Here is a 50,779-nt window from a genome sequence, read left to right as displayed (position 1 = left end):
GACCGGATCCGGTCCGGCCCCTCGACAACTCCGCGGTCAGACGGTGAACTTGACCGTGCGGTCCCGCTCGCCGGTCTTGTCCAGCACCGAGGTGACCGCGTCGGCGACGTCCTGCGGGGTGATCTGGACCAGCTGGCCGTTCTTCTTCGTCTTGACCTTGTCGAAGGCCCCGGCCAGCTGGCCGTTGAGCGCGTCGAGGTCCCACTTGGGCACGATCTTGCCGTTGGCGTCCGGCACCAGGGTGAGGGTCTTGGCGGCGATCTTCGGGGTGAAGTCCCACTTCTTGGTGCCGGCCTGGATGCGGACGATGCCGTTCACCGCGGACTTGCCGAGGGTGTCGGCGGCGCCCTGCAGGGCCTGCGGGGAGTTCTTCGGCTGGGCGGCCGTCACGGACAGCGCGACCGGCTGGTCGGTCCGGCCGGCGGCGCGGTCGCGGTAGGCCGCGTCGACCAGCTCCACGGCGGAGGCGGAGTCCACGGCCTGGCCGGCCTTGCCCGGGACCACCACGACCTCGCCGTTGTCGCCGAACTTGACGTAGCCCTCCTGCAGGCCCTGGCCGGAGCCGGTGGCCAGGGCGTCCAGGGCGGCCTTGAGCTTGGCCCGGTCCACCTTGACCTCCGGCGGGACGGCCTTCTCGTCGCCCTTGAGCGACTTGAGGACGTCGGCCGGGTTGTAGGAGTGCTGGGTGAGCTTGTCGACGGTGGCGGTGGTGTCGAAGCTCAGCCCGGCGGCGGTCGGGTCGAGGTCCAGCGTCTGCTCGCCGACCTTCAGCTTGACCGGCTGCTGGCCGGCCTTGCCGACGGTCTCGTCGAGCTGGCGGATGGCCTGGTCGCGGTTGCTCCCGCCGATGTCGGTGCCGAGCACGACGGTGCCCTTGGGGATGTCGGACTGGTTCATCATCAGACCGGTGCCGTACGCGGCGGCGCCGAGGAAGAGCACGCCGATGACGGCGTACGTGCCGAGCTTGACCAGCTTCTTGGCGGCGCTGGGCTTGCGCTTGGCGGTGCCGGAGGCGGGCTTGGGGGCGGCCGGCTGCGGGGCGGGTGCCGGGGTGGGCACGGGGGCCGGGCCGGGGGCGGGTACGCCGGTGCCCGGGCCGTCGTACTGCGGCAGGCCGGGGGCGGCGCGGAACGGGTCGGAGGGTGCGGCGTCGAAGGCTCCACCGGGGCCACCGGGGCCACCGCCGGCACCCGGGCCGCCCGGCTCGCCCTGGCGGAGGGGTGCGCCGGGGAAGAGGCCGGCGGGCGGCGGTGTGCCGTTCGGCCCGGCGGCCGGCGGGCGCTGGGCGGCGAACGGGTCGGCGCCGGCCGGGGCGGAGGCGAACAGGCCGGGCTGCGGGGCGCCGTTGGGGGCGCCGGCGCCACCGGGCACGCCGGGTATGGCGGCGGGCGGGGCGTCGTCGCGGATCGGTGCGAAGCCGTCGACCGAGGTGTCCTCGGGTCCGCCGGGCAGCGGGCGGCCGGGGCCCTGGGGGGCCCGGCCGGGTGCACCGGCGCCGGGGGCGAACGGGTCGGCGGCGGGGCCCGGGGCGAACGGGTCGGCCGGGGCGTCCGCGTAGACGCCGGCCTCCTCGGCGGGGAGTTCCGGGCCGGTGCCGTAGGGCGAGGCGGGTGCGCCGGTCGGGCGAGGCGCGGGGGCCTGCGCCTGGGCGGGCACCGGGCGGCCGTTCGGGCGGCTGCCGTTCGGCCGGGTGCCGTTGCGCCGGGGGCCGGGGTCGGGAGCGGCCTGGGCCGGCTGGGCGGCGGTGGCTTGGGCACCCGGGGCGCCGACCGGGGCCGAGGCCGCGACGGGAGCCGGGGCGTCGGCGGCCTTCTTCTGCCGCGGCCGGAACCACGCGCCGGTCGACTCGGACTCGGAGGTGGCCGGCGGGATCTGCCACTCCGGGGGCAGGTTCGGCGGGGTGGCCGCGCGCGCGCCGCCGCCGTCCATCACACCGAGCACCGGTGAGGAGGGCGCGGCGGAACGGTGCCGGGGCCCGGCCGGTTCGGCCGGGGCGGGCGCCGGGGCGTCCTCGCCGGGGCCGTCCTCGTTCTTGACCGCGCTGCGGACCACCACCGGCGGGATCGGGCGCGAGCCGGGGATGTTGATCCGGACGCGGGTGGTGACGGTGGTCTCGGTCTTCGGGGACTCGTCGTCGCCCTCCGGAGCCGAGCCCCCGGCGGTGCCGGCACCCGTGCGGTCGCCGCCGGGGAAGCCCGGTGTGCCGTAGGGCGGGGTGCCCGACGGGTAGGCGTCCGGGCCCGTGCGCCGAGGCGTCGGGTGGGCGTTCTCAGATTCGCGGCTGCTCAATGCTGCTCTGCTCCGGGTTCGCGGGCCGGGCCGTGCGGCGCGACCGCGGTCGTCGGCGCCGGACCTGGCGGGCGGCGTCGGGTACGGCGTTCTGCGGCACCACCATACTGGGAAGAACTGAGCGGTGAACCGGTTCGGTTAGAACCCGATACGTCCGGTTCTTCCGGTATGAGAGTACGACCGGGTGGTCCTGACTGCTCGTCGTACCGGCCACCGTACGCGGTTCGGCGGGTCGATCAGCGCGGCGGACCGGGTACTCCGGGAAACCAGCTGGTCCGGGTCGGCAGGGTGGCGCAGATCACGCCCAGAATCGATCCGACGAACAGCCAGGCGAGCGACGTGGCATTGGTCCAGAGGACGTTGTCGCCCTCCGGCCGGGGCACCATCAGCAGCAGCAGGGCGAGGAACCAGCCGGCCGCCGGCGCGGCCGCGCCGAGCCGGGTCCCGGTGACCCGCAGGCCGGCGTAGAAGGTCGCGGCGGTGGCGGCGAGTGCGAGCAGGACTCCCACGGGTGGCCACAAGGCCTGCACAAACGCTCCGCACACCGATACCGCGATGCCCAGCAGGAAGAACAGGACATAAGCCGCGATCCGTGCGATGCGGGGTGGCTGGGACTCGTTCAGCCGTTCGTCCCGGGTGCCGAGGACGGTCGCCGGGATCGAGCGGCGCTGCGGCCGGGCGTCGGCGGGCGCGGTCATCGGGCATCCTCCTGGGAGATCTGGTCCGCGGCCGTGCCGAGGCCCGCGAAGAGGTCGTCCTCCGGCAACCGGGGACCGGCCTGGCCGCGCACCAACTGGTAGTACTCGGTGGCGATCAGCGGCTGACCGAGGTCGTTGGAGAGCGCGAAGAAGTCGCCCGCCACGGTGATCTGGGTGGCGTGCGCCGCCATCGCGGCGGCCTTGCGGTCGGCGTACGCGGCGCCGTCCAGCACGGTGGTGACCGCCTCGTCGGCGACCACCCCCGGAACGTCCCCCGGCTTCGCCACGCCCGGGAACGGCGACCCGGCCGCGGTCGCGGCGAGACCCCGCTCGATCACCGACCGGGGCATCCGGTTCCAGTACACCTTGGCGATCCGCCAGGCCGGCCCCAGTTCGGGCCGGTACGCCCCGTCGGCGGCCAGCTCGTGGGCGCGCATCGCGACCCGGTGCGTCTGGATGTGGTCCGGGTGCCCGTAGCCGCCGTCCTCGTCGTAGGTGACCAGGACCTGCGGACGCACCTCGCGGACGACCGCGACCAGCCGGCCGGCGGCCTCGTCCACGTCGGCCCGCCAGAAGCAGTCCGGCGCGTCGTTGTCGGGCACGCCCGACATCCCGGAGTCGCGGTAGCGCCCCGGGCCGCCCAGGAAGCGGAAGTCGGTGACCCCGAGCGCGCGCATCGCCTCGGACAGCTCGCCGATCCGGTGCGCGCCGAGGGTGTCCTCCCGATCGGCCGTCAGGTGGGCCAGCTCCGGGGGGATCACCTCACCGCCCTCGCCGAGGGTGCAGGTCACCAGGGTGACGCGGGCGCCCTCGGCGACGTACCTGGCCATCGTGGCGCCGTTGCCGATCGACTCGTCGTCGGGATGGGCGTGCACCAGGAGCAGGCTGCGGCCGGTAGTGGCGGTCATGGGAGCAGCCTAACGACCGGCCGCACGGGGTCAGAGCTTCAGGCCGTTGATCATCCCGGCGAGGTTGCTGGTGACCTGACTGATCGAGGGGGCGATGGAACTGGAGGCCAGGTAGAAGCCGAGCAGCGCGCAGACGACGGCGTGCGCGAGCTTCAGGCCGGAGCGGCGGATCAGCACCACCACGATGACCAGCATCAGTAGGGCTGCGGAGACGGACAAAGCCATGGCGGCTCACACCCCTTCTCGGGTGCGCCGCCCCCGGCGGAGGGCGGCGGTCGGGACCGTGCGGGACTTGCGGTCGGGCGGCCGGGGCCGGGACGAGGCCTGACGATCACCCGTTGGACCAGTCATACCCGATGGGTGAGCGGATCATTACGGTCGGTGAGTCCGCGCACCCCGGGGCACGGGGGCACCACCGGGGCGCATGGGCCGGTCGGAGGGGGTGCGGGCCCCTTCCGGGCGTACTTGCGCCGGATGCTCCGAACGAGTGATCACCACCGGCCGGAGGGTGGCACCTCCAGGTCGTAGGGTCAGGTGCCATGACCACCCACACCCCAGCGGACACCTTCCCGAGGCAGTACGCGCGCACCCTGCGCTACACCGTCGGTGCGCCCCGGTCGTTCTCCGTCGCACCCGACGGCTCCCGGGTCGTCTTCCTTCGCTCGCGGTCCGGCAGCGACCGCGCCAACCTGCTCTGGACCCTCGACACGGCCACGGGGGAGGAGCGGGTCGCCGCCGACCCGGTCGCCCTGCTCGGCGGCGGCGAGGAGGACCTCTCCCCGGCCGAGAAGGCCCGCCGTGAGCGCAGCCGGGAGGGCTCGGCCGGCGTCGTCGGCTACGGCCTGGACGGCAGCGGCCGGATCGCCGCCTTCGCGCTCTCCGGCCGCCTCTTCACCGCCGACCTGGTCGACGGCACCACGGCCGAGCTGCCCGCCGAGGGACCGCTGCTCGACCCGCGGCCCTCCCCGGACGGCCTCCACGTCGCGTACGCGAACACCGCCGGCGAGCTGCGGCTCACCCGTACCGACGGGACGGCCGACCGGGCCCTCGTCCGGCCCGACGGACCCAACGTGACCTGGGGTCAGGCCGAGTTCATCGCCCAGGAGGAGATGCACCGGGACCGCGGCTACTGGTGGTCCCCGGACGGCGACCGGCTGCTGGTCGAGCGCGCCGACGACACCCCGGTGCGCCGCTGGTGGATCGCGGACCCGGCGAACCCGGACCGCGAGCCCGCCGAGGTCGCGTACCCGGCCGCCGGCACCGCCGACGCCGAGGTCGGCCTCTGGGTGCTCGACCTGGACGGCGCCCGCACCGAGGTGCTCTGGGACCGCGGGGCCTTCCCGTACCTGGCCCGGGTGCACTGGTCGCAGGGCGGCGTCCCGCTGCTGCTCGTCCAGGCCCGCGACCAGCGCAGCCAGCGGATCCTCGGGGTGGACGTCGAGACCGGCGCGACCGAGCTGCTGCACGAGGAGCGGGACGACGCCTGGTTGGAGCTGTTCCCCGGCGTGCCCGCCTGGACGCCGGACGGCAAGCTGGTCCGCATCTCCGACGAGTCGGGCGCCCGGACGCTGGTGGTCGGCGACCTGAACGTCACCGGCGCCGACCTGCACCTGCGGTCGGTGCTCGCCGTCACCGCCGACGAGGTCTTCTTCACCGCCTCCGGCGGCGCGGGCGAGAGCGACCCCGAGCCGGGCTGGATCGCCGCAGGCCGGATCAGCCACGACGGCAAGCGGCTCTCCTGGGAGGCCGCCAACGGCCGGCCGTTCACCTCCGTCACCACCGCCGTGCACGCGGCCGGCATCACCGTGCGGGCCACCGCGGAGCCGGACCTGCCCGGCACGCTGGTGCAGGTCGCCCGGGACCTGCCGGAGGGCCTGGTGGTGGACGACATCGCCATCATCGCCTCCTACGCCGAGGCCCCGGTGATCACCGCCCGCCCGGTCTTCCGCTTCGCGGGCGAGCGCCGCATCCCCGCGGCCGTCTTCCTGCCCACCGGCTACGACCGCGAGCGGGACGGCCTGCTGCCGGTCCTGATGGACCCGTACGGCGGCCCGCACGGCCAGCGCGTCGTCCAGGCGCACAACCCGCACCTCAACTCGCAGTGGTTCGCCGACCAGGGCTTCGCGGTGGTCGTCGCCGACGGGCGCGGCACCCCCGGGCGCACGCCGGCCTGGGAGAAGTCGATCGCCTTCGACTTCGCCGGCGCCACCCTGGACGACCAGGCCGACGCGCTGCGCGCGCTCGCCGGGGAGTTCCCGCTGGACCTCGACCGGGTCGCCATCCGCGGCTGGTCGTACGGTGGCTACCTCGCCGCGCTCGCCGTGCTGCGCCGTCCGGACGTCTTCCACGCGGCCGTCGCGGGCGCCCCGGTCACCGACTGGGAGCTGTACGACACCCACTACACCGAGCGCTACCTCGGCCACCCCGCCGAGCGGCCGGAGGTGTACGCGGCCAACTCGCTGAGCGGCTACGCGGCGGGCCTGGAGCGGCCGCTGATGATCATTCACGGTCTGGCCGACGACAACGTGGTGGCCGCGCACACCCTGCGGCTCTCCTCGGCGCTGCTGGCGGCGGGGCGGCCGCACGTGGTGCTGCCGCTGTCGGGGGTCACCCACATGACGCCGCAGGAGGAGGTGGCGGAGAACCTGCTGCTGCTCCAGGTCGACTTCGTGAAGAAGTCGCTCGGAATCTAGACCCGGCGACTGGACGGTCCGGGACGGTCGGGGACGGTCGGGGGCGGGCGGTGTGAGGGGGAGCGGGGCCGGAACAGGGCGCCGGGCCCGCGGACGAGCGGTGCCGGGAGCCCATGCCGCTCCCCCTTGGCCGAGGGTGCCCGCGCGGGGCGATCCGTCCGGCCTCCGGGGAGGACGGTAGCCCCCGCCTCCGACAACCGCCCCGGTGAACGCCCCGGACCGGCTCCGGTCTGCGGCTCCGGTGGCCGCTCCGCCCGGTACGGGGACCGGCCCCCGGTCGGCACCCCGTCCGCGGGCGGTTGCCCCGGGCGGTTGCTGCGGGCGGAGGAACTCTCCGTGCCGAAGGATCGGCCGGGCCGCTGTCGGGCGCGGGCGGCGGGCACCATGACGGGCATGTCGAAGCCTGCCGTGTCGGTGCTCGCCGCCCTGCTCGTGGCCCTGGTCCCCTGCGCCGCGCTCACCCCGGCCGGAGGTCCGGACCGGGGGGCGTGCACCGTCGGCTTCTTCGCCGGGGATCCGCTCGTGACCGCACGGCCGGTCGCCCCGGTGGCCGACGTCCCCGGCTGTCCGGCCGCCGTCGAGCGCGGGCTGTAGCGCGCGTCCGACGATTCCCGCCGGGCGGCTCAGTTCAGCCGGTGCCGCGCGGCCCGGGCGTCCCGGCGGACCTTGGCGGCGGTGTCGGGATCGAAGGCGTCCAGGATCTCGGCGTACTCGTCCATCTCCCCGGCCCCGCCCAGGAAGTCGCCGGTGCGGACCAGCAGCTCCGCCCGTTCCAGGCGGAGCTGGGCGGGGTGGCGGGGGAGGAGCAGGGCGAGTTCGGTGGCCCAGAGCTGGGTGCGAGCGTGTTCGGGGCGGTCGGCGGCCCAGGCCCGGATGTTGCCGAGCACCCGCAGCACGATGTCCAACGGTGCCGCGGGGGTGAGCAGTTCGGCGGTGAACTCGTGTCCGGTGGCGCGGACGAGCTCCGCCGCGTCCGGCAGGTCGAGCAGCCGGCCGCCGTGGAACGGGTCGGCCAGCACGTAGTCGTCGCCGCCGGCGGGGCCGCCGACCGCGACGATGAAGTGGCCGGGCAGGGCGATCCCGTGCACGGCGAGTCCGGCCCGCCGGCCGACGGCCATCCAGACCAGCGCGAGCATGATCGGCAGACCGCGCCGGCGCCGCAGCACGTCGGGCAGCAGCGAGGACTCCAGCCGCCGGTAGTCGGACTTCCGTCCGTGGAACCGCTCCCGGCCGCCGAGGACGGCGGCCAGCAGGGCGGCGGTCTCCTCGGGCCCGGCCGGGAACCGTTCGGCGACGGCGAGCCGGACCGAGGCCGCGTGCCGTTCGAGCGCGGCCTCACAGGCGGCGAGCAGGGCCGCGAGGGCGGGCGGGCCCGGCAGGTCGTCCGGGTCGTCCGGGTCGGGGGTGCGGGTGTGCTCGGCGGCCGCGAGCAGGCAGAGCAGCACCGGATCGGGGTGCTCGGCCCGGGCCTCGGTCCGGAAGCGTGTTCTGCTCTGCTCGGTCACGGTGGCTGCGGCGGCTTTCTGGGGACGGGCGGACAATCAGGCGGTTCCACGCGTGGGCGCTACCCCTGGGGGAGCCGCGCGTAGTGGTAAGTGTGACTGGTCGTGAAGCCGAGTCCGTCATACAGCGCGACGGCGCCGTCGTTCTCCGCCTCGACCTGGAGGAACGCGCCGGTGGCGCCCTCCTCGGCGGCGCGGGAGGCGAGCACCGCCATCACCGCGGTGGCCAGCCCGGCCCGTCGCGCGCGGGGATCGACCTCGACCGCGCCGAAGCAGGCCCACGGGCCGTCGACGACGCACCGTCCGATCGCCAGCGGGGGCCGGCCCTGCGCCCCGGGCACGGTCGCGAACCAGACCGACGGCCCGCCGTGGATCACCCGCAGGGCGGCCTCCTCGACCGCCGGGTCGTCGGAGGCCCGGCGGTACAGCGACAGCCACTGCGGCCCGGCCGTCCGGGAGAGCCGCACCCGGCCGACCGCCGCCGGGGCGCCCGCCCGGGCGAGTCCGGCCAGTGGTGCGACCCGCACCAGGGTCGGCGAGTACACCGCGCCGAGCCGGTCCAGCGCGGCCCGCAGCGGTTCCGGGGAGCCGGGCGTGCTGACCTCCACCCAGGCCGGCAGCCCGCGCGCCGCGTACCAGGCGCGGGCGGCCGCGAGCGCCTCGTCGAGCGGGAGCCCGGGGTCGCCGAGCGCCTGGACGGAGTTGGCCCGCCGGGTGAATCCGGCCGAGGCGCGCAGCGTCCACGCACCGAGCGGTTCCCGGTCGACGGCCGGCCAGCCGCGGGCGGCGATCCGCTGGAGTTCGACCGGGGAGGCGGCCGGCAGCGGCGCGCGCCTGGCCGGGAAGAGCGGTACGACCTTGCCCGCGACGAGCAGCCGCTCGTCGAAGGAGACCGGTCCGCCGGTGCGCGGGACGACGGTCAGTCCCCGGTCGTCCCAGGAGGCGAGCACGCCGATCACGTCGCGGAACTCGGGCCTGCCGTCCACGAGGCCCGAGAGACGTCGGGCGGAGACCCGCAGGCCAACGTCCGCACGGCCTATCCGGACTTCCGGACGGTCCTGAACCGGCCCTTCGGCGGCCATCTGGGCACCTCCTGTGCATTTGCGGTCTCCGACCCGCGATACTAGGGGCGGGCATCGACGACGCCGCGCTCACCCGCGCACGCGAGAAAACAGAATGGGCCGCCGTGCCCTTCCGAGGAGGAACGACAGCGTGACCTACGTCATCGCGCAGCCTTGTGTCGACGTCAAGGACAAGGCGTGCATCGAAGAGTGCCCGGTTGACTGCATCTACGAGGGCGAGCGATCGCTCTACATCCACCCGGATGAGTGTGTCGACTGTGGCGCTTGTGAGCCGGTCTGCCCGGTCGAGGCGATCTTCTACGAGGACGACACGCCGGAGGAGTGGAAGGACTACTACAAGGCGAACGTCGAGTTCTTCGACGATCTCGGTTCGCCCGGTGGTGCGTCGAAGCTCGGTCTGATCGAGCGCGACCACCCGTTCATCGCCGCTCTGCCGCCGCAGAACGCCGAGCACTGACCGATCGGTGGCATCTGAGCTGTGACTACCAAGAACAGCACGCACGCGCCGTTCCCGGGCCACCCGGGAGCGGCGCGCCGCGTTTCGGACCTCCTGCCGGTCTTCCCCTGGGACAAGCTGGAGCCGTACAAGAAGACCGCTCTCGCGCACCCCGGAGGGCTCTGCGACTTCTCGGTCGGGACCCCCGTCGACCCGGTGCCCGAGGTGGTCCAGAAGGCGCTCGCCGCCGCGACCGACACCCCCGGCTATCCGACCGTCTGGGGCCCGGTGGAGCTGCGCGGGGCGATCGCCGACTGGCTGCACCGCCGGGTCGGCGCCGAGATCGGCCCGCAGGCCGTGCTGCCGACCGTCGGCTCCAAGGAGCTCGTGGCCTGGCTGCCGACCCAGCTCGGCCTCGGCCCCGGCGATCAGGTCGCCTACCCGCGGCTGGCCTACCCGACGTACGAGGTGGGCGCCCGGCTCTGCGGCGCCGAGCCGGTGGAGTACGACTCGGTGGACGAGCTGGACGGTTCGCGGGTCCGCCTGATCTGGGTCAACTCGCCCTCCAACCCGACCGGCCGGGTGCTCGGCAAGGACGAGCTCCGCCGCACGGTCGCGTGGGCGAGGGAGCACCGGGCGCTGCTGGTCAGCGACGAGTGCTACCTGGAGCTGGGCTGGGAGGCCGACCCGGTCTCCGTCCTGCACCCGGACGTCTGCGGGACCGACGGTGACGGGAGGCAGCACGAGGGCCTGCTGGCCGTCCACTCCCTCTCCAAGCGCTCCAACCTGGCCGGCTACCGCGCCTCCTTCGTGGCGGGCGACCCGGTGGTGGTCAAGGAGCTGCTGGAGGTGCGCAAGCACGGCGGCATGATCGTGCCGGCCCCGGTCCAGGCGGCGACGGCCGCGGCGCTCGCGGACGACGCGCACGTGGCGGAGCAGCGCGAGCGGTACGCGGCCCGGCGCTCGGCGCTGCGGTCCGCGCTGGAGGCGTACGGGTTCCGGGTCGAGCACTCGGAGGCGAGCCTCTACCTGTGGGTGACCCAGGACCGGCCGTGCTGGGAGACGGTTGCCGAACTGGCCGCCCTGGGCATCCTGGTGGCGCCCGGCGACTTCTACGGGCCGGCCGGCGGACGGTTCGTCCGGGTCGCCTTCACGGCGACCGACGAGCGGGTCGCGGCGGCCGTGGAGCGGTTGCACGCTGGGCCCGCGGCGTAGCGGAACGGCCCGGGGGAACGGCGTCGTACGCGGCTCCCCCGGGCCGCACGAGGGGCCGGCGTGCAGGACGCCGGCCCCTCGGCATGCGGCGGGCGGGTCTCAGCCGATCGGCAGGCCGCCGAGGGCGCCGCCGTTGACGCCGCCCAGCAGGCTGCCGAGCGGGCCGGTCAGACCGGTCAGGCCGTTCAGCGGGCTGTTCGGGCCGAGGTCGGCGCCGCCCAGGCGGTTGGCCGAGCCGTGCTCGGCCAGGCCGAGCACGTCGGCGCCCGGCAGGTCGGCCGCCAGGCCGCCGGGGAGGGCGCGGGTGACGGCGCCGAGCGGCAGCGCGTCGGTCACGGTGCCGGTGCTGGGAACGGCGCTGGTGAGGCCGGAGGCACCGGGGACGGCCTGGGTGAGGGCGCCGGCCTGGGAGAGCCCGCCGACCGGGTTGGCGCCGGCGCCGGCGCTGCGCTGCGTGGCGCCGTGGCCGGTGACGGCCTCGCCGAGCTTGCCGGCCAGGGCCTTGGCGACCTTCGGGGTGACGCCGGAGAGCTGGCCGGTGGTGGCGGCGGTCTGGTCGAGCGGTGCCGTCAGCGAGCTGGCCTTCTCGTTGGCCTCGGGGAGCTGCTGCGCGACGATGTTGCCGGTGGCGTCGGCGGTGGCGGGCACGCCCGCGGCGACGGTGGCGGCGCCGGTGTTCCCGGCCGCCTTGCCCAGCTCGTGGGTGGTGTGCTGGAGGGTGGAACCCGTGTCGGTGTTGGTCAGCTGGCCCAGCGGCGCGGCCAGGTCGCTCTTGGGCAGGAGGGCGTCGGCGGCGGACGCGGAGCCGGCCGCGACCAGCGGGGTCGCGCCGGCCGCCACGAGCAGTGCGGCCTGGGCGATCCGTCGCGTGAGGGGGTGAGACATGGGGCTCCTCGAAGGGGGTCTGGTGTCCGTCTCGTCCGCCGGGCGGACGACGTTGTTACCGCTTGAGAAGCCAGAAGGTTTCGGTCGGTGCAAGGAAAGCGTCGAGCCGACCATCGGATGGTACGACCGGCGTCGGGGTGGGCCCGGGTGCCAGGCCGGGGGTGTGCGGGTACGGCGGGGCAAGGGGAGTGACGGTTCTGCGCCAGGCCGGCCCGCCGGTACCGGCCGTCCACCTGCGTTGACGCGAATCACTCGTACGGCGGCAACCCGGACACCAGTGCGTCAGCGGCCCGGACCGGGCGGTTCCCGCCCCCGGAAACACCACTGCGCCGGGCCGTCCGGGTGACCGGCCGGCCCGGCGCAGCGGGCTGCTCAGCTCTTCGCGGCCGCGGCCGCGGCCAGCGAGACCAGCACCAGCGTGGTCGAGGTCCCGGTCGGCTGCGGCTTCCAGCCGTCCTCCGACTTCGCCTTCCGCCAGATCTTCCCGTCGTACGCGACGGTCTCGATGCCCAGCTTCTGGGCCTGGGTCACCGCCCAGTGCGCCACCGCCCAGCCGCTCTGGCGCTCGGCGTCCGGCCCGGCGTCGGTGGAGGCGGTCGGGTCAGGGGTCAGCGAGACGGCGTTCTCGGCGCCCTTGACCGTGGACGAGTAGCCGCCGGCCGGGGTCACCGTGCGGCCGAACTCGCGGCGGACCCGGTCGCTCAGCACCTGGGTCCGGTCCGGCGGGGCGGCGGCCGGGGCGGTGGCGCCGGGGGCGGTGGCCGTCGGTGCCTCCTCGGCCTCGTCGGGCGCCGCGAAGTCGTGCACCACGCAGTTCAGCGAGGCCGCCTCGCGGCCCGTCAGTGCGGAGGCCAGCAGGGTGGCCTTGGTCTCGTGCTTGGCGTAGGCCTGCGGGTAGCCGCTCTTCTGCACCTGCTGGGCCGCGTCGGTCAGCGGCAGCCGGGTGTAGCCGGGGACCTTCACCAGGCCGTCGAGGAACTTGTTGGTCGCGTAGACCGGGTCCATGATCTGCTGCACGGTGCCCCAGCCCTGGGAGGGCCGTTGCTGGAACAGGCCGACCGAGTCCCGGTCGCCGCCGGTCAGGTTGCGGATCTTGGATTCCTGCATCGCGGTGGCCAGCGAGATGGTCACCGCCCGGTCCGGCAGGGCGCGGGAGTGCGCGACGGCGGCGATGGTCGCCGCGTTGGCCGCCTGCGGGATCTCCAGCTCGCCCTCGCCGGCCGGGGTCTTCACCGAGCAGCCCTCGGGGGTCAGCAGCTTCTGGTCGCGGAGCCAGAACAGCCCGACCGCCACCACGGCCAGCACCAGCAGGCCGATCAGCACCGCCCGCAGTCCGCGACGCCGCCGGGGCACCGTGCCGTCGTCCCGGCCGCCGCTCCTTCTCCTGGCCACCGCCGCCCCTCTCACCGAAACCGTGCTGTCCGGACCGGGGTTCCGGGCCGGGCATCCGAACCGACACCGTACCCACTCGGACGGGTGTGCGGTGACCGTCGGTTGCGGGTGACGGTGTCACAGCCCCGCTACGGCGGGGCCGCGCCGTGACCCGCCACCGGACTAGGCTGGGTGACCATGAGCAGCCCGAAGACGTCCCTGGACCTCACCCTCGACGGCGGCGCGCTGACCGCCCAGCTGGTGGACTTCCCCTCCGTCAGCGGCGACGAGCAGGCGCTCGCCGACGCCGTGGAGGCCGCCCTGCGCGCCTACCCGCACCTGACCGTCGACCGGTACGGCAACAACGTGGTGGCCCGCACCGACCTCGGCCGGGCCGAACGCGTGCTGCTCGCCGGGCACCTGGACACGGTGCCGATCGCCGACAACCTGCCCTCCTACGTCGAGGGCGACCTCCTCTACGGCTGCGGCACCTCCGACATGAAGTCCGGCGTGGCCGTCCAGCTCAGGCTCGCCGCCACCCTGCCGGAGCCCAACCGCGACCTCACCTTCGTGTTCTACGACTGCGAGGAGGTGGAGGCCCACCGCAACGGCCTCGGGCACCTCGTCCAGGCCCACCCCGACTGGCTGGCCGCCGACTTCGCCGTGCTGATGGAGCCCAGCCAGGCCACCGTCGAGGGCGGCTGCCAGGGCACCCTGCGCGCACAGGTCCGGCTCACCGGCGTGCGTGCCCACTCGGCCCGCAGCTGGCTCGGCGACAACGCCATCCACCACGCCGCCGAGGTGCTCGGCCGGCTCGCCGCGTACGAGCCGCGCCGGGTCGAGATCGACGGGCTGGAGTACCGCGAGGGCCTCAACGCGGTGCGGATCGACGGCGGGGTGGCCGGGAACGTCATCCCCGACGAGTGCGTGGTGACCGTCAACTTCCGGTTCGCCCCGGACCGCGACGAGGCCGCGGCCGAGAAGCACGTGCGCGAGGTCCTCGACGGCTACGAGGTCACGGTCACCGACTTCGCCCCGGGCGCGCTGCCCGGCCTCGCGCAGCCGGCCGCCCGGGCGTTCGTGGCCGCGACCGGCGGCACGGCCCGCGCCAAGTTCGGCTGGACCGACGTCGCCCGGTTCAGCGCGCTCGGCGTCCCGGCGGTCAACTACGGCCCGGGCGACCCGAACCAGGCCCACAAGCGGGACGAGCACTGCTCGCTCACCGCCATCGCCGAGACCGAGGAGCGGCTGCGCGCCTGGCTGACCGACTGAGGCGACAAGCGCATCAACGGCTGAACGCCACCTTCCGGTTGCCCAACCGACCTTTCACCGTTGCCTGAAAACCGGGATCGGCGGGCGTAGGGTTTCGTCATGACAGGCACTGGAGACGAAAAGCACTACGGACACGGTCCTGAGCAGGTGGGCGAGCCGCACCCGAAGAAGGCGTGGCCCGAGAAGCAGAAGGGCCCGGTGCTGGTGCGCCGGGACCAGGTCGGCGAGAGCACGACGGACCAGCGCCTGCTGGACACCACCGGCCCGACCGACTGGCTGCACACCGACCCCTGGCGGGTCCTGCGGATCACCTCGGAGTTCGTCGAGGGCTTCGGCGCGCTGGCCGAACTCCCGCCCGCGATCAGCGTCTTCGGCTCCGCCCGGACCCCGGTCGACTCGACCGAGTACGCGGCGGGCGTGGCGATCGGACGGGCGCTGGCCGAGGCCGGCTACGCGGTGATCACCGGGGGCGGCCCCGGGGCGATGGAGGCGGCCAACCGGGGCGCCTCGGACGCCGGCGGGCTCAGCGTCGGGCTCGGCATCGAGCTGCCCTTCGAGCAGGGGCTCAACGAGTTCGTCGACCTCGGGCTGAACTTCCGCTACTTCTTCGTCCGCAAGACGATGTTCGTGAAGTACGCCCAGGGGTTCGTCGTCCTGCCCGGCGGCCTCGGCACGCTGGACGAGCTGTTCGAGGCGCTCACCCTGGTGCAGACGAAGAAGGTCACCCGCTTCCCGGTGATCCTCTTCGGCAGCGAGTACTGGGGCGGGCTGGCCGACTGGCTGAAGAACACCCTGGTCGCGCAGGGCAAGGCCGCCCCGCACGACCTGGAGCTCTTCCACATCACCGACGACATCGACGAGGTCCTGAAGATCCTCGCCGACGCCCGCCGGCCGGTGAACGAGATCTAGGCCCTGCCCGGCGCGCCTCTCAGGCCAACCCCCGGCGGGCGACCGCCGGGGGGCGGCTGCCGCGGATCGAGGCGACCATGTCCAGCACCTGCCGGGTCTCCGCCACCTGGTGCACCCGGTACACCCGGGCGCCCAGCCAGGCGGAGACCGCGGTGGTCGCCAGCGTGCCGAGCAGCCGCCGGTCCACCGGCAGGTCCAGGGTCTCGCCGACGAAGTCCTTGTTGGAGAGCGAGACCAGCACGGGGAACCCGGTCGCCGTCATCTCCGGCAGCCGCCGGGTCGCCTCCAGCGAGTGCCGGGTGTTCTTGCCGAAGTCGTGCCCCGGGTCGATGACCACCGCGTCCCGCCGCACGCCGAGCCCCACCGCCCGCTCGGCCAGCCCGACGGTCACCCGCAGGATGTCCGCCATCACGTCCGGGTACCCGGTCCGGTGCGGTCGGGTCCGCGGCTCGGCGCCGCCCGCGTGGGTGCAGACCAGCCCGGCGTCGTACCGGGCGGCCACCTCGGCCAGCCGCGGGTCCACCCCGCCCCAGGCGTCGTTCAGCAGGTCCGCGCCGACCTCGCAGACCGCCTCGCCGACCTCGTGCCGCCAGGTGTCGACGCTGATCACGGCCCCCGGGTGGCGCTTGCGCAGCTCCGCCACGAACGGCACGGTGCGCCTCAGCTCCTCCTCGACGGTGACCTCGTCGCCCGGCCCGGCCTTCACCCCGCCGATGTCCAGGATCGCGGCGCCCTCGGCCATCGCGCGGTCGGCGGCGGCGAACGCCGCCTCGTCGGCGAAGGTGGCGCCCTTGTCGAAGAACGAGTCAGGAGTCCGGTTGACGATCGCCATGATCACCAGCTCGTCGTCGCCGAATTCCCGTGGTCCCAGGCGCAGTGCCACCGATGTCTCCTCCACAGCTGCTGCGAGTGCGATGATGGCCCCCGGCCCATCGGGACCATGATCCCACTCCTGTCGGGGCCGGCCGGAAAATCGGGAGGACCGCTCGTGTTCTGGGTGATCGTGGTGGCGATGGCCGTGGTGGTCGGCGGCGCCGCGCTGGTGGCGCTGGGCGGGGGCGGCTCGCTGCCGGAGGCGGTGCACGACCGGATCGCCGCCGGGCTGCCGCAGGACCGCCCGCTCGGTCAGGAGGACGTCGAGGCGATCCGCCTGCCGATGGCCGTCCGCGGCTACCGGATGGACGAGGTGGACGACGTGCTCGACCGGCTGGGCGTCGAACTCGCCTACCGCGACGCGCGGATCGTCGAGCTGGAGGCGCTCGCCGCCGTGCGCGGCGCGGTGGAGGCCGCCGACCGCCCCGGCACGGGCGCCGAGCCGCTGCCCGGCCTGGAGGACTTCGCCAAGGTCGTCGAGCCCGCCGTCGTCCTCACCAAGGCTCCCGCCGGCCCGGAGGACGCGGAGCCGGCGGACGGCCGGTGAGCGCCGACGCGGACGTCGCGGCCGATGCCCCGACGGACGCCCCGACCGGTGGCGCCGTCGTCGGCCCGGACGGCCTGCGCCGCTGCGCCTGGGGCGACTCGGCGGACGACTACCGCACCTACCACGACACCGAGTGGGGCCGCCCGGTCCACGGCGACGACGCCCTGTTCGAGCGGGTCTGCCTGGAGGCCTTCCAGTCCGGGCTCTCCTGGATCACCATCCTGCGCCGCCGCGAGGGCTTCCGGTCCGCCTTCGCGGGCTTCGAGATCGCGAGGGTCGCGGAGTTCGGCGAGGCCGACGTCGAGCGGCTGCTCGGCGACACCGGGATCATCCGCAACCGGGCCAAGATCGAGGCGTCGATCGCCAACGCCAGGGTCGCCCGCGACCTGGACGGCGGGCTGGACGCGCTGATCTGGCAGTTCGCCGGAGACCCGGACCGGCCGGCCCCCCGCTCGACGGGCGAGGTACCGGCCGTCACGCCCGAGTCGACGGCACTGGCCAAGGCGCTGAAGAAGGAGGGCTTCCGGTTCGTCGGCCCGACCACCGCCTACGCCCTGATGCAGGCCTGCGGGCTGGTCGACGACCACCTCGCCGACTGCCACGTCCGGTCCGTCCTCGACGGGACGCGGCCCGGGGCGTAGCGCGCGGTCGCCGGCGGACCTGCCGGCGGGCGGGCGGTCCGGCGGGCCGTGCGCCGGTCAGCGCCCCAGGTACTGCGGCTTCTCCTTGGCGATGAAGGCGCGGACCGCGATCCGGTGGTCCTCGCTGTCGCCGGCCAGCGTCTGCAGCTCGTCCTCCTTGTCGAGCAGCTCGCTCAGCGTGTGCGCGGCGCCGTACGCCAGAGACTCCTTGATCGCGCCGTACGCCACGGTCGGGCCATCGGCCAGCTCCTTGGCGAACACCCGTGCGGTGGCGGCCAGTTCGGCGGCCGGAACCACCTTGGTGGCCAGCCCCAGCTCCATCGCCTCGGCGGCCTTCACGGTGCGCGGCAGCATCAGCAGCTCGGTCGCCCGGGCGTGTCCGACCAGCCGCGGCAGCGTCCAGGACGCGCCCGAGTCGGCGGTCAGGGCGATACCGGCGAAGGCGGTGTTGAAGCCGGCCGTCTCCGAGACGATCCGGAAGTCGCAGGCGAAGGCCAGCGAGGCGCCCGCGCCGGCCGCCACCCCGCCCACCGCCGCCACGGTCGGCTTGCGCATCCCGGCCAGCGCCCGCAGCAGCGGGTTGTAGTGCTCGGCGACGGTCTTCAGCGCGCCCTCGCCGGTCTCCTCGGCCTGCCGGAGCCGGCCCAGGTGCTCCTTGAGGTCCTGGCCGACGCAGAACGCCCGGTCGCCCGCGCCGGTGAGCAGGACGGCCCGCACCGCCGGATCCTCGGCGGCGGCCGTCACGGTGTCACGCAGAGCCACCTTGGTGGGTACGTCCAGCGCGTTCATCGCCTCCGGGCGGTTGATGGTGATGACGGCCAGGCCGCCGTCCAGCTCGTACAGCACGGAATCGGACATGGGGCGAGGGCTCCCTTGCTCGTCGCGCGGTGATCGCACGGTGGTCGTGGGCTGCCAGGATGCCGGAGTGCGGGGCCGGCTGGGGAGTGTGAGGTATCGCACCTTCCGGCGGCGGACTGATCACCGCCGCGCCGGGGCTTATGGCGGGAAATGCGCCGGTTGGGGGCGGTCCGGCCGAGGTTGCACCGAGAGTGATGTTGGTCATCAGGCCGTGGCATGCGGGATAATGGCTTCCGATCAATGCGTTCGATACCGGCGGTGGACGGACTGCCGGTGCGTAGCTGAGCGTTGCAGGAAGGGGAACGAGCATGGCGGCCATGAAGCCGCGGACGGGTGACGGCCCGCTCGAAGTCACCAAAGAGGGGCGGGGCATCATCATGCGCGTTCCGCTCGAAGGCGGCGGACGCCTCGTGGTGGAGCTCACGCCTGACGAGGCCGACGCCCTCGGTGAGGCCCTGAAGAAGGCCTGCGGCTGACCGCAGCAGGTGCTCGCCATCTCCTGGAGATGTGCCACCGGCCCGGGTCCGACGATCACGTCGGCCCGGGCTCGGCCGTTCCCGGGCCGCTACGGGCCCTGGGAGCCCGCCGCGCGGCCCCCGGGCCCCCCGGGTCGGCCCTCAGCGTTTGACGGCGCAGAGCAGCCCGTCCGAGACCGGCAGCAGCGCCGGCAGCAGCTTCTCGCTCTCCCGGACGTCGCGCACCAGGTCGCGGACCGACCGGGTCTGCGGGTCCTGCTGCTCCGGCTCGGCCAGCCGGCCCTCCTGGAAGACGCCCTCGAAGCAGACCATCCCGCCCGGCCGCAGCAGCCGCAGCGACTCCGCCAGGTACTCCTGTGACTCCGCCGGGTCGCCGTCGCAGAACACCAGGTCGTACTGGCCGTCGGCGAGCCGCGGCAGCACCTCCAGGGCCCGGCCCGGTATGAACCGCGAGCGGTTGGCCGCGAAACCGGCGGCCTGGTACGCCTCCCTGGCCAGCTGCTGGCGGACCGGTTCGGAGTCGACGGTGGTGAGCACGCCGTCCGGCCGCATCCCGCGCAGCAGGTAGACCCCGGAGACGCCCGTCCCGGTGCCGATCTCGGCCACCGCCTTGGCGTCCAGCGCGGCCGCGAGCAGCCGGAGGCAGGCGCCTCCGCTGGGTCCGATCGCCCTGATTCCGGTCCGCGCGGACTGTGCCCGGGCGTAGGTCAGCACCGCGTCCTCGCCGACGTAGGTGTCCGCGAGAGCCGCATGCGCGGGCCCGAACTCGCTGATGGCTGCCTCTTTCGGAGCCCCGGGTGGCGGCCCGGCGCCTAGCGGATGTCGATATTTCCTGCCACAGATTACTGGCCGGGCGGGAACCGCGTACGGCGGCGGGCCGTTGGTGAGGCAGGGACCGGGGGAACAGGAGGTTCCCGGGCCTGTTCTCCGGCTTGACGGTCGCGGGCACTTTTATCCGGGCTTGACGGGTGAGGTGGATATGGTGGTGGCCCTGCTGGGCAGAAGAGCCGACCGAGGAGGTGTGGCCGAGGGCGACGTCCCTGTGCGGCGGCACTCCCGCGGCACCGCGTCGGCCCGTACGCCGAAGCCCGTGATGAACCAGCCTGCGCACTCCACTCCGGACCAGCCGGCCGCCGCGCCCCAGACGCCGGCCGCCGGTACCGCCGAGGCCCCCGCCCTCGCGACCTTCGCCGAGGGCCCCGACGCGCAGACCTGGACTCCGCCCAGCTGGGAGGAGATCGTCGAGGCCCACAGTGCCCGTGTCTACCGCCTCGCCTACCGGCTGACCGGTAACCAGCACGACGCCGAGGACCTCACCCAGGAAGTCTTCGTCCGGGTGTTCCGTTCGCTGTCCACGTACACCCCCGGCACGTTCGAGGGCTGGCTGCACCGGATCACCACCAACCTGTTCCTGGACATGGTCCGCCGACGCCAGCGCATCCGCTTCGACGCGCTCGGTGACGACGCGGCCGAGCGGCTGGCCTCGCGCGAGCCCAGCCCGGCCCAGCACTTCAGCGACACCCACTTCGACGCCGACGTCCAGCAGGCGCTGGACACCCTGGCGCCCGAGTTCCGGGCCGCCGTGGTGCTCTGCGACATCGAGGGACTCTCCTACGAGGAGATCGCCGCGACGCTCGGCGTGAAGCTCGGTACCGTCCGCAGCCGCATCCACCGCGGCCGCTCGCACCTGCGTGCCGCGCTCAAGCACCGCGCACCCGGTGCCGCCCCCGGCCGTGAGCGCCGCGGCGGCGGTGCCGACGAGCCGGTGCCGGTCGGCGCCGTCGCCGGTGAGGCCGCGGTCGCGCCGGGCGGTCGCGGACGGAGGCGGTCGTGAGCGCAACCGGCCGGTCAGGACCGGGCCACTCCGACGTGCCCGGCCGGGCCGCGGCCCGCCGGGGCGGCTGGGCCGCCCTGGGGCGGCGCGGCCACGACGGGACCGACCCCTCCGGGGAACCGCAGCCGGAACGCGGCCAGGCCGGAGCGCCGGGCGAGCCCGCGCTGCGCGCCGTCGCGGTCCGCCCGGGCGAGCCGGCCGCCGAGGAGCACCATCTCGGTGAGCGGCTCTCCTCCTTCGTCGACGGCGAACTCGGCCACGACTCGCGCGACCGCGTCCAGGCCCATCTGGCGACCTGTCCGCAGTGCCTCGCCGAGGCCGACGAGGGCCGCGCCGTCAAGCACCTCCTCACCCGCACCGGTACGCCCGGCCCGTCGTCGGCGCTGATGGCCCGGCTGATGGCCGTCGGCGCGCTCCCGGAGGACGAGCGGTCGCCGGTCGACCGCCCGGGCCGGGACGACGACGACCTGCCCGGCGGCGGGCTGCCGGCCGCCGGGACGCTCGGCGGCAGCCGGCTGAACGGCGGTTCGTTCGGCCGCGGGGCCGGCGCCTCCTTCGGAGCGGGCGCGCTGGGCGCCGACGCGCCGCTGCCCGGGGTCGACCCGCGGGCGTTCGGTCGCGGCGGTGCGGTCCTGCGCCCGCTGATGGGCCGGCGGACCGCCCGCCCGACGGCCCCGGTCGGGCCGCAGCCACTGGCCGCGGCTGCCCCGGTGGTCCGGCAGGTCCCGCCGCGCGGGCGCCGCTTCGTCTTCGCCGCCGCCGGCGCCTTCTCGGTCGCCGCGGTGACGCTCGGCGGGGTCGGCGGCTTCGCCGGCCCGGGCGACGAGCAGCACGGCACCACGATCAGCCCGGCCGGCGGCAACGGCCGCGGCGGCGGGCTGGTCCCCATGAACGCGCAGGTACCGGTGGACTTCCCGGTCCGCCCGGTGGCGGTCACCCGGGGCGCGACCCCGCCGCACGAGGTGCCGGAGCGCACCCCGAGCTCCGGGATGGCCGGGCTGCACCACGAGAACAGATAGGCGGCGGTGGCCCCTGCGGTCACGGTCATCGGCGGGTCTTCACCACGGCTTCATCACACCGGGGTCATGAACCCGCCGATGGCCATTACCCTGTGAGGGACGTTGTCCGATCGCGAGCTTAGGGAGCTTTGGTGTTCAGTGACGTGGGCACACTGGAGGTCCTGACCCTGGCCATCATGGCCATCGTGATCTTCGGTCCGGACAAGCTGCCGAAGCTGATCCAGGACACCATGGGCTTCATCCGGAAGATCCGTTCCTTCGCCGACACGGCGAAGGAGGACATCCGCAGCGAGCTCGGTCCCGAGTTCAAGGACTTCGAGTTCGAGGACCTCAACCCGAAGACCTTCGTCCGCAAGCAGCTCATGGGCGGCGAAGAGGACCCGCTGGGCCTCAAGGACATGCGGGACAGCCTCGACATCCGCTCGGTGCTGGACGACAAGCCCGCCGCCGCCGTGAACGGCCACGGCCGGTCCGGATCCGTCTCGATGGACAAGTCCTCGGTCACGGCCCCGGTGGCCGCCACCGCCGGCTCCCCGCTGCAGCCCGGCGAGCGCCCCCCGTTCGACCCGGACGCCACCTGAGCGGTGCTTCGCCCGCTCGCCTCCGGGGCGTTCCGGCCCGGCGCCGACGGTCGGTGCCCCCTCGTTCCCGCGTCGTTCCCGCGCTTCGGCGCCGGCCCCGCGCTCACCCTCCCGGCGCCCGTCCGACGACACCACCGCCCCGCCCGCCCGCACGGCTGAGCGGGGCGGCGACGTGTGCGCCGCTATTGTGCTGATTGTTCCCGCTGTGCCGTCTGTCACTTTCCGGTCCGTTCCGGACCGAAGACGGTCGGTGGGGACGCCGCGGTACGCCACGATGGGAGCGCGCCACGGCAGGGATACGTGTGTTTGAGGAGGCCCGGGGATGGACGCGACGAGTCAGGCGGTGGGGACGGCCACGGCCGGCGGACCGGTGGTCGGCGGACAGGCGGGCCCGGCGGACCCGCTGATGCCGTACCTGTCCGCGGACTTCCCGTGGTACGGCCTGGACGACGGCTGGAGCGGCCGCCGCTACCTGCAGCCCGGCGGGCCCGGCGCCGCCGGCGGTCCGCGCGCGGGGGCGGCCCGGGGCTCCGTCGACTACGGCAGCCTGGGCCACGGCGAGGAGCCGGCCCGCCAGTACGAGCCGCGGGACGTCCGGAAGTTCGCCGTCGTCGTGACGGTGGCCCGCCGGGACAGCCGCCGCAGCGCCGACAACACCGGGACCCTGGAGGCGACGTCCGCCTCCTCGGCCGCCTGGCTGGCCGGCTCCGGCCTGCTCGCGGCCACCTGGCCGGGGCAACTGGACCGCTCGCGGCGCCAGGACTGGCTGGAGCAGCAGTCCGCGCTCGCCTGGGACCTCGCCGACGACCTGGCCGGCCCCGGCTGGTCCACCCTCAGCCTTCCGGTCAACGGGCTGCCGCAGCCGTTCCGCTACCGCGAGTCCGAGTACGGGTGGGTGCTGGCGGGCGAGGCCCCCGGCGTCCTGCTCGGCGCCTACGGCCGGGGCGTCAGCGCCTACGGCGCCGGCTTCGCCACCGTCCCCGACCTGACCGCCTACACCCGCCCGTAGGCGCGCCCGCGACGAAGCCGCACGGAAGGAGCCCGCCGGTCTCCCGGCGGGCCCCTTCACGCCCTCACGGCCGCACCACCGACGTGGCGGCGCGTCAGAACTTGTTCTTCGGGGTGAGGCCGAGGGAGAGGCCGGAGAGACCGCGCTGGCGGCCGCCGAGCTTGCCGGCGACGGCGCGGAGGGCGGCAGCGGCCGGGGAGTCGGGGGCGGCCAGGACGACCGGGCGACCGTCGTCGCCGCCCTCGCGCAGCCGGACGTCGATCGGGATCGAGCCGAGCACCGGGACGGTGGCGCCGACGGTGCGGGTGAGCGCGTCCGCGACGATCTGGCCGCCGCCGGTGCCGAACACGTCGATCATCTCGTCGCAGTGCGGGCACGGCATGCCGGACATGTTCTCGATCACGCCGACGATCTTCTGGTGGGTCTGCACCGCGATGGTGCCGGCCCGCTCGGCCACCTCGGCGGCGGCCATCTGCGGGGTGGTGACGATCAGGATCTCCGCGTTGGGGACCAGCTGGGCCACCGAGATCGCGATGTCGCCGGTGCCGGGCGGCAGGTCCAGCAGCAGGACGTCCAGGTCGCCCCAGTACACGTCGGCCAGGAACTGCTGGAGTGCGCGGTGCAGCATCGGACCGCGCCAGACCACCGGGGTGTTGCCCGGGGTGAACATGCCGATCGAGATGACCTTCACGCCGTGCGCCTGCGGCGGCATGATCATGTCCTGGACCTGGGTCGGCCGGCCCTCGACGCCCAGCATGCGCGGCACGCTGTGGCCGTAGATGTCGGCGTCCACGACGGCGACCTTCAGGCCGTCCTCGGCCATCGCGGCCGCGAGGTTGACCGTCACCGAGGACTTGCCGACGCCGCCCTTGCCGGAGGCGACCGCGTAGACCCGGGTCAGCGTGCCGGGCTTGGCGAACGGGATCTCCCGCTCGGGGGCGCCGCCGCGCAGCAGCTGCGAGAGCTCCTTGCGCTGCTCGTCGCTCATGACGTCGAGCTCGACCTCGACCCCGGTCACCCCGGGGACCCGGCCGACCGCCTCGCGGACGCGGGCGGTGATGGTGTCGCGCATCGGACAGCCGGAGACCGTCAGGTAGACCGCGACGCGCACGGCGCCGCCCTCGTCGATCCCGACCGATTTCACCATGCCGATCTCGGTGATCGGGCGGTTGATCTCCGGGTCGTTGACGGTCGCAAGCGCCTGGCGTACGGACTCCTCCGTGACGCCGGCCGCGACCTCTGTCTCGTTGGCCATGCCTTGATGGTACGGCGCCGGGAAGGGTGCTTAACCGGTCGGTAGCGTGCCGCAGGTCACAGCACGTCCGAGGTCTCCCGGCGCTCGTCGATCTCCTTGAGCAGCGCCTGGAGTTCGGAGCGGAGGAAGTCGCGGGTGGCGACCTCTCCGAGGCCCTGGCGGAGCGCGGCCACCTCGCGGGTGAGGTACTCGGTGTCGGCGATGTTGCGGTCGCTGCGGGCGCGGTCCTGCTCCATGTTGACGCGGTCCCGGTCGGCCTGGCGGTTCTGTGCCAGCAGGATCAGCGGCGCCGCGTACGAGGCCTGGAGCGAGAGCATCAGGGTGAGGAAGATGAACGGGTAGTCGTCGAAGTGCACCTGGTCCGGCAGCACGGTGTTCCAGCCCACCCACACGATCACGACGATGGTCATCCAGACGATGAACCGCCCGGTGCCGAGGAAGCGCGCGATCCGCTCGGAGAGCTTGCCGAAGGCCTCCGGGTCGTACGTCGGCAGGGTGATCAGGCCGGGGCGGGTGGTGCGCGGCTGGTCGAGCCGGGCGCGGCCGCCTCCGGACGGGGGTTCGGTGCGCTGGACGCGGCCGCGTTCGCGGGCGCGCACCTCGCGCAGCTGGCGCAGCTCGCCCTGCAGGCGCTGGCGGGGCGAGTCGTCCCGTCGGCCCTTGCGGTCAGCGTCCACCGGTCACCTCTCTCTCGTCGGCCGGCCCGTGCGGGGCGGCCTCGCGCCAGTCCTCGGGCAGCAGGTGGTCGAGCACGTCGTCGACGGTCACCGCGCCGACCAGGTGGTCGGCCTCGTCGACCACGGGGGCGGCGACCATGTTGTACGTCGCCAGGTAGCTGGTGACCAGCGTCAGCGGGGTGTCCGGCGGCAGCGGGTCCAGGTCGTCGTCCACCAGCGAGCCGACCAGGGTGTACGGGGGTTCGCGCAGCAGCCGCTGGAAGTGCACGGTGCCCAGGTACTTGCCGGTCGGCGTCTCGTTGGGCGGGCGGCAGACGAAGACCTGCGCGGCCAGCGCGGGCTTGTTGTCGGAGACCCGCACCCGGGCCAGCGCCTCGGCCACCGTGGCGTTCGGCTCCAGCACGATCGGCTCGGTGGTCATCAGGCCGCCGGCGGTGTTCTCCTCGTAGGTGAGCAGGCGGCGGACGGGCTCTGCCTCCTCCGGTTCCATCAGCTGGAGCAGCCGCTCGGCCTCGTCGCCGGGCAGTTCGGAGAGCAGGTCGGCGGCGTCGTCCGGGTCCATCGCCTCCAGGACGTCGGCGGCCCGTTCGTCCTTGAGCTTGCCGATGATCTCGACCTGGTCGTCCTCGGGCAGCTCCTCCAGGACGTCGGCGAGCCGTTCGTCGTCGAGTGCGGCGGCGACCTCGGCGCGGCGCTTGGCGGAGAGGTGGTGCATGACGTTGGCGAGGTCGGCGGCGCGCAGCTGGTCGAAGGTCGCGAGCAGGTTGGCGGCGCCCTGGTTCTCCTCGGCGAGGGCGAAGCCGGTGACGTCCTTCCAGTCCAGGGTGAGCGTCTCGCCCTTGGACTTGCGCAGCCGACCGGGCCGGCCGACCTGGACGAAGACCTTGCTGATCTCCCACTCGCGCAGCCGGGTCTGGACCATCGCGACGTCCAGGACGGTGACGTCCTGGTCGGACTTGCTCCAGGTGACGATGCGGTCCAGCAGTTCGCCGAGGACGAGCGTCTCGGACGTGCGCTGTTCGAAGCGGCGCATGTTGATCACGCCGGTGGTCAGCACCTGGCCGGATTCCAGGCTGGTCACCCGGGTCATCGGGAGGAAGATCCGGCGGCGGCCGATCACTTCGACCACGAGTCCGAGCACCCGGGGCGGTCGGCCACCGAGGCGGAGCGTGACCACGACGTCCCGGACCCGGCCGACCTGGTCGCCGTTCGGGTCGAAGACGGCGATGCCGGAGAGGTGGGAGATGAAGACCCGGCTGCCTGCCCCTGCCATGGACTCCCTCGCTCGCTCGACGCTCCGGTCGGGCGCGCGGGCACGCCCCGTGGCCAAGGCTACGCGGGGACCCGCGACCGGGCTCGGTGGAAACCCGGGCGAACCGGGCACGGGCGCGCCGCCGGGGACGCCGGGGCCGCCGGAGGGTGGCTGCGGGCCGGGGGTGCGCCGGGGGCCGGGGGGCTCGCCGCGGCGGGGAGGCTCAGCCCTTGCGGCGCTTGAACAGCAGCTTCGGCAGGCCGGCGGGGATCGGCTGCCGGGTGGTGGCCGGGGTGGGCATCGGGGCGGTGGCGTGCGAGGCGTCCGGCATCGCACCCGGCTGCTCGGTGAGCACGCCGTCGGCCGAGCCGGCCGGCTCCAGCCGGAGCACCCGGCACTCGCGGGCCCACCGGTCGGTGACGGTGTCGGTGTCGGGGGCGTTCAGCCGCTTGCCCTTGAGCTCCTCGACGGCGCCCAGCCAGGCCTCGCTCCCCGGGGCCAGCTCGACCACGCGGGCCGGCCAGCCGGTCAGCCGGCCGCCCTTGTCCTTGCTGCGGACGGTCACCACCGCGCCCGCCCCGCCGGTCAGTCCGTGCAGCGGCTGTTCGGCGCCGTCGCCGACCACCACCACCGCGCCGTCGTGCCAGGCGTGCCAGACGGCCCGGCCGTGCTCCTGACCGTCCGCCCGGACCCAGAGCAGCCCCGACTTCTTCGCGGCCTCCTCCAGCAGGGCCCGGTCGAGGAAGTCGTCGGCGGTCGCGGCTGCGGCAGGCGTACGGTCCATGGCGCACAGCGTACGGCCTGAGCCGTCCGGGCGATGTCTCGCGGTTCGGGCGACAGTTCCGTCGGTGCGGCACGGGCCTTACGGTAGGAGTCGCCCGCCCGCAGCCCGCCCTGCAGCCCGCCCTGCAGTCCTTCCTGAACCGCACCCCTCACTCCGAAGCAGAGGAGCGTCGTGCCCGCCGTCCGGCCAGAGTCTGCCCCCGCCACCGTCGCCGCCGTCACCGCCCCCACCGGTACCGTCGCGGCCCCCGCGCAGCCGCTCCCCAGGTTCGACCTGCTGCTGCTCGCGGTCTCGGTCGCGGGCATCTCGCTCTCCGCACCGCTGATCAGCGCCACCGCCGCGCCGGCCCTGGCGATCGCCTTCTGGCGCAACGTCATGTCGGTCGGCGTGCTCGGCCCGTACGCGCTGCTGCGCCACCGGGCGGAGCTGCGCGGGATCTCCCGGCGGGCGCTGCTGCTGGCCGTGGCGGCCGGCGCCCTGCTCGCCGTCCACTTCGCGCTCTGGATGCCCAGCCTGCGGATGACCTCGGTCGCGTCGGCGACCGCCCTGGTCACCACCACCCCGCTCTGGACCATCCTGCTGATGCGGCTGCTCGGGGTGCGGGCGCCGCGGATGGTCTGGCTCGGCATGGCGGTGGCCTTCGCCGGGGTCCTGGTGCTCACCGGTGTCGACCTCTCGCTCTCGCCGCGCGCCCTGGCCGGGGACGCGCTGGCGCTCGGCGCGGGCCTGGCCGCCGCCGGGTACGTGCTGCTCGGCGCCGAGGTCCGCCGGACCGTCAGCACCACCGCGTACACGCTGGTCTGCTACGCCACCACCGGCGCGGTCCTGCTGGCGGTCTGCCTGGTGGCCGGGACGCCGCTGTCCGGCTGGTCGGCCGGGGCCTGGTGGCAGATCGTGCTGCTGATGGTCACCGCCCAGCTGCTGGGCCACTCGCTCAGCAACCGGGTCGTGCGCACCCTCGGGCCCTCGGTCACCTCCACGTCGGTCCTGCTGGAGACCCCGGGCGCCGCGCTGATCGCGGCGCTCTGGCTCGGCCAGTGGCCCCCGGTCGCCGCGTACCCGGCGGTGGTGCTGATCCTGCTGGGCCTGGTGCTGGTCGCGCGCGCCGGTCGTCGGTAGCCGACAGCCGCCCGGTGGCCGGTCGGTGGCCGGTCACCGGTGCCCGCCCCGGACCCGCTGCGGGCGGCGGGCCCCGCCCGGGCCCTACAGCCAGCCGTTGCGACGGAAGCCGCGGTACATCCCGACGCAGATCAGCACCACGCTGCCGAGCACCATCGGATAGCCGTACCGGTGGTGCAGTTCCGGCATGTAGTCGAAGTTCATGCCGTACACGCCGGTGATCATGGTCGGCACGGCGAAGATCGCCGCCCAGGCGGTGATCTTGCGCATGTCCTCGTTCTGCGCCACCGAGACCTGCGCCAGGTTGGCCTGGAGCAGCGAGTTCAGCAGTTCGTCGAAGCCGTGCACCTGCTCGGTGACCCGGGCGAGGTGGTCGGCGACGTCCCGGAAGTACTTCTGGATCTCCGGGTCGACCAGCCGCTGCAGCGGCTCCGACAGCTGCTGCATGGGCCGCAGCAGCGGCGCCACCGCCCGCTTGAACTCCAGGACCTCGCGCTTGAGCTGGTAGACCCGGCCCACGTCGGTGCCCCGGCCGCCCCGGTTGGAGAAGACGTCGAACTCGATCTCGTCCACGTCGGTCTGCAGCCGGTCGGCGACCAGCAGGTAGTTGTCCACCACCTGGTCGGCGATCGCGTGCAGCACCGCCGACGGGCCCTTGCCGAGCAGCCCGGAGCCGTCCGCGTCGGCCTCCAGCCGGTGCCGCAGCTCCTTGAGCGAGCTGTGCCCGCCGTGCCGGACGGTGATCACGAAGTCCCGCCCGGCGAACACCATCAGCTCGCCGGTCTCGACCACCTCGCTGGTCGGCGTGAGCTGGTCGTGGTCGACGTACCGGATCGTCTTGAAGACGGCGAACAGCACGTCGTCGTACCGCTCGACCTTCGGCCGCTGGTGGGCGTGCACCGCGTCCTCGACCGCCAGCGGGTGCAGTCCGAACCGCTGGGCGATCCCCTCGAACTCGGCCTCGGTCGGCTCGTGCAGCCCGATCCAGCTGAACGAGCCCGCGCCGTCCGGGAGTTGCTTCGAGGCCTTGACCAGTCGGGCCGCCTCGCGCGGGCTGCAGCTCTCCCCCAGCCGCTTGCCGTCCTGGTAGACCGCGCAGTCCACCACCGCGGACGGGGTCTGGCCCGGGTGGATCGTGTCGAACAGTCCCGACGCGGAACGGCGGCGGTTGGTGCGGACGGCTGCGCGCAGGCTGTTGATCATCGACATGGCAGGCTCCCTGGGGCAGGAGCCGCCGCACGGCGGCGCGGTGACGGATGGCCGTGGTGCGACGGCGGAGGAACACCGATGGAATCCGGCGCCTGTGGTCGGTCCTCGGCCTTGCTGGGGCGCGCGAGACGGAACGACCGGACGTCGGTGGGGTGCTCTCCCGGCCGGACCGGAGACCGCCGTGACGTTCGCACGGGGGGCTGGTCCAGCTGCTGCCGAGATTTCTCAGGCCCGCTGTTTCAGCCCGCGTGGCGAGGGGTACGGGGAAGGCGTCCGGGCCGGGTAGAGCTGCCGGTACTGCATGGTCGGCTGGTATCCACCGCAACCACCTCCTTCGCGCCGCTGCCCCGGAGGAGCAAGGATCCCCGGTAGCCAGTCGCTCACACTAACATCTGACCGGCCGTCGCCGCTCCGGTGTTCGCATGACGGCCGTGCCGACGGCGCGCGGCGCGCGGGTTACGCTCACCGGCATGGCGCACGACTTCCCGCTCTTCGGCGACCCGTCCTCGGACTCCGGTGACTCCTCCCCGGCCCCCGGCGGCACCGGCCTCTCCCGCGACGCGGTGCTGGCCGCCGTCGAGGCCCGGCTGCTCACCACCTTCGGCGAACCGAGCGGCCGCGCCGCCGTCACCTTCCTCGGTGCCGACCGGATCGAGGTGCTGCGCTTCGGCCCCGACGCCGAGGGGCTGGTCCGCTACGCCACGCTCGGGATGGCCGCCGCGCCGATGACCGACCCGACCGCCGCGGTCGCCGACCCGGTCCGCGGTCCGCGCGCCGAGCTGGTCCTGACGGTTCGTGGGGGGCGTGACAGCGTGCTCCGCACGCTGGCCACCTTCGCGGCGACGCCGCAGGTCGAGGGGCTGGTCCCGGCCCCCGGCGGGTCGCTGGACCTCGGTGCCCCGCTCTGGGACGGCGCGCCGTTCACCTCGGTGCTGGCCGCCGAGCCCGGCGGTCTGGTCGAGGACCTGGCGCTGGACGAGCCGGCCGACCCGGTCCGCTTCCTGCCGCTGCTGCCGATGACCCCCAACGAGGCCGGCTGGAAGCGGGTGCACGGCGCGGCGGCGCTGCAGGAGCGCTGGCTCCAGCACGGCACCGACCTGCGCGACCCGGACCGCCGCGGCGTCCGGCTGGACTGACGGCCCGCCACGGGGCGTGCGGCGGGCGCCCGCACCGCGTCGGACCCGCCTCGCGCCGGCGCGAGGACCGGCGGGCGATCAGCCGCCGATCGGCTTCGCGCCGGTGGCCTGCCCGACCAGCGCCTCGTAGACGGCGGGATCGGTGGTGTGCGCGCCGAGCCGGACCGTCTTGCGGGTGCCGTGGTAGTCGCTGGACCCGGTGGTCAGCAGTCCCAGCTCGGCCGCCAGCCCGCGCAGCCGGAGCCGGGCCGGCTCGTCGTGGTCGATGTGGTCGACCTCCATCCCGGCCAGCCCGGCCGCCGCGAGGTCGGCGATGACCTGGTCGGAGACGGTCCGTCCGCGCTTCACCGCTCCCGGGTGGGCGAACACCGGCACCCCGCCGGCCGCCCGGACCAGCCGGACCGCCGTCACGGGGTCCGTCTCGTGCTTGGGGACGTCCGCCCGCCCGCCGTTGGCCAGCCACTCCGCGGTGAACGCGTCCGAGACCTCCGCGACCACGCCCGCCTCGACCAGGGCGCTGGCGATGTGCGGCCGGCCCACCGAGCCGGCTCCCGCGATCCGCTGCACCTGCTCCCAGCTGATGTCCGCGCCCAGTGCGCGGCAGCGCTCGACGATCGCCTCGCCGCGCTGGAACCGGTCGGTGCGCACCAGTTCGCGCTCGGCCGCGAAGGCCGGCTCGGCGGGGTCGAACAGGTAGGCCAGCAGGTGCATCGAGATGCCGTCCACCGCGCAGGAGAGCTCCGCGCCGGGGACGAGCCGCAACCGGGTGCCGGCGGGAAGCGCGTGCACCGCGTCGGCCGCCTCGGTGTGGCCCGCCACCGTGTCGTGGTCGGTCAGGGCGACCACGTCCAGCCCGGCCGCCACCGCAGCCGCGACCAGCTCGGCCGGGCTGTCCGTACCGTCGGACGCGTTGCTGTGGGCGTGCAGGTCGATGCGCACGGGCGGTGCTCCCTGGGTCGTCGGCGGAGGTGCGGCCCAGGATAGTGCGCCCGGGTGTCGGGGGATCAGCCCAGCAGACGGGGGGAGAGCGCCCCGCAGGGCAGCAGGTCGAGCTCCGCGCCGGCCTCCCGCAGGTCGGTCAGCACCAGCTCGTCGTACATGACCAGGGCCGACTGTTCGGGCCAGGCCACCGCCCAGAGCCAGAGGCCGCGTGCCTCGCCGGCGAAGACCGCGCGGTCGGCCGGTGCGTCCGGGACGTGGAACATCGGGGTGGGCCGGCCGGCGGCCAGCAGCTTGGCGTCCGCCGGCTTGTAGAGGCCGACCGAGTCGCCCGGGTCCGGCCCGGGGAGCCCCGCGTACCGGGCGCCGAGCCCGACGCCCAGCTCCTCCGCGATCAGGACCAGTTCGCCGAACCCCCCGAGCGGCGCCGGGCCGGCGCAGGCCACGGCGGTGGCGCGGGCGCCCGAGATGTCGTCGCCGACGTGCGCGATGCCGGTGTACAGCCAGCCGACCGGGAGCGGCCAGGGCAGCCAGACGGGGACCTGCGAACGGGCGACGGCGACACCGAGCGCCTCGACGCTCGGGGGCAGCACCGGCTGCATCGGATGCACGGCGCCGTGCCGGTCGCACTGCCAGGTGTCTGAGAACAGACCGGGAGCGCGGACCCGACCGGCGCACCTCGGGCAGCTTGGCTCGCCCCTCATAGCCGACAACGCTCCTCCCTCCGGACCGCCGCGTCAAGGACGATCACCCGTACGGAGGGCGGTCCGGCGGCACCGGTCGGTGGCGGACGGCCGGCCGGCGCGGGGTGGGCGCGGTGCGGCGGATCCCGTTGGGGAACTGTCCAGCCGGGGGCGGCGGCAAACGTCCGCGGCGCGCTCCGGGGTGCGGCGCCGGGCGGTCCCGGACGCACTGACGCCCCGTCTCCGCTGGTGCGGTGGCGGGGCGTCAGTCCGGTTTCGGAACGTCGGGGTCGGACGATCCCGGCTCGTCGGCGGCGGGCGAGGCCTCCCGGTCGGAGGCGCCGCAGCGGCCGGTCAGGCGGCGGGGCACGGGCGGATGAGCAGGCGTTCGCCGGTACGGGCGGCGGCCTGGACGAGCTCGCGGACGGTTTCGGCGTCGGCGATCAGGCGGTCGGTGGCGGTGCCGCGGGCGTCGTCCAGTCGGAGGATCTCGAAGCGCATGGGCGTTTCCTTTCCCGGCCCCGTCGAGCGGGGCGTTCGTGGCTGAGTCGGTATCAGCCCTTTCAGGGTCTGTCGGGTCGAACGGTCGACCGACCGTTGCGGCAAAGAGGGCTCCCCCCTGCGTGCCAAGGGTGTCTTTCCCTCGAATCCACTCTGCGGTGGCGCTGCTACCGGGCCGTTGCCCGTCCGTAAAGTCCTGGTTTCGGAGGATCGACATCGACAGCACGCCGACGTCAGTGTCAACGATGTTTCCAGGACCAAATCAAATATTACCGCAACTAACGAATTTTGTCGCATGTCTTTTACCAGAGGCCCGGAGCGGGCGCACGGCGGGGCCCGGTTCGCCGCGTCGGCGCTCCGGCGGCGGTCCGGCGCCGGACCGGCCGGTCAGCCCCAGAAGGCGGTCAGGGCGGCGGCCGTGGCGGCAGGCTGATCGGCGTTGGGGGAGTGGCCGGCGTCCTCGACCACGACCCGGCGGGCACCCAGCCGGGCGGCCATCGCGGTCTGCTCCGGCACCGGCCAGGCGTAGTCCCGCACTCCCGAGAGCACCAGGGCGGGCAGCCCGGCGGCGACCGTCGCGGCCAGCTCGTCCACCCGGTCCGGTGCCGCGACCAGGTGGCCGCCGGTGGTGATCAGCGCCTGCGGCACGTTGGCCAGCCAGCGGCGGTGCAGGAACGCGGCGACCTCGGCGCCCGGGCGGCGGGCCCGGTCGCCGCCCTCCTCCAGCTGCTGCATCACCTGCCAGATCTCTTCGAGGGTCATCGTCGGCAGCACGTCGACCAGCAGCCGGGTCCGCTCCGCCTCGGCCGGGTCGATCGGGCCCGGCCCGGTGGACATCAGCGTCAGCGAGGACCACGGCAGCGATCCGGAGCCGCCCGGGCGGGCCACCGCCTCGGCCTCGGCGGCCAGGACGGCCTCGCGGACCACCTGGCCGCCGAGGGAGTGGCCGAGCAGGTGCAACCGCCCGCCGGCGCCGTTCCCGTCGGCCGCGACGGCCTCGGCCCGCAGCGCGGCGGAGAGCGCCCGCACGTCGGCGCCCAGCGCGGCCACCGCGTAGGCGGCCGGGTCGTCCGGTCCCCCGGTCTCGTACTGCCCTCGCTGGTCGATTGCCGTCACCCGGTAGCCCGCCGCCGCCAGCGGCTCCAGCAGGGCGATGAAGTCCTCCTTGCTGCCGGTGAACCCGGGCACCAGCAACGCGGACCCGCGCACCGCCCCCGCCGGCTCCGCCCGCAGCGCGGCGAACCCGCCGCGGGTCGTCGCCACCCGCAGGGCGCGCGCGCAGGACGGGAGCGTGAGGAACGGCGGCGTACTCATGGGGACGGACCTCCTGGGGCCTGGCGCGGCGGGGTGAACCGGCGGACGGCCCCGAGCCTAGGGTCTGCCGTCGAGCCCCCGGCCCACCCGGTTGCGCCGGTGGCGGCCGGGCGGCGGCGGGCAGACCCGCGGATCGGTGTGCGGACGCCGAAGGGGGCGGCCGGAACATTCCGGCCGCCCCCTTCAACCAGGGTGGATCAGCTCTCCGGAGCCACCTCGGGGGCGGCCGCCGGGCGGCGGGTGCGGGAACGCCGGCGCGGGGCCGGAACGTCGGCGGCGGCCTCGGCGGCCTCCACCACCGGAGCGGCCTCGGCGGGCGCCGCGACCTTCTTGGCCCGGGTGCGGGTGCGCTTCGGCTTCTCCTCGGCGACCGCCTCGGCGACCGCGACCGCGACCGGAGCCGGGGCCGCGACCGGGGCCGCAGCTTCGGCGACGGCGGCTGGAGCCTCCGCCACGGCGGCGGCGGCGTCCTCGCCGGACGCCGCACCGCGCGAGCGGCGACGGCGGCGGCGCGGGGCCGCGGACTCGCCCTCGGCGCCCTCGACGGCCGGAGCCTCCGGGCCGGCCGTCGCGACGGCCTCGGTGACGGTGCCCTCGACGGCCTCGTCGACCGAGGAGCCGCGACGGGTGCGGCGGCGCTCGCGGGTCTTGCGGGCCTGCTTCTCCTCGGCGACCGGGGTCTCGACGACGTCGGCCCGGCCGGGGCCGGCCGCCCGTCCGCCGCGGCCCCGGGCGCCACCGGCCGAACGCGAACCGCGCCCGCCGGTCTCGCCGAGGTCCTCGACCTCCTCCGCGCCGAGCCCGGCCCGGGTCCGCTCCGAACGCGGCAGCACACCGGTGGTGCCCTTCGCGATCTTCAGCAGCTCGAACAGGTGCGGCGAGGTGGAGTAGGTCTCCTCCGGCTCGTTGAACGAGAGTTCGAGCGCCTTGTTGATCAGCTGCCAGCGCGGGATGTCGTCCCAGTCGACCAGCGTGACCGCGGTGCCCGAGGCGCCGGCCCGGCCGGTGCGGCCGATCCGGTGCAGGTAGGTCTTCTCGTCCTCGGGGCACTGGTAGTTGATGACGTGCGTGACGCCCTCGACGTCGATGCCGCGGGCCGCGACGTCGGTGCAGACCAGCACGTCGACCTTGCCGTTGCGGAACGCCCGCAGGGCCTGCTCGCGCGCGCCCTGGCCGAGGTCGCCGTGGACGGCGCCGGAGGCGAAGCCGCGCTGGGTCAGCTGGTCGGCCACGTCGGCGGCGGTCCGCTTGGTGCGGCAGAAGATCATCGCCAGCCCGCGGCCGTCGGCCTGGAGGATGCGCGAGACCATCTCGACCTTGTCCAGCGAGTGGGCGCGGAAGATGTGCTGCTCGGTGTTGGCGACGGTGCTGCCGGTGTCGTCCGGAGCGGCGGCGCGGATGTGGGTCGGCTGGCTCATGTACCGGCGGGCGAGGCTGATCACCTGGCCCGGCATGGTCGCGGAGAACAGCAGGGTCTGCCGCTTCGCCGGCAGCATGGTGATGATCTTCTCGACGTCCGGCAGGAAGCCGAGGTCGAGCATCTCGTCGGCCTCGTCCAGGACCAGCGAGCGGACCTTCGACAGGTCCAGCTTCTTCTGGCCGGCCAGGTCGAGCAGGCGCCCCGGGGTGCCGACGACGATGTCGATCCCCTTCTTCAGCGCCTCGACCTGCGGCTCGTAGGCCCGGCCGCCGTAGACGGCGAGCACGCGGACGTTGCGGACCTTGCCGGCGGTCTGCAGGTCGTTGGTGACCTGGGTGCAGAGCTCGCGGGTCGGGACGACGATCAGCGCCTGCGGGGAGTCGCAGAGCTGGTCCTCGCCGGCGCGGCCGGCGTCGATGTCGGCCCGCACGACGACGCGCTCGATCAGCGGGAGACCGAAACCGAGCGTCTTGCCGGTGCCGGTCTTGGCCTGGCCGATGACGTCGTGGCCGGTCAGCGCGACCGGCAGGGTCATCTCCTGGATGGGGAAGGGGTGGACGATGCCGACGGATTCGAGCGCCTCGGCGGTCTCCGGGAGGATCCCCAGGTCCCGGAACGTGGTCTTCGTGGGTTCAGCGGTGGTGGACAGGGTGCTGCCTCTTCCGTGTGGAGGGGCCGAGAGCGAGCGGCGGGCGGGCAGCCGCGCGGCTGCGTACGGGCCTGGACGGCCCAGAAAACAGCTGCGCGGACGCACAATCGCGCCGGTCCCTGCGGCCGGCCGGTGCGCGCGGCCCGACAGGGGCGCGTCGCCGGCGGCGTCGGGGAGGATTCCCGTGAGGGACCTGCGCGGGACCTGCGCCGGGATGGCGCGGTCTCGGCGGCCCTCGCTCGGCCACTGGTGCGGTGCCAAGGCTTGAAGTCCAAGCCCTGGTCGGAGCCGATCGGCTCTCCGACCGGGCATCCGCGTACGTTGAGGTCCCGGCTTCCGGTACGGACACGTCCTGACGGACTGCGCCTGCTTCGGAGCGGGCTTGCCCGGCACACCGAGACGGCGGTGACACCGTGCGAGCACGACGGGCCTCCGTACCACCATACAGTCACCCGACGACTCGAACACGTGACGCGGGCGACATCGCAGGTCGGGGCGGGCGGGGCCGGACGGGCCGGTGCCCCCGCGCGGCCGGGCGGCGTGCGCGGGCCGCGCGTGTGCGGGGAGCGACCCGGGACGGACCGGGACTAAGGTGACGGGTCATGGAGAACCGTGGTGGGACGCAGGACGTGGCGGACGGCTCGATCGGGGACTGGGCGACCTGCTCGGCCGACCCCGGCTACCGGGCGGCCGTGCTGGACCTGCTCGGCGCCCTCGCGTACGGCGAGCTGAGCGCCTTCGAGCGGCTCGCCGAGGACGCCAAGCTGGCGCCCGACCTGGCCGACAAGGCGGCGCTGGCCCGGATGGCCTCCGCCGAGTTCCAGCACTACCAGCGACTGCACGACCGGCTCGCCGAGGTCGGCGCCGACCCGCAGGAGGCGATGCGGCCGTTCGTCGAGCCGCTGGAGCTGTTCCACCGGATGACCGCGCCCTCGGACTGGCTGGAGGGCCTCGTCAAGGCCTACGTCGGCGACGCGATCGCCACCGACTTCTACCGCGAGGTGGCCGCCCGGCTGGACGACGACACCCGCGACCTGGTCCTCGGCGTCATGTCGGACACCGGCCACGCCCAGTTCGCGGTCGACAAGGTCCGGCAGGCCATCGAGGCCGACCCGCGGGCCGGCGGCCGGCTGGCACTCTGGGGCCGGCGGCTGATGGGCGAGGCGCTCAGCCAGGCCCAGCGGGTGGTCGCCGAGCGGGACGCGCTCTCCAACCTGCTGGTCGGCGGCGTCCGGGTGCAGGGCTTCGACCTCGTCGAGGTCGGCAAGATGTTCAACCGGATCACCGAGGCGCACACCCGGCGGATGGCCGCGCTCGGCCTCGCCTCGTAACGCCCGGGGGCCTTCGGCCCAGGTCAGGCGGGGCGGTGCCGCCGGTGCGAACCCGCCCGGTGCGGGCGGTGCCGGCGGGCCGGCTGGCGGCCTGCGGCGAGGTCGGGACGGGCCAGCACCGAGGTGATCAGCGCCGAGGTGACCGCCGAGACCGCGATGCAGGCCGCCGGGTACTCGCCGTCGAGCGTGAAGTGCGCGATCGCCCCGGCCAGCAGCGCGGAGACCAGCGCCGTCCCCGTCGTCAGCCCCCACCCGGAGGGGAAGTACGCGGGCAGCGACAGCAGGGCGGTGGCGCCGACCACCAGGCCGACGAGGGCGAAGGCGAACGTCTCGACCAGCAAGGGTGCCTCCCCGGGGCTCGGTGCGCGGCACGTGGCCGGCCGCACTTCTCGCCGTACCCCGCTCGCCCCGGTCGTACACGCCGGGGCGAGCCGGCCGCGCCCGCCACGTCCCCCCGCCCCGGCCGTGAACGCGACGGTGCCCCGCCCCCTCGGACGAGGGAGCGGGGCACCGAAGGACAGCTCAGAGCGTGCCGAAACCGACCTTGCGGGCGGCCTGCTCGCCGATCTCCACGTACGCCAGGCGCTCGGCCGGGACGATGACGCGGCGGCCGTGCTCGTCGGTCAGCGTGAAGAGCTTCGAGGTGCCCTCCAGCGCCTTGGCGATCGCGCTCTCGACCTCATCGGCCGTCTGCGAGCTCTCGATGACGATCTCGCGCGGCGCGTTCTGCACGCCGATCTTGACCTCCACGGCTTCCGTCCCTCCGGGGTTGCAGCCATCCACGCGCGGGCACCGGACCGCCTGGGACAAGCGTTCGCGGCGACCGCGCCGTACGGCTTCACCATAGAGCACCGGATCGGTACCGAGGCGAAGGTCCGGTGATCACTGCTCGGGGGCAGCGGCCTCCGGGGAATCGAGGTTGGGGTGCATCGGGAAGCCCTTCAGCCCGCGCCAGGCCAGGCTGGCGACCAGCCGGACCGCCTCGTCGCGCGGGATCTCCAGGCCCTGGGAGAGCCAGTACCGCGCGGTGATCTGGGCCAGGCCGCAGACCCCGGCCGCGAGCAGCTTGGACTCCGACTCCGGCAGGTCGGTGTCCTCCTGGATCACCTTGCTGACCAGCGTCGCACTGGCCTCCGCCGCCCGCTCGACCCGCTCGCGCACGGCCGGCTCGTTGGTCAGGTCCGACTCGAAGACCAGCCGGAAGGCACCGGACTCGCTGGAGACGTAGTTGAAGTACGCCTCCATCGTCGCGGCCACCCGCAGCTTGTTGTCGGTGGTCGTCTCCAGCGCCTCGCGGGTCGAGTCGACCAGGGCGTCGCAGTGCTTGTCCAGCAGCGCCAGGTAGAGGTCCAGCTTCCCGGGGAAGTGCTGGTACAGCACCGGCTTGCTCACCCCGGCGCGGTCGGCGATGTCGTCCATGGCGGCCGCGTGGTAACCCTGCGCGACGAACACCTCCTGGGCGGCACCGAGCAGTTGTTCACGGCGGGCGCTTCGCGGCAGGCGGGCACCGCGCGGGCGCTCCTGCGCCTCCTGGATGGCCGTCACGGCGCTCCTCATTTCACGGGTCGTACGGGGTTGGCAAGATGACCGATTCTACTTTCGGGTAACCGCCCTCGCGCTTGGCAGGCGTGAGAAAAGCGGCCAGCCCCCTTGTCAGGAGCCCACAATACGGCGCTGACCACGGCCACCGGCAGTGGTGTGACAGGGGCAGGAACGACCGGACCGGGAGCGGACCGGGAACGGTCCGTGGGCGGGCCGCGACGGCGCCGGCTCACTACCATCGTCCACCATGAGCAGCCCTGAGCAGCAGATACGCCCGGAGACGGCCGCCCCGACGCCGTTCCGCACGGTCGAGGTCCCCGGCGCGGTCGTGGGGGGGGGCCGCCCCCACCCCCCCCCCCCGGCCCCCCCCCGCCCTCGGGGGGCCCCCCCCCCCCCACCGACCCCCCCCCCGCCCGCCCCGCCTCCCCGCGGGGCCCGGCACCTCTTTGCCAGAATGATCGCCGTCTCCCCCCGGAGCCCGCCCTCACCCCCGCCCGCACGCCCCCGCCGTCCGTCCGGAGCCCGGCAGGCCGCAGGACGAAGGCGGGCCCCGACCGCCACCACGGAACGGACCCCCATGCTCCCCTTCGACGAGAGCCGGGCCCGGCTGATCCTCGCCCACGCCTGCGAGTCCGCCGGCCTTCCCGCGCCCGACGGCGCGCGGCTGCTCGCGCTCGGCGAGAACGCCGTCTTCGACCTCGGCGACCCGGCCGTGGTCGCCAAGGTCGGGCGCGGCCCCGAACTGGCCGAGCGCACCCGCCGTGAACTCGCCGTCGCCGACTGGCTGGCCGGCCGGGGCATCCCCGTGGTCCGCCCGTACGACGCGCTGCCCGCCGAACCGCGGCACACCCTCGGGCACCCCGTCACCTTCTGGCACCGGCTCCCGCCCGCCGGGCGGCCCGCCCGCCCGGCCGACCTCGCCCCGCTGCTGACCGCCCTGCACCTGCTGCCCGACCCGCCGTTCCGGCTCGCCCGGCGCGACCTGCTCGCCCCCGTCGAACGCTGGCTCGCCTCCGCCGAGGGCCACGTCGACCCGGCCGACGTGGACTTCCTGCGCCACCGCCGGGACACCTTCGCCGCGGCCCTGCCCGACCTCCACCCGCACCTGCCGACCGGGGTGATCCACGGCGACGCGTTGCCGCGCAACGTCCACATCGGGCCGGACGGACCCGTCCTGCTCGACCTGGAGACCGTCTCGCGCGACCTGCGTGAGCACGACCTGGTGGTCCTGGCGCTCAGCCACGACCGCTACGGCGTCCCCGCCGGGGAGTACCGGGCGTTCACCGACGCGTACGGCTGGGACGTGCGCGAGTGGTCCGGCTTCACGGTGCTGCGCGGGGCCCGCGAGACGGCGAGCGCCTCCTGGGTCGCCCAGCAGGTGCCGGGCAACCCGGCCGCGCTCGCCGAGTTCCGGCGGCGGGTGGACTCGCTGCGCTCGGGGGCGACGGAGGTGCGCTGGTACCCGTTCTGACCCTGCGGCCGGTGCGGCGGGCCGGTCCGGCGGGCGGGGGTGCGGGCAGGGGCACGGGCGGGGGTGCGGGCAGGGGCACGGGCGGGGGTGCGGCGGACCGCGCGTGGCGGTGGCCCTGAAGGGCCGTCGGGGCGGGGTGTCCCCCGAGGAGGGCGCAACCGGGTCGATGCCATCGGCGTCTTATCCGACAGTCATCCCGACCGAGGATCGGCATCCGCCTCCGCACCTCAGGAGCCGCCGCCATGCCGCAGCACTCCGCCCCGCCGCGCCCCTCGTCCTCCGCCCGGCGCCGCCGACTCGCCACGGGCTGCGCCGCGCTCGCCGCCTCGCTGGCGCTCGCCGCCTGCGGCACCGCCAACGGCGCGCTCCGGCCCGAACCGGGCACGACCACCGCCGCACCCTCCTCGCCGACGGGCCCGGTACCGACCGCCCCCGCGTCGCCGTCCGCGCCTCCGCCGTCCGGGTCGCCGTCGTCCGGCCCTCCCGTGTCCGGCCCTCCCGTGTCCGGCTCCGCCCCGGCCACCCCGCCGGTCACGTCACCGCCCACCCGCACGCCCGCCCCGAAGCCCACCACCCCCCGCCCCCCGACCGCGAGGCCGACGACACCCCCCGCACCGGCGCCGTCCCCCACCACCACCGCGCCCAGGACTCCGGCGCCCCCGGCGCCGTCCACCGGGGTCTCCACCGCGATCGTCAGCTCCACCGCGTCCGGCGGCCGTACGGTCGCGCTCACCTTCGACGACGGCCCCGGCCCGGCCACCGGCCAGGTCCTGGACCTGCTCGCCCAGTACCACGCCAAGGCCACGTTCTGCCTGGTCGGCAAGCAGGCCGCCGCCGATCCGGCCACCGTCCGGCGGATCGTGGCGGCCGGCCACCGGCTCTGCGACCACAGTGTCGACCACCCGCAGCCGTTCGCCGCCCTCCCGCACGACCGGGCGGTCCGTCAGATCGCCGACGCCGAGGCCATGATCGTCCGGGCCGGCGGCCCGGGCTCCACGGTGGGCTGGTTCCGCGCCCCCGGCGGCGCGTTCACCGAGGACAACCGGCGGATCGCCGCGGACAACGGCCTGCGACCGCTCGGCTGGTCGGTCGACCCGCGCGACTGGTCCCGCCCCGGCACGGCCGCGATCGTCTCGGCCGTCCGGACCGGGCTCAGGCCGGGCGGCGTTGTCCTGCTCCACGACGGCGGCGGCGACCGCAGCCAGACCGTCGCCGCGCTCCGGCAACTGCTGCCCTGGCTGGTGGCCCAGGGTTACCGCTTCGACGTCCCGGCGAGCTGATCCGGTCACCCGGGCACCGCCCGTCCCGTCACCCGCGCCCCCTAGAATCCGGCCCATGGCCACCGATCACCCCACGGAACTCGGACCGCTCGGACCACGCCTGAGTACCGGTCGGGTCCTCGGACTGCTCGCGCTCGCCGCCCCCGTCGCGGCGGCCGGCTGGATCACCGGCACCGGCTTCGTCCGGGCCTTCGTCGAGGACGCCTGCGGGCCCGAACGGTCCTGCGGCGGCCTCGACATCGCCGTCCACCTCGCCGGTGGCCTCCTGGGCTGGCTGGCAGCCCTGGTGGGCACCGCCACCACCGCGCACGGGGACGGTCCGCTGGACGGCGACTCGGCCACCTCCGACCGCGGCGTCCTGCTCGGCTGCGTCGCCCTCGGTCTGGTCGGCGCCTCCTTCGCCGACAACACCTTCCACCCGTGGCTGCTCGCCCCGGTCGCCCCGCTCGCGCTGGCCACGATCGGACTCGACCGCTTCGGCGCCCGGCGGTGGCGCACCACGCGGACGGAGCAGCTCCGCACCGCCGGACAGGAGCGCAGGCTGGCCGGGTCCGGTGTCACCGTCACCGGCACGGTGGTGGGCGTCGCCGGTGACGGCAGCACTCACGACGGCGCCCCCGTCCTTCGGCTGACCGTCGAGTTCACCACCGCGGACGGCACCGTCCGCACCACCACCGTGACCGGCGCCTTCCCCGCCCCCGGGGGCCCGCGCCGCGGCAGCCCCGCCGAGGTCCGCTACGACCCGGCCGACCCGTCGGTGGCCCGGGCCACCGTCACGGACCCCGGCCCCGACGACGCCGTCCCCACCACCACCCCCGGAGCCGCACCGCCGGAGATCGTGGACGGCCTGGAGCGCCTCGCCGCCCTGCACCGTCAAGGGGCCCTGGACGAGGTCGAGTTCGCCCTGGCCAAGGCCCAGCTGCTCGGACGCGCCCCCGAGGACCGCCGGCCCGCCCTGCCGTAGACGCCGCACCGCCGACGCCTCCCGTTCACCCGAGTCTTCCCCCGCGGGCCGCCCCGGTTCACCCCGGGGACGGTCGAACGGCACTACCGTCCGCGCATGACGACAGAGCGCCGGATCACCGGACCCCGTCTGCTGGCCCTCGTCCTCCTGTGCGGCCTCGCCGTGGCGGCCGGTCGGCTCGGCACCGCCGGGCTGGTGCGGGTGCCCGCCGCCGACCCCTGCGGCCGGGAGACGGGCTGCGACGCCAACGCCATGGTGCTGGAGATCACCTGCGGCCTGGTGTGCTGGCTGCTCTCGATGGTCTGCGCGGCTGCCCTGGCCAACAACGCCGACGAGGACGACCGCTGCCACCGCATGTCGGGCGGCCTGATCATCCCGGTCTGGCTCCTGCTCACCCTGGTGGGCGCCTACGGCGCCGACGGGGCCCCTCGCCCCTGGCTCCTGGTCCCGATCGGTGCGTTTGCCCTGATCGCCCTCCTGGCGGGCGTCCCCGCGGAACGGCGGGTGGCCCGCGAGACCGCGGTGCACCGCCGGGCACGGGCCCTCGCCCGACGACTGGCCGACCACGGCGTCACCGTCGCCGGCACCGTCACCGCGCTCGCGGAGGCGGCCGCCCCCGCTCCTCGCCGGGTCGGTCTGCGGCTCACCGTGAAGTACCGCACCCTCGACGGCGAGGAGCGCGCGACCACCCAGCCGGGGGCGTTCCCGGCCTACGCGCTGCCCCGGGTCGGCGACCGGGTGACCGTCCGCTACGACCCTCAGCACCCGGACGGTGCCGAGATCGCCGTCCGCCCGCCCGACGAGCAGTCCGGCGACGCCGTCCTCGCCCGGGAGCTGGAGCGAGTGGCCGTGCTGCACCGGGAGGGCCTCCTGGACGGCGCCGAGTTCGCCCACGCCAAGGCGCGCCTCCTCGCTCCCGCGCCGGAGGCCGGCTACTCCACGGCGAGCCGGTAGACCTGTCGCGAGCCGCCCTCCGGCCCCGGCGCGGCGGGCCCGCCCGGGGCGAAGCCGAGCCGCTCGTAGAAGACCCTGGCGCCACTGGCCACCGCACCCGGGTGGTCGGCGCCGAAGGTGATCACCTCCACCGTCGCGGGGCCGCGGACGTACCGCCGCAGCGCGTCGTCGACCAGGGCCCGCCCGACGCCCGTCCCCCGGGCCCGCTCGGCCACCACCAGCCAGTGCAGGTGGTGGCGGCCGTCCGGGCCGGTCCCGAAGAGCAGCCCGCCGAGCGGGCCGTCCGGGCCGTCGGCGACCAGCGCGAGCCCGCGCTCGGTGTGCCCGGCCACCGCCCGGTGGAACCCGGGCTCGGCCACCATCGGTCCGAACCACTCCTCCACCTCGGCCGCGAGCCCGAGGAAGGCGGGGAGATCGTGCTCAGCCAGTCTGATGATCATTGCGGCAGTGTCGCAGACGGGCCGCCGGACGGCAGGCTGCCGGGCGGCCCGGCGGCGGATCGGCAACGCGACCGCACCCGGCCCGCGTTCCGGTCACGGTCCGGGTGCGCCGCCGGGCACCGGTGCCCGCACCGCCGCCCGCACCGCGTCGGGCGGGCGGGCGCAGTGCGATCACCGGTCGCCGGTCGCCGGTCGCCTCAGCGCAGGGGCCAGCGGGGGTCGATGACGGCCTGCGGGTCCTTGCCGCGGCGGAACCACGCCTGGAGGTCCTCGGCCCAGACCCGGTACCAGCCGATCTGGCGGGTGTGGAGCTCGGCGGGCGGGACGGCGCCGACCTCGGCCGGGTAGCGCTCACCCAGCGCGACGGCCACCCGGACGGCGGCGAGCGCGTCGCTGCCGGCCTCGTGCGCGTCGGTCAGCTCGACGCCGTACACCTCGCAGACCCGCTGGAGCGTCCGGGAGCCCTTGCGGTACTTGTCCACGGCGCGGTCGATGACCAGCGCGTCGAGGACCGGTCCGACGGGGCCGCCGAGGCGCTCGGCGAGCGACGGCAGTCCGTGCCGGCGCAGCTCCGCGTCGAGCAGCGAGAGGTCGAAGGTGGCGTTGAAGGCCACCACCGGACGCCCGGCGGCGAGCCGCTCGCAGAGGGCGGCGGCTATCTCGTCCACCGCCTCCTTGGCCGGGCGGCCCTTGGCGCGGGCGAGGCCGTCGCCGATGCCGTGGATCGCCTCGGCCTCGGCGGGGATCGGGACGCCCGGGTCGAGGAGCCAGCCGGTGGCGCTCAGCCGGCGGGCCCCGACGGTGTCCACGAGGGCGGCCGTGACGATGCGGTCCACGGCCGGGTCGGTGCCCGTGGTCTCCAGGTCGAAGCCGACCAGTGGCTGCTGCCACCAGCTCATAGGGGTGTGTCCTTCCGTCCTACTGGTCGAAACAGCCCCCATCATCGCCCGCCCCTCCGACAATCCGGCCGGTGGGGCGGGCGGGGGCGGCGCTCAGGCCGCGTCGAGCAGGGTCCGACCGAACCAGTCGGCGGCGTCCCGGACACCGGGGAGGACGTAGAAGTAGCCGCCTCCGGTGGGGCGGAGGAAGCGGGCCAGCGGCTCGTCGGCGAGCCGGGTCTGGACCGCCTCGAACTGGCGGACCACGTCCTGCTGGTAGCAGCAGAACGCCAGGCCGTGCTCGGGGACGCCGTCCGCGTCGAGGCCCCGGTCGTAGGTGAAGGCGCGGCGCAGGATGCGGCTGCCCCGGGCCGCGTCGGTGCGCGGGTTGGCGAGCCTGATGTGCGAGTCGAGGGCGATCACGGCGCCCTTCGGGTCCTGGCCGTAGTCCGGTTTGTCGTTCTCCTTGGCGCGGCCGAGCGGGGCGCCGTCGGACTTGCGGCGGCCGATCATCCGCTCCTGGTCCGTCAGCGGCACCTCGTCCCAGGGCCCGGTCAGGGTGCGGACGGCCCGGACCACCTGGTAGCTGCCGCCGACCGCCCAGGCGGGTTCGCCGCCGCCCGCGCCGACCCAGACCAGCTCGTCCATGTCCCGGGCGGAGCCGGTGTCGGGGTTCTCGATGCCGTCCTTGAAGCCGAGCAGGTTCCGTGCGGCGCCGGACGGACGGGCGCGGTTCTGGAAGCCGTCCAGCTGCCAGCGCGGCCGGACCGCGCCCCGGAGCGCCCGCAGCAGGTCGCGCACGGCGTGCTCGACGGTGTCCCGGCTCGTGGCGCAGACCTGGAGCGAGAGGTCCCCGTGGCACTCGGCGGGGCGCAGCGCGTCGTTGGGGAAGGTCCGCATCGCGGTGAGCTTGCGGGGGCGGGCGTCGGCGAGGCCGTAGCGGGCGTCGAAGAGGGAGGCGCCGACGGCGACGGTGACGGTGAGGTCGTCGGTGGGCAGGGCGGCGGCGGTCCCGAGGGTGCCGCTGTCCGCGGGCGGGGCGTCGGGGCCGAGGTCGGGCGGGGTGCCGCCGCCGGTCAGGAAGCGGATCCGGTCGGTGAGGGTGCGCAGCAGCGCCCCCAGCGCCGTGCGGTCGGCGACGTTGACGTCGACGGCGAGGAAGGTGCCGTACCCGGGTGGGGGGTTCAGGATGCCGGCCTGGTGGAGGCCGTGGAACGGGATCAGGCCGGTGGTCGCGCGCGGCCCGGGGGCCGCGGGCGCGGCGCCGCCGGTGCCGAGGGTGAGCGCCCCGGCGGCGCCGGCCCCGAGGGCGGTGCGGACGAAGCTGCGGCGGGAGGCGCCGGGGGCGCCAGGGTCGGTCGTGTACTGACTGGACAACGGCGGGCCTTCCGGATCGACGGGCAGGGGTGCGCGGGCATGCCGAAGGGGGCCTCACGGCAGCCGGGGGGACGCGCGGCAGGCCCGGAACCGGCCTGCTGATCATGAAATCGACGCTAGCAAGCCCCGGCCCGGCCCGCCCCCGGAACGTGCACCCCGGCTGACCGTCCGTCGGCCGATCAGCCGCCCGTCTCCATCCGTCCGGCCTACGGCCCGTCCGCCGCCCTGCCCGCAGCCGTCGCGAGGCCCCTTGCCGAGGCCCCTTGCCGAGGTCCCGTCACGAGGTCCCTTCGCGAGGTCCCTTCGTGAGGTCGCCGCAGCGGGGTCCTTTCGCGAGGTCCCGTCACGAGGGCGCCTCGGTGAGGCCCCGGGGCGCGGGCTCCCCGCCCGGGGAGGCGGGCGTCAGGAGACCGGCCGGGAGTCCGCCCAGATGCCCTCGAACTCCTCGCGGTAGACCTCCAGCAGCCCGGCGTCCGTCCCGCCCGGCTGCTGGCCGGCACCGCCGCGCAGCACCAGCGCGGGCGACTCCATGCCGCGCGCGCGGCGCAGGTAGGGCTGGACGACGCCGAGGTCCCGGGTCTGGCGGCGTCCGCCGGCGCCGAGCTGCCCCGCACCGGCCGGGCCCTCGACCAGGTAGGCGGTGAACCGGGGGGTCTCGTCGAAGACCCTGATCTCGAAGCCGCCCTGGTCCCGCAGCCGGGCGCGGACCCGGCGGACGTGCAGGATGTTCATCTGGATCGAGCGGGCCAGCTCGCCGCGCCCGAGGCCCAGCTCGCGTTCGCGGCGGCGGACGGCGCTGCTGGTCGGGTTGAGGAACAGCAGCCGGACCCGGCAGCCGTCGGTGGCGAGCCGGACGAGCCGCTTGCCGGTGTAGTTCTGGCAGAGCATGCCGAGGCCGATGCCCAGCGCGTCGAGCCGCCGGGCGCCGTCGAGCAGGTCCTCGACGGGCAGGTCGCGCTGGAGCCGGACCCGGTCGGGGTGGACGGCGACGACGTCCGCGTAGCGGCCGGCGACCAGGGACTCGACGACGTCGGCGGGGACGCCGCCGGCGCCGCCGTCGAGCAGGGCCAGCAGCCGGGCGGCGGCGCGTTCGGTCTGGGCGAGGACGGTGCCGGTGAGGACGCGGTTGCGGGAGACGACGTGCCGGGCGACCTCCAGCTCGTCCAGCGCCAGTTCTATCTCCCGACGGTCCGCCAGGTAGGGCTCGAAGCAGGGCCAGTGCTGGACCATCAGCTCCCGCAGCTGGGGCAGGGTGAGGAAGACCAGCGGGTCGTCGTCGGCCGGGTCGAGCAGGTAGCCCTTGCGGCGGCTGACCTCGCGGACGGCGCCGGCCCGGTGCGCCCACTCCTCGCCCGCCGGGCCGGCTGCGGCCGTGACCCAGTCCTCGCCGTGGGCGGGCGCGTAGATCGGGTGCAGCACCTCGTCGACGAGCGAGCGGAGCCGCTGCTCGACGAGGTTGAGCCAGACGTAGGCGCGGCCGGACAGCCGGACCCGCTGGTAGGCGTCCTCCCACTCGGCGCCGGACCAGGCCAGCGCGGGGACCTCGACCGGGCCGCCCTGCGCGGGCACGACCGCCCGGCCGGTCAGGGCGGGGCGCATGACGACCGTCTGCGCCTCGCTGCGGGCGCTGCCCCGGTCGGGGCCGCCGGGCCCACCGCCACGTCCGCCGGCGGGGAACACCATGCGCCACCTCACCTGGTTCCTGCTCGGAGCTGCCTGCTCGCTGTACGGCTCGCCGTACGGCCGACTCTGCTGCTGTCTGTGTGCTGCCCGTCCGGCTCGTCCGGAACGGCTCACCGCCGGGCCTTCTGATACTGCGCCACGAGTGCGGGGCGGCCGGACGATCAAGAGTACTGCCCGCCGCGAACCGCCCGCAGCCGGTTCGGCCACGGCGGCGCCCCGGCCCCCGCTCGCCCCAACCGTCTCACCTGCCCCGCCCGCCCGGAAGCCCCCGGACGGCACCGGGACGCGCCGGATCGCGCAGGGCCGCGCACGGGCGCCGGAACCGCTCCGGCCGGGCCCCCGACGCACCCCGGACCGGCCGCGGATCGGCCGCGGACCGGCCCCGGGAGTCCGGGCGGACACCCGTTCGGGCGAATACGGCACAAATGGCCCCGCCCTCGGGGGACGCGTCGGGGAGTATGCGGACTGTGCCGTGCGTCACGGCACACGACCGTCGCACATGCCCGGCCGCCCGGCCGGGAAGAGAGCGTCGGGGTCCGGCCCGACCATCGGACTATCTGTCAGTTCTCCTTCTAAGCAGGGAAGTTGAGGAGCCATGCAGGTCTGGCCAGGGAAGCCCTACCCCCTCGGTGCCACCTACGACGGGGCCGGCACCAACTTCGCGGTGTTCTCGGAGAGCGCCGACCGGATCGAGCTCTGCCTGCTCGGCGAGGACGGTGCGGAGACCTCCGTCGAGCTGCGCGAGACCGACGCCTTCGTCCGGCACGCCTACCTCCCGGGCGTCCAGCCCGGCCAGCGGTACGGCTTCCGCGTCCACGGCCCCCACAACCCGGGGCTCGGTCAGCGGCACAACAGCGCGAAACTGCTGCTGGACCCGTACGCCAAGGCGATGAGCGGGAACATCGACTGGGACGAGTCCGTCTACGGCTACCACTTCGGCGCGCCCGAGCGCCGCAACGACCTCGACTCGGCGCCCCACACCATGCACTCGGTGGTGATCAACCCCTACTTCGACTGGGGCACCGACCGACCGCCGCGCACCGACTACCACCGCACCGTCCTGTACGAGGCCCACGTGAAGGGCCTCACCCGCCTCCACCCCGGCATCCCGGAGGAGATCCGCGGCACCTACGCGGGCGTCGCCCACCCCGCCGTGATCGAGCACCTGGCCAAGCTCGGCGTCACCGCGATCGAACTGATGCCGGTGCACCAGTTCGTCCGTGATCACCGGCTGCGCGACCTCGGCCTCTCCAACTACTGGGGCTACAACACGATCGGCTTCTTCGCCCCGCACTCCTCCTACTCCTCCACCGGCGACCGCGGCCAGCAGGTGCAGGAGTTCAAGTCGATGGTGAAGGCCCTGCACGCGGCCGGCATCGAGGTCATCCTCGACGTGGTCTACAACCACACCGCCGAGGGCAACCACCTCGGTCCGACGCTGTCGATGCGCGGCCTGGACAACGCCTCCTACTACCGGCTGGCCCGGGACCAGCGGTTCTACGAGGACACCACCGGCACCGGCAACAGCCTGCTGATGCGCAGCCCGCACGTGCTCCAGCTGATCATGGACTCGCTGCGCTACTGGGTCACCGAGATGCACGTCGACGGCTTCCGCTTCGACCTCGCCGCCACCCTCGCCCGGCAGTTCCACGAGGTCGACCGGCTGTCCTCGTTCTTCGACCTCGTCCAGCAGGACCCGGTGGTCTCCCAGGCCAAGCTGATCGCCGAGCCCTGGGACCTCGGCGAGGGCGGCTACCAGGTCGGCAACTTCCCGCCGCTGTGGACCGAGTGGAACGGCATGTACCGGGACACCGTCCGCGACCTGTGGCGCGGCGAGAACGCCACCCTCGCCGAGTTCGGCTCCCGGCTCACCGGCTCCTCCGACCTCTACCAGGACGACGGCCGCCGCCCGATCGCCTCGATCAACTTCGTCACCTGCCACGACGGCTTCACCCTGCGCGACCTCGTCTCCTACAACGAGAAGCGCAACGAGGCCAACGGCGAGGGCAACCGGGACGGCGAGTCCTTCAACCGCTCCTGGAACTGCGGCGCCGAAGGGCCCTGCGACGACCCGGCGGTCGAGGAGCTGCGCGCGCGCCAGCAGCGCAACTTCCTCGCCACCCTGATGCTCTCCCAGGGCGTACCGATGCTCTCGCACGGCGACGAGTTCGGCCGCACCCAACTGGGCAACAACAACACCTACTGCCAGGACAACGAGCTGAGCTGGGTGCACTGGCCGGACGGCGACGGGCCCGGCGCCCGGCTGCTGGAGTTCACCCAGGGCATGGTCTGGCTCCGCCGCGACCACCCCGTCTTCCGGCGCCGCCGCTTCTTCCACGGCCGCCCCGTCTCGGGCCCCGCCCTCTCGGGCCGCCCCACCGGGGACGGCGCCGGCGGGTACGAGGACCTCACGGACATCGCCTGGTTCACACCCGGCGGGGAGGAGATGACCAAGCGCAACTGGGGCGCCAGCTACGCCAAGTCCCTCACCGTCTTCCTCAACGGCTACGCCATCTCGGAGCCGGACCGGCGCGGCGGGCGGATCGTCGACGACTCCTTCCTGCTGCTGTTCAACGCGCACTTCGAACAGCTGGAGTTCACCGTCCCGGCCGGGCACGGGCAGGAGTGGCAGGTGGTGGTGGACACCGCGCAGCCGCGGCTGCCCGCGCCGGGGTCGGGCGCCCGGGTCAAGGCCGGGGACACCCTCTGGCTCACCGACCGCTCGCTGATGGTGCTGCAACGGCCCGCGTGAGATCCCCCGGGGTCTGGCGCACCGCCTCCCCCACAGGAAGGACGGTGCCCGCCACCGGCCGGCGAGAGCCC

At 74.7% G+C, this 50,779-nt stretch carries 49 protein-coding genes; 21 read left to right on the top strand and 28 right to left on the bottom strand.

The window, feature by feature from the left end; translation table 11 throughout:
• Window positions 1–36: 36 nt before the first annotated feature.
• From ACFWOG_RS09675 to ACFWOG_RS09660, 4 genes are all read right to left on the bottom strand, one after another.
• Window positions 37–2,289, bottom strand: a complete 2,253-nt coding sequence (locus ACFWOG_RS09675; protein ID WP_380356465.1) for a peptidoglycan binding domain-containing protein — start codon at window positions 2,287–2,289, stop codon at window positions 37–39.
• Between the two features lie 236 nt (window positions 2,290–2,525).
• Window positions 2,526–2,987 (bottom strand): DUF6113 family protein, encoded by a 462-nt coding sequence (locus ACFWOG_RS09670; RefSeq protein WP_329949210.1) that lies wholly within the window; start codon window positions 2,985–2,987, stop codon window positions 2,526–2,528.
• Complete coding sequence (mshB, locus tag ACFWOG_RS09665) at window positions 2,984–3,895, bottom strand: N-acetyl-1-D-myo-inositol-2-amino-2-deoxy-alpha-D-glucopyranoside deacetylase (protein WP_329949211.1); 912 nt, start codon at window positions 3,893–3,895, stop codon at window positions 2,984–2,986. Before mshB ends, ACFWOG_RS09670 begins: the two co-directional genes overlap by 4 nt.
• Before the next feature lie 30 nt (window positions 3,896–3,925).
• A complete protein-coding gene (locus tag ACFWOG_RS09660; RefSeq protein ID WP_329949212.1) occupies window positions 3,926–4,120 on the bottom strand; it encodes a DUF2304 family protein in 195 nt (64 codons plus the stop codon).
• Between the two features lie 314 nt (window positions 4,121–4,434).
• On the opposite strand from ACFWOG_RS09660, the gene ACFWOG_RS09655 reads away from it, so the two are divergent.
• Together ACFWOG_RS09655 and ACFWOG_RS09650 are read left to right on the top strand one after the other, a co-directional pair.
• The gene (locus ACFWOG_RS09655; protein ID WP_380356462.1) at window positions 4,435–6,588 is read left to right on the top strand and encodes a prolyl oligopeptidase family serine peptidase; all 2,154 of its coding nucleotides are present in this window, start codon (window positions 4,435–4,437) and stop codon (window positions 6,586–6,588) included.
• A gap of 393 nt (window positions 6,589–6,981) precedes the next feature.
• Window positions 6,982–7,182, top strand: coding sequence for a hypothetical protein (locus ACFWOG_RS09650; protein ID WP_329949214.1), 201 nt, complete (start codon window positions 6,982–6,984; stop codon window positions 7,180–7,182).
• A gap of 29 nt (window positions 7,183–7,211) precedes the next feature.
• On the opposite strand, the gene ACFWOG_RS09645 is transcribed toward ACFWOG_RS09650, so the two are convergent.
• Window positions 7,212–8,129: a transglutaminase-like domain-containing protein gene (locus ACFWOG_RS09645; RefSeq protein ID WP_329949215.1), complete on the bottom strand. Its 918-nt coding sequence runs from the start codon at window positions 8,127–8,129 to the stop codon at window positions 7,212–7,214.
• 23 nt (window positions 8,130–8,152) lie between these two features.
• Window positions 8,153–9,076, bottom strand: coding sequence for a GNAT family N-acetyltransferase (locus tag ACFWOG_RS09640; RefSeq protein WP_380356459.1), 924 nt, complete (start codon window positions 9,074–9,076; stop codon window positions 8,153–8,155).
• A 226-nt stretch (window positions 9,077–9,302) separates the two neighbouring features.
• Between ACFWOG_RS09640 and fdxA the strand changes: the two genes are divergently transcribed.
• Together fdxA and dapC are read left to right on the top strand one after the other, a co-directional pair.
• A complete protein-coding gene (gene fdxA, locus ACFWOG_RS09635; protein ID WP_030459925.1) occupies window positions 9,303–9,629 on the top strand; it encodes a ferredoxin in 327 nt (108 codons plus the stop codon).
• Window positions 9,630–9,650: 21 nt separating this feature from the next.
• On the top strand, window positions 9,651–10,823 hold the full coding sequence (gene dapC, locus ACFWOG_RS09630) for a succinyldiaminopimelate transaminase (protein WP_380356456.1): 1,173 nt from the start codon (window positions 9,651–9,653) through the stop codon (window positions 10,821–10,823).
• A 99-nt stretch (window positions 10,824–10,922) separates the two neighbouring features.
• Here the strand turns inward: dapC and ACFWOG_RS09625 are convergent, their stop codons facing one another.
• Window positions 10,923–11,708, bottom strand: a complete 786-nt coding sequence (locus ACFWOG_RS09625; protein ID WP_380356453.1) for a hypothetical protein — start codon at window positions 11,706–11,708, stop codon at window positions 10,923–10,925.
• Between the two features lie 372 nt (window positions 11,709–12,080).
• The gene (locus ACFWOG_RS09620; RefSeq protein ID WP_380356451.1) at window positions 12,081–13,100 is read right to left on the bottom strand and encodes a hypothetical protein; all 1,020 of its coding nucleotides are present in this window, start codon (window positions 13,098–13,100) and stop codon (window positions 12,081–12,083) included.
• A gap of 177 nt (window positions 13,101–13,277) precedes the next feature.
• Here ACFWOG_RS09620 and dapE point away from each other — a divergent pair, with 177 nt between their 5' ends.
• Both dapE and ACFWOG_RS09610 read left to right on the top strand, forming a co-directional pair.
• Window positions 13,278–14,351 carry a succinyl-diaminopimelate desuccinylase gene (gene dapE, locus ACFWOG_RS09615; RefSeq protein ID WP_329883185.1) on the top strand — a complete coding sequence of 358 codons (1,074 nt, stop codon included), beginning with the start codon at window positions 13,278–13,280 and terminating at the stop codon, window positions 14,349–14,351.
• A 99-nt stretch (window positions 14,352–14,450) separates the two neighbouring features.
• On the top strand, window positions 14,451–15,260 hold the full coding sequence (locus ACFWOG_RS09610; protein ID WP_329883184.1) for a TIGR00730 family Rossman fold protein: 810 nt from the start codon (window positions 14,451–14,453) through the stop codon (window positions 15,258–15,260).
• A 19-nt stretch (window positions 15,261–15,279) separates the two neighbouring features.
• Here ACFWOG_RS09610 and folP read toward each other — a convergent pair whose 3' ends face one another.
• Window positions 15,280–16,092 (bottom strand): dihydropteroate synthase, encoded by an 813-nt coding sequence (gene folP / locus ACFWOG_RS09605; protein WP_380356474.1) that lies wholly within the window; start codon window positions 16,090–16,092, stop codon window positions 15,280–15,282.
• A 156-nt stretch (window positions 16,093–16,248) separates the two neighbouring features.
• Between folP and ACFWOG_RS09600 the strand changes: the two genes are divergently transcribed.
• Together ACFWOG_RS09600 and ACFWOG_RS09595 are read left to right on the top strand one after the other, a co-directional pair.
• Entirely contained in the window at window positions 16,249–16,680 is a 432-nt protein-coding gene (locus ACFWOG_RS09600; RefSeq protein ID WP_329883183.1) for a DivIVA domain-containing protein, read from the top strand.
• Entirely contained in the window at window positions 16,677–17,321 is a 645-nt protein-coding gene (locus ACFWOG_RS09595) for a DNA-3-methyladenine glycosylase I (RefSeq protein WP_380356446.1), read from the top strand. The genes ACFWOG_RS09600 and ACFWOG_RS09595 overlap by 4 nt, the downstream gene beginning before the upstream one ends.
• Before the next feature lie 57 nt (window positions 17,322–17,378).
• Here the strand turns inward: ACFWOG_RS09595 and ACFWOG_RS09590 are convergent, their stop codons facing one another.
• Window positions 17,379–18,179, bottom strand: a complete 801-nt coding sequence (locus ACFWOG_RS09590; RefSeq protein ID WP_329883182.1) for an enoyl-CoA hydratase-related protein — start codon at window positions 18,177–18,179, stop codon at window positions 17,379–17,381.
• A gap of 308 nt (window positions 18,180–18,487) precedes the next feature.
• On the opposite strand from ACFWOG_RS09590, the gene ACFWOG_RS09585 reads away from it, so the two are divergent.
• Entirely contained in the window at window positions 18,488–18,655 is a 168-nt protein-coding gene (locus ACFWOG_RS09585) for a DUF3117 domain-containing protein (RefSeq protein WP_014137929.1), read from the top strand.
• Between the two features lie 141 nt (window positions 18,656–18,796).
• Here ACFWOG_RS09585 and ACFWOG_RS09580 read toward each other — a convergent pair whose 3' ends face one another.
• Window positions 18,797–19,366, bottom strand: a complete 570-nt coding sequence (locus tag ACFWOG_RS09580) for an O-methyltransferase (RefSeq protein WP_380356471.1) — start codon at window positions 19,364–19,366, stop codon at window positions 18,797–18,799.
• Between the two features lie 382 nt (window positions 19,367–19,748).
• Here ACFWOG_RS09580 and sigE point away from each other — a divergent pair, with 382 nt between their 5' ends.
• The 4 genes from sigE to ACFWOG_RS09560 all read left to right on the top strand — a co-directional run bounded on the left by sigE (window position 19,749) and on the right by ACFWOG_RS09560 (window position 23,098).
• Window positions 19,749–20,489, top strand: coding sequence for an RNA polymerase sigma factor SigE (gene sigE / locus ACFWOG_RS09575; RefSeq protein WP_380356468.1), 741 nt, complete (start codon window positions 19,749–19,751; stop codon window positions 20,487–20,489).
• Window positions 20,486–21,508: a zf-HC2 domain-containing protein gene (locus tag ACFWOG_RS09570; RefSeq protein WP_380356441.1), complete on the top strand. Its 1,023-nt coding sequence runs from the start codon at window positions 20,486–20,488 to the stop codon at window positions 21,506–21,508. Before sigE ends, ACFWOG_RS09570 begins: the two co-directional genes overlap by 4 nt.
• Window positions 21,509–21,639: 131 nt before the next feature.
• A complete protein-coding gene (locus tag ACFWOG_RS09565) occupies window positions 21,640–22,089 on the top strand; it encodes a sec-independent translocase (protein WP_380356438.1) in 450 nt (149 codons plus the stop codon).
• Between the two features lie 322 nt (window positions 22,090–22,411).
• Entirely contained in the window at window positions 22,412–23,098 is a 687-nt protein-coding gene (locus ACFWOG_RS09560; RefSeq protein WP_380356435.1) for a hypothetical protein, read from the top strand.
• 94 nt (window positions 23,099–23,192) lie between these two features.
• Here the strand turns inward: ACFWOG_RS09560 and ACFWOG_RS09555 are convergent, their stop codons facing one another.
• The 4 genes from ACFWOG_RS09555 to ACFWOG_RS09540 all read right to left on the bottom strand — a co-directional run bounded on the left by ACFWOG_RS09555 (window position 23,193) and on the right by ACFWOG_RS09540 (window position 27,066).
• Window positions 23,193–24,353: an Mrp/NBP35 family ATP-binding protein gene (locus tag ACFWOG_RS09555; RefSeq protein ID WP_329883178.1), complete on the bottom strand. Its 1,161-nt coding sequence runs from the start codon at window positions 24,351–24,353 to the stop codon at window positions 23,193–23,195.
• A 56-nt stretch (window positions 24,354–24,409) separates the two neighbouring features.
• The gene (locus ACFWOG_RS09550) at window positions 24,410–25,030 is read right to left on the bottom strand and encodes a DUF1003 domain-containing protein (RefSeq protein WP_380356432.1); all 621 of its coding nucleotides are present in this window, start codon (window positions 25,028–25,030) and stop codon (window positions 24,410–24,412) included.
• Complete coding sequence (locus tag ACFWOG_RS09545; RefSeq protein WP_329883177.1) at window positions 25,020–26,303, bottom strand: magnesium transporter MgtE N-terminal domain-containing protein; 1,284 nt, start codon at window positions 26,301–26,303, stop codon at window positions 25,020–25,022. Before ACFWOG_RS09545 ends, ACFWOG_RS09550 begins: the two co-directional genes overlap by 11 nt.
• A gap of 202 nt (window positions 26,304–26,505) precedes the next feature.
• Window positions 26,506–27,066: a hypothetical protein gene (locus ACFWOG_RS09540; RefSeq protein WP_329883176.1), complete on the bottom strand. Its 561-nt coding sequence runs from the start codon at window positions 27,064–27,066 to the stop codon at window positions 26,506–26,508.
• Window positions 27,067–27,237: 171 nt separating this feature from the next.
• Between ACFWOG_RS09540 and ACFWOG_RS09535 the strand changes: the two genes are divergently transcribed.
• A complete protein-coding gene (locus tag ACFWOG_RS09535; protein WP_380356427.1) occupies window positions 27,238–28,185 on the top strand; it encodes a DMT family transporter in 948 nt (315 codons plus the stop codon).
• A gap of 84 nt (window positions 28,186–28,269) precedes the next feature.
• Here the strand turns inward: ACFWOG_RS09535 and corA are convergent, their stop codons facing one another.
• Window positions 28,270–29,394: a magnesium/cobalt transporter CorA gene (gene corA / locus ACFWOG_RS09530; protein WP_329883175.1), complete on the bottom strand. Its 1,125-nt coding sequence runs from the start codon at window positions 29,392–29,394 to the stop codon at window positions 28,270–28,272.
• 470 nt (window positions 29,395–29,864) lie between these two features.
• On the opposite strand from corA, the gene ACFWOG_RS09525 reads away from it, so the two are divergent.
• A complete protein-coding gene (locus tag ACFWOG_RS09525) occupies window positions 29,865–30,530 on the top strand; it encodes a suppressor of fused domain protein (RefSeq protein WP_329883174.1) in 666 nt (221 codons plus the stop codon).
• A gap of 78 nt (window positions 30,531–30,608) precedes the next feature.
• On the opposite strand, the gene ACFWOG_RS09520 is transcribed toward ACFWOG_RS09525, so the two are convergent.
• The 5 genes from ACFWOG_RS09520 to ACFWOG_RS09500 all read right to left on the bottom strand — a co-directional run bounded on the left by ACFWOG_RS09520 (window position 30,609) and on the right by ACFWOG_RS09500 (window position 36,141).
• Entirely contained in the window at window positions 30,609–31,469 is an 861-nt protein-coding gene (locus ACFWOG_RS09520) for a PHP domain-containing protein (protein WP_380356423.1), read from the bottom strand.
• 65 nt (window positions 31,470–31,534) lie between these two features.
• A complete protein-coding gene (locus ACFWOG_RS09515) occupies window positions 31,535–32,173 on the bottom strand; it encodes a DUF6758 family protein (protein ID WP_329883172.1) in 639 nt (212 codons plus the stop codon).
• Window positions 32,174–32,506: 333 nt separating this feature from the next.
• The gene (locus ACFWOG_RS09510) at window positions 32,507–32,653 is read right to left on the bottom strand and encodes a hypothetical protein (RefSeq protein WP_329883171.1); all 147 of its coding nucleotides are present in this window, start codon (window positions 32,651–32,653) and stop codon (window positions 32,507–32,509) included.
• Window positions 32,654–33,040: 387 nt separating this feature from the next.
• A complete protein-coding gene (locus tag ACFWOG_RS09505; RefSeq protein WP_380356415.1) occupies window positions 33,041–33,967 on the bottom strand; it encodes an alpha/beta fold hydrolase in 927 nt (308 codons plus the stop codon).
• A gap of 197 nt (window positions 33,968–34,164) precedes the next feature.
• Complete coding sequence (locus ACFWOG_RS09500) at window positions 34,165–36,141, bottom strand: DEAD/DEAH box helicase (RefSeq protein WP_380356409.1); 1,977 nt, start codon at window positions 36,139–36,141, stop codon at window positions 34,165–34,167.
• Between the two features lie 497 nt (window positions 36,142–36,638).
• On the opposite strand from ACFWOG_RS09500, the gene ACFWOG_RS09495 reads away from it, so the two are divergent.
• The gene (locus ACFWOG_RS09495; protein WP_329883169.1) at window positions 36,639–37,367 is read left to right on the top strand and encodes a ferritin-like fold-containing protein; all 729 of its coding nucleotides are present in this window, start codon (window positions 36,639–36,641) and stop codon (window positions 37,365–37,367) included.
• A 23-nt stretch (window positions 37,368–37,390) separates the two neighbouring features.
• Here the strand turns inward: ACFWOG_RS09495 and ACFWOG_RS09490 are convergent, their stop codons facing one another.
• The 3 genes from ACFWOG_RS09490 to ACFWOG_RS09480 form a co-directional block, all read right to left on the bottom strand.
• The gene (locus tag ACFWOG_RS09490) at window positions 37,391–37,708 is read right to left on the bottom strand and encodes a hypothetical protein (RefSeq protein WP_380356406.1); all 318 of its coding nucleotides are present in this window, start codon (window positions 37,706–37,708) and stop codon (window positions 37,391–37,393) included.
• 181 nt (window positions 37,709–37,889) lie between these two features.
• The gene (locus ACFWOG_RS09485) at window positions 37,890–38,117 is read right to left on the bottom strand and encodes a DUF3107 domain-containing protein (RefSeq protein WP_327680432.1); all 228 of its coding nucleotides are present in this window, start codon (window positions 38,115–38,117) and stop codon (window positions 37,890–37,892) included.
• Window positions 38,118–38,249: 132 nt separating this feature from the next.
• Complete coding sequence (locus ACFWOG_RS09480; protein ID WP_329949228.1) at window positions 38,250–38,912, bottom strand: TetR/AcrR family transcriptional regulator; 663 nt, start codon at window positions 38,910–38,912, stop codon at window positions 38,250–38,252.
• Between the two features lie 574 nt (window positions 38,913–39,486).
• On the opposite strand from ACFWOG_RS09480, the gene ACFWOG_RS09475 reads away from it, so the two are divergent.
• The 4 genes from ACFWOG_RS09475 to ACFWOG_RS09460 all read left to right on the top strand — a co-directional run bounded on the left by ACFWOG_RS09475 (window position 39,487) and on the right by ACFWOG_RS09460 (window position 43,578).
• Window positions 39,487–40,380, top strand: a complete 894-nt coding sequence (locus tag ACFWOG_RS09475) for a phosphotransferase enzyme family protein (protein WP_380356402.1) — start codon at window positions 39,487–39,489, stop codon at window positions 40,378–40,380.
• A 242-nt stretch (window positions 40,381–40,622) separates the two neighbouring features.
• Window positions 40,623–41,660, top strand: a complete 1,038-nt coding sequence (locus ACFWOG_RS09470) for a polysaccharide deacetylase family protein (protein WP_380356399.1) — start codon at window positions 40,623–40,625, stop codon at window positions 41,658–41,660.
• 55 nt (window positions 41,661–41,715) lie between these two features.
• A complete protein-coding gene (locus ACFWOG_RS09465) occupies window positions 41,716–42,624 on the top strand; it encodes an SHOCT domain-containing protein (RefSeq protein ID WP_329952120.1) in 909 nt (302 codons plus the stop codon).
• Between the two features lie 96 nt (window positions 42,625–42,720).
• Entirely contained in the window at window positions 42,721–43,578 is an 858-nt protein-coding gene (locus tag ACFWOG_RS09460) for a DUF3592 domain-containing protein (RefSeq protein WP_380356397.1), read from the top strand.
• On the opposite strand, the gene ACFWOG_RS09455 is transcribed toward ACFWOG_RS09460, so the two are convergent.
• From ACFWOG_RS09455 to ACFWOG_RS09440, 4 genes are all read right to left on the bottom strand, one after another.
• On the bottom strand, window positions 43,557–44,018 hold the full coding sequence (locus ACFWOG_RS09455) for a GNAT family N-acetyltransferase (RefSeq protein ID WP_380356394.1): 462 nt from the start codon (window positions 44,016–44,018) through the stop codon (window positions 43,557–43,559). The two genes, ACFWOG_RS09460 and ACFWOG_RS09455, sit on opposite strands and share 22 nt — an antisense overlap.
• A gap of 197 nt (window positions 44,019–44,215) precedes the next feature.
• A complete protein-coding gene (locus ACFWOG_RS09450; RefSeq protein WP_329881891.1) occupies window positions 44,216–44,917 on the bottom strand; it encodes an exonuclease domain-containing protein in 702 nt (233 codons plus the stop codon).
• Between the two features lie 93 nt (window positions 44,918–45,010).
• Window positions 45,011–46,273, bottom strand: coding sequence for a Dyp-type peroxidase (locus tag ACFWOG_RS09445; protein ID WP_380356390.1), 1,263 nt, complete (start codon window positions 46,271–46,273; stop codon window positions 45,011–45,013).
• Between the two features lie 402 nt (window positions 46,274–46,675).
• Complete coding sequence (locus ACFWOG_RS09440) at window positions 46,676–47,956, bottom strand: SAV2148 family HEPN domain-containing protein (RefSeq protein ID WP_329881889.1); 1,281 nt, start codon at window positions 47,954–47,956, stop codon at window positions 46,676–46,678.
• Between the two features lie 595 nt (window positions 47,957–48,551).
• On the opposite strand from ACFWOG_RS09440, the gene glgX reads away from it, so the two are divergent.
• Entirely contained in the window at window positions 48,552–50,708 is a 2,157-nt protein-coding gene (glgX, locus tag ACFWOG_RS09435) for a glycogen debranching protein GlgX (RefSeq protein WP_329952115.1), read from the top strand.
• Window positions 50,709–50,779 lie beyond the last annotated feature (71 nt).

Origin of the sequence: Kitasatospora sp. NPDC058406 (assembly GCF_042722765.1) — a bacterium.
Taxonomy (GTDB): Bacteria; Actinomycetota; Actinomycetes; order Streptomycetales; family Streptomycetaceae; genus Kitasatospora.
This window is presented reverse-complemented; position numbering and strand designations above follow the sequence as displayed.

What these genes read in the sequence shown, in the direction of transcription:
- ACFWOG_RS09670 (WP_329949210.1), bottom strand. Translation starts at nt 2,987, where the DNA reads ATGACCGCGCCCGCCGACGCCCGGCCGCAGCGCCGCTCGATCCCGGCG.
- mshB (WP_329949211.1), bottom strand. Translation starts at nt 3,895, where the DNA reads ATGACCGCCACTACCGGCCGCAGCCTGCTCCTGGTGCACGCCCATCCC.
- ACFWOG_RS09660 (WP_329949212.1), bottom strand. Translation starts at nt 4,120, where the DNA reads ATGGCTTTGTCCGTCTCCGCAGCCCTACTGATGCTGGTCATCGTGGTG.
- ACFWOG_RS09655 (WP_380356462.1), top strand. Translation starts at nt 4,435, where the DNA reads ATGACCACCCACACCCCAGCGGACACCTTCCCGAGGCAGTACGCGCGC.
- ACFWOG_RS09650 (WP_329949214.1), top strand. Translation starts at nt 6,982, where the DNA reads ATGTCGAAGCCTGCCGTGTCGGTGCTCGCCGCCCTGCTCGTGGCCCTG.
- ACFWOG_RS09625 (WP_380356453.1), bottom strand. Translation starts at nt 11,708, where the DNA reads ATGTCTCACCCCCTCACGCGACGGATCGCCCAGGCCGCACTGCTCGTG.
- dapE (WP_329883185.1), top strand. Translation starts at nt 13,278, where the DNA reads ATGAGCAGCCCGAAGACGTCCCTGGACCTCACCCTCGACGGCGGCGCG.
- ACFWOG_RS09610 (WP_329883184.1), top strand. Translation starts at nt 14,451, where the DNA reads ATGACAGGCACTGGAGACGAAAAGCACTACGGACACGGTCCTGAGCAG.
- folP (WP_380356474.1), bottom strand. Translation starts at nt 16,092, where the DNA reads ATGGCGATCGTCAACCGGACTCCTGACTCGTTCTTCGACAAGGGCGCC.
- ACFWOG_RS09590 (WP_329883182.1), bottom strand. Translation starts at nt 18,179, where the DNA reads ATGTCCGATTCCGTGCTGTACGAGCTGGACGGCGGCCTGGCCGTCATC.
- ACFWOG_RS09585 (WP_014137929.1), top strand. Translation starts at nt 18,488, where the DNA reads ATGGCGGCCATGAAGCCGCGGACGGGTGACGGCCCGCTCGAAGTCACC.
- sigE (WP_380356468.1), top strand. Translation starts at nt 19,749, where the DNA reads ATGAACCAGCCTGCGCACTCCACTCCGGACCAGCCGGCCGCCGCGCCC.
- ACFWOG_RS09560 (WP_380356435.1), top strand. Translation starts at nt 22,412, where the DNA reads ATGGACGCGACGAGTCAGGCGGTGGGGACGGCCACGGCCGGCGGACCG.
- ACFWOG_RS09555 (WP_329883178.1), bottom strand. Translation starts at nt 24,353, where the DNA reads ATGGCCAACGAGACAGAGGTCGCGGCCGGCGTCACGGAGGAGTCCGTA.
- ACFWOG_RS09545 (WP_329883177.1), bottom strand. Translation starts at nt 26,303, where the DNA reads ATGGCAGGGGCAGGCAGCCGGGTCTTCATCTCCCACCTCTCCGGCATC.
- ACFWOG_RS09540 (WP_329883176.1), bottom strand. Translation starts at nt 27,066, where the DNA reads ATGGACCGTACGCCTGCCGCAGCCGCGACCGCCGACGACTTCCTCGAC.
- corA (WP_329883175.1), bottom strand. Translation starts at nt 29,394, where the DNA reads ATGTCGATGATCAACAGCCTGCGCGCAGCCGTCCGCACCAACCGCCGC.
- ACFWOG_RS09525 (WP_329883174.1), top strand. Translation starts at nt 29,865, where the DNA reads ATGGCGCACGACTTCCCGCTCTTCGGCGACCCGTCCTCGGACTCCGGT.
- ACFWOG_RS09515 (WP_329883172.1), bottom strand. Translation starts at nt 32,173, where the DNA reads ATGAGGGGCGAGCCAAGCTGCCCGAGGTGCGCCGGTCGGGTCCGCGCT.
- ACFWOG_RS09510 (WP_329883171.1), bottom strand. Translation starts at nt 32,653, where the DNA reads ATGCGCTTCGAGATCCTCCGACTGGACGACGCCCGCGGCACCGCCACC.
- ACFWOG_RS09505 (WP_380356415.1), bottom strand. Translation starts at nt 33,967, where the DNA reads ATGAGTACGCCGCCGTTCCTCACGCTCCCGTCCTGCGCGCGCGCCCTG.
- ACFWOG_RS09495 (WP_329883169.1), top strand. Translation starts at nt 36,639, where the DNA reads ATGGAGAACCGTGGTGGGACGCAGGACGTGGCGGACGGCTCGATCGGG.
- ACFWOG_RS09475 (WP_380356402.1), top strand. Translation starts at nt 39,487, where the DNA reads ATGCTCCCCTTCGACGAGAGCCGGGCCCGGCTGATCCTCGCCCACGCC.
- ACFWOG_RS09470 (WP_380356399.1), top strand. Translation starts at nt 40,623, where the DNA reads ATGCCGCAGCACTCCGCCCCGCCGCGCCCCTCGTCCTCCGCCCGGCGC.
- ACFWOG_RS09465 (WP_329952120.1), top strand. Translation starts at nt 41,716, where the DNA reads ATGGCCACCGATCACCCCACGGAACTCGGACCGCTCGGACCACGCCTG.
- ACFWOG_RS09460 (WP_380356397.1), top strand. Translation starts at nt 42,721, where the DNA reads ATGACGACAGAGCGCCGGATCACCGGACCCCGTCTGCTGGCCCTCGTC.
- ACFWOG_RS09455 (WP_380356394.1), bottom strand. Translation starts at nt 44,018, where the DNA reads ATGATCATCAGACTGGCTGAGCACGATCTCCCCGCCTTCCTCGGGCTC.
- ACFWOG_RS09450 (WP_329881891.1), bottom strand. Translation starts at nt 44,917, where the DNA reads ATGAGCTGGTGGCAGCAGCCACTGGTCGGCTTCGACCTGGAGACCACG.
- ACFWOG_RS09440 (WP_329881889.1), bottom strand. Translation starts at nt 47,956, where the DNA reads ATGGTGTTCCCCGCCGGCGGACGTGGCGGTGGGCCCGGCGGCCCCGAC.
- glgX (WP_329952115.1), top strand. Translation starts at nt 48,552, where the DNA reads ATGCAGGTCTGGCCAGGGAAGCCCTACCCCCTCGGTGCCACCTACGAC.